General features: G+C 44.2%; 52 protein-coding genes and 3 tRNA genes (2 of these 55 only partly in view). 24 read left to right on the top strand and 31 right to left on the bottom strand.

The features are described from left to right. The 4 genes from DWW23_RS09745 to DWW23_RS09730 form a co-directional block, all read right to left on the bottom strand. Positions 1 to 775: the 5' portion of a TolC family protein gene (locus DWW23_RS09745; protein WP_122353079.1), read on the bottom strand. It extends 659 nt beyond the left edge of the window; only the first 775 of its 1,434 coding nucleotides appear in the window; its start codon is at positions 773 to 775; the stop codon falls past the left edge of the window. Positions 776 to 847: 72 nt separating this feature from the next. Beyond that, positions 848 to 2,065 (bottom strand): MFS transporter, encoded by a 1,218-nt coding sequence (locus tag DWW23_RS09740; RefSeq protein WP_122353078.1) that lies wholly within the window; start codon positions 2,063 to 2,065, stop codon positions 848 to 850. A 469-nt stretch (positions 2,066 to 2,534) separates the two neighbouring features. Then, the gene (locus DWW23_RS09735) at positions 2,535 to 3,077 is read right to left on the bottom strand and encodes an FHA domain-containing protein (RefSeq protein ID WP_122353077.1); all 543 of its coding nucleotides are present in this window, start codon (positions 3,075 to 3,077) and stop codon (positions 2,535 to 2,537) included. A gap of 104 nt (positions 3,078 to 3,181) precedes the next feature. Further along, a complete protein-coding gene (locus DWW23_RS09730) occupies positions 3,182 to 4,042 on the bottom strand; it encodes an AraC family transcriptional regulator (protein WP_122353076.1) in 861 nt (286 codons plus the stop codon). A 151-nt stretch (positions 4,043 to 4,193) separates the two neighbouring features. Between DWW23_RS09730 and DWW23_RS09725 the strand changes: the two genes are divergently transcribed. Both DWW23_RS09725 and DWW23_RS09720 read left to right on the top strand, forming a co-directional pair. Further along, complete coding sequence (locus DWW23_RS09725; protein WP_122353075.1) at positions 4,194 to 4,886, top strand: porin family protein; 693 nt, start codon at positions 4,194 to 4,196, stop codon at positions 4,884 to 4,886. A 29-nt stretch (positions 4,887 to 4,915) separates the two neighbouring features. Beyond that, positions 4,916 to 6,064 (top strand): BamA/TamA family outer membrane protein, encoded by a 1,149-nt coding sequence (locus tag DWW23_RS09720; RefSeq protein WP_233564297.1) that lies wholly within the window; start codon positions 4,916 to 4,918, stop codon positions 6,062 to 6,064. A gap of 396 nt (positions 6,065 to 6,460) precedes the next feature. Here DWW23_RS09720 and DWW23_RS09705 read toward each other — a convergent pair whose 3' ends face one another. Next, positions 6,461 to 7,186, bottom strand: a complete 726-nt coding sequence (locus tag DWW23_RS09705; protein WP_004293712.1) for a toxin-antitoxin system YwqK family antitoxin — start codon at positions 7,184 to 7,186, stop codon at positions 6,461 to 6,463. A gap of 245 nt (positions 7,187 to 7,431) precedes the next feature. Here DWW23_RS09705 and erm(F) point away from each other — a divergent pair, with 245 nt between their 5' ends. After that, on the top strand, positions 7,432 to 8,232 hold the full coding sequence (gene erm(F) / locus DWW23_RS09700) for a 23S rRNA (adenine(2058)-N(6))-methyltransferase Erm(F) (protein ID WP_004295323.1): 801 nt from the start codon (positions 7,432 to 7,434) through the stop codon (positions 8,230 to 8,232). Between the two features lie 197 nt (positions 8,233 to 8,429). On the opposite strand, the gene mobV is transcribed toward erm(F), so the two are convergent. Continuing rightward, positions 8,430 to 9,797 (bottom strand): MobV family relaxase, encoded by a 1,368-nt coding sequence (gene mobV / locus DWW23_RS09695; protein ID WP_008999098.1) that lies wholly within the window; start codon positions 9,795 to 9,797, stop codon positions 8,430 to 8,432. A gap of 107 nt (positions 9,798 to 9,904) precedes the next feature. Here mobV and DWW23_RS26420 point away from each other — a divergent pair, with 107 nt between their 5' ends. Continuing rightward, complete coding sequence (locus DWW23_RS26420; protein ID WP_155272781.1) at positions 9,905 to 10,222, top strand: hypothetical protein; 318 nt, start codon at positions 9,905 to 9,907, stop codon at positions 10,220 to 10,222. Between the two features lie 167 nt (positions 10,223 to 10,389). On the opposite strand, the gene DWW23_RS09685 is transcribed toward DWW23_RS26420, so the two are convergent. The 4 genes from DWW23_RS09685 to DWW23_RS09670 all read right to left on the bottom strand — a co-directional run bounded on the left by DWW23_RS09685 (position 10,390) and on the right by DWW23_RS09670 (position 14,183). Next, positions 10,390 to 10,782 (bottom strand): hypothetical protein, encoded by a 393-nt coding sequence (locus DWW23_RS09685; RefSeq protein WP_004293707.1) that lies wholly within the window; start codon positions 10,780 to 10,782, stop codon positions 10,390 to 10,392. Between the two features lie 17 nt (positions 10,783 to 10,799). Further along, positions 10,800 to 12,032, bottom strand: a complete 1,233-nt coding sequence (locus tag DWW23_RS09680) for a site-specific integrase (protein WP_004293706.1) — start codon at positions 12,030 to 12,032, stop codon at positions 10,800 to 10,802. Positions 12,033 to 12,541: 509 nt separating this feature from the next. Beyond that, positions 12,542 to 13,417: an NAD kinase gene (locus DWW23_RS09675; protein WP_122353073.1), complete on the bottom strand. Its 876-nt coding sequence runs from the start codon at positions 13,415 to 13,417 to the stop codon at positions 12,542 to 12,544. A gap of 106 nt (positions 13,418 to 13,523) precedes the next feature. Beyond that, on the bottom strand, positions 13,524 to 14,183 hold the full coding sequence (locus DWW23_RS09670) for a CBS domain-containing protein (RefSeq protein ID WP_122353072.1): 660 nt from the start codon (positions 14,181 to 14,183) through the stop codon (positions 13,524 to 13,526). Positions 14,184 to 14,268: 85 nt separating this feature from the next. On the opposite strand from DWW23_RS09670, the gene DWW23_RS09665 reads away from it, so the two are divergent. The 6 genes from DWW23_RS09665 to DWW23_RS09640 all read left to right on the top strand — a co-directional run bounded on the left by DWW23_RS09665 (position 14,269) and on the right by DWW23_RS09640 (position 18,861). Continuing rightward, complete coding sequence (locus DWW23_RS09665; RefSeq protein WP_122353071.1) at positions 14,269 to 14,985, top strand: pyridoxine 5'-phosphate synthase; 717 nt, start codon at positions 14,269 to 14,271, stop codon at positions 14,983 to 14,985. Positions 14,986 to 15,021: 36 nt separating this feature from the next. After that, on the top strand, positions 15,022 to 15,732 hold the full coding sequence (locus DWW23_RS09660) for a MotA/TolQ/ExbB proton channel family protein (RefSeq protein WP_122353070.1): 711 nt from the start codon (positions 15,022 to 15,024) through the stop codon (positions 15,730 to 15,732). An 85-nt stretch (positions 15,733 to 15,817) separates the two neighbouring features. Continuing rightward, positions 15,818 to 16,228, top strand: coding sequence for a biopolymer transporter ExbD (locus DWW23_RS09655; protein ID WP_007658774.1), 411 nt, complete (start codon positions 15,818 to 15,820; stop codon positions 16,226 to 16,228). 91 nt (positions 16,229 to 16,319) lie between these two features. Continuing rightward, positions 16,320 to 17,156, top strand: a complete 837-nt coding sequence (locus DWW23_RS09650) for an energy transducer TonB (protein WP_122353069.1) — start codon at positions 16,320 to 16,322, stop codon at positions 17,154 to 17,156. A 90-nt stretch (positions 17,157 to 17,246) separates the two neighbouring features. Then, positions 17,247 to 17,792, top strand: a complete 546-nt coding sequence (locus tag DWW23_RS09645; protein ID WP_122353068.1) for a DJ-1 family glyoxalase III — start codon at positions 17,247 to 17,249, stop codon at positions 17,790 to 17,792. 157 nt (positions 17,793 to 17,949) lie between these two features. After that, the gene (locus DWW23_RS09640) at positions 17,950 to 18,861 is read left to right on the top strand and encodes a DMT family transporter (protein WP_122353067.1); all 912 of its coding nucleotides are present in this window, start codon (positions 17,950 to 17,952) and stop codon (positions 18,859 to 18,861) included. A gap of 87 nt (positions 18,862 to 18,948) precedes the next feature. Here DWW23_RS09640 and DWW23_RS09635 read toward each other — a convergent pair whose 3' ends face one another. From DWW23_RS09635 to DWW23_RS09625, 3 genes are all read right to left on the bottom strand, one after another. After that, the gene (locus DWW23_RS09635; RefSeq protein WP_122353066.1) at positions 18,949 to 20,598 is read right to left on the bottom strand and encodes a Gfo/Idh/MocA family protein; all 1,650 of its coding nucleotides are present in this window, start codon (positions 20,596 to 20,598) and stop codon (positions 18,949 to 18,951) included. Between the two features lie 4 nt (positions 20,599 to 20,602). Then, positions 20,603 to 21,109, bottom strand: a complete 507-nt coding sequence (locus DWW23_RS09630; protein ID WP_122353065.1) for a DoxX family membrane protein — start codon at positions 21,107 to 21,109, stop codon at positions 20,603 to 20,605. Between the two features lie 74 nt (positions 21,110 to 21,183). After that, entirely contained in the window at positions 21,184 to 22,371 is a 1,188-nt protein-coding gene (locus tag DWW23_RS09625; RefSeq protein WP_122353064.1) for an SAM-dependent methyltransferase, read from the bottom strand. 296 nt (positions 22,372 to 22,667) lie between these two features. Here DWW23_RS09625 and trpB point away from each other — a divergent pair, with 296 nt between their 5' ends. From trpB to trpA, 7 genes are all read left to right on the top strand, one after another. Then, positions 22,668 to 23,855 carry a tryptophan synthase subunit beta gene (gene trpB / locus DWW23_RS09615; RefSeq protein WP_122353063.1) on the top strand — a complete coding sequence of 396 codons (1,188 nt, stop codon included), beginning with the start codon at positions 22,668 to 22,670 and terminating at the stop codon, positions 23,853 to 23,855. Positions 23,856 to 23,858: 3 nt separating this feature from the next. Then, positions 23,859 to 25,265 carry an anthranilate synthase component I family protein gene (locus DWW23_RS09610; protein ID WP_122353062.1) on the top strand — a complete coding sequence of 469 codons (1,407 nt, stop codon included), beginning with the start codon at positions 23,859 to 23,861 and terminating at the stop codon, positions 25,263 to 25,265. Between the two features lie 61 nt (positions 25,266 to 25,326). Continuing rightward, complete coding sequence (locus tag DWW23_RS09605) at positions 25,327 to 25,896, top strand: aminodeoxychorismate/anthranilate synthase component II (RefSeq protein ID WP_122353061.1); 570 nt, start codon at positions 25,327 to 25,329, stop codon at positions 25,894 to 25,896. 157 nt (positions 25,897 to 26,053) lie between these two features. After that, positions 26,054 to 27,049 (top strand): anthranilate phosphoribosyltransferase, encoded by a 996-nt coding sequence (trpD, locus tag DWW23_RS09600; RefSeq protein WP_122353060.1) that lies wholly within the window; start codon positions 26,054 to 26,056, stop codon positions 27,047 to 27,049. 2 nt (positions 27,050 to 27,051) lie between these two features. Continuing rightward, positions 27,052 to 27,864, top strand: coding sequence for an indole-3-glycerol phosphate synthase TrpC (trpC, locus tag DWW23_RS09595; RefSeq protein WP_122353059.1), 813 nt, complete (start codon positions 27,052 to 27,054; stop codon positions 27,862 to 27,864). Then, entirely contained in the window at positions 27,858 to 28,538 is a 681-nt protein-coding gene (locus DWW23_RS09590) for a phosphoribosylanthranilate isomerase (protein WP_122353058.1), read from the top strand. The genes trpC and DWW23_RS09590 overlap by 7 nt, the downstream gene beginning before the upstream one ends. 15 nt (positions 28,539 to 28,553) lie before the next feature. Then, on the top strand, positions 28,554 to 29,327 hold the full coding sequence (trpA, locus tag DWW23_RS09585) for a tryptophan synthase subunit alpha (protein ID WP_122353057.1): 774 nt from the start codon (positions 28,554 to 28,556) through the stop codon (positions 29,325 to 29,327). Between the two features lie 466 nt (positions 29,328 to 29,793). Here trpA and DWW23_RS09575 read toward each other — a convergent pair whose 3' ends face one another. From DWW23_RS09575 to DWW23_RS09565, 3 genes are all read right to left on the bottom strand, one after another. After that, positions 29,794 to 31,128, bottom strand: coding sequence for a DUF4886 domain-containing protein (locus DWW23_RS09575; protein ID WP_122353056.1), 1,335 nt, complete (start codon positions 31,126 to 31,128; stop codon positions 29,794 to 29,796). A gap of 363 nt (positions 31,129 to 31,491) precedes the next feature. Further along, a tRNA-Ser gene (locus DWW23_RS09570) sits at positions 31,492 to 31,578 on the bottom strand. Between the two features lie 233 nt (positions 31,579 to 31,811). Beyond that, entirely contained in the window at positions 31,812 to 32,363 is a 552-nt protein-coding gene (locus tag DWW23_RS09565; protein ID WP_122353055.1) for an NADH peroxidase, read from the bottom strand. Between the two features lie 187 nt (positions 32,364 to 32,550). Here DWW23_RS09565 and DWW23_RS09560 point away from each other — a divergent pair, with 187 nt between their 5' ends. After that, a complete protein-coding gene (locus DWW23_RS09560; protein WP_122353054.1) occupies positions 32,551 to 33,609 on the top strand; it encodes a class I fructose-bisphosphate aldolase in 1,059 nt (352 codons plus the stop codon). 80 nt (positions 33,610 to 33,689) lie between these two features. On the opposite strand, the gene DWW23_RS09555 is transcribed toward DWW23_RS09560, so the two are convergent. From DWW23_RS09555 to DWW23_RS09530, 6 genes are all read right to left on the bottom strand, one after another. Further along, on the bottom strand, positions 33,690 to 35,162 hold the full coding sequence (locus DWW23_RS09555) for a RagB/SusD family nutrient uptake outer membrane protein (RefSeq protein WP_158583170.1): 1,473 nt from the start codon (positions 35,160 to 35,162) through the stop codon (positions 33,690 to 33,692). A 12-nt stretch (positions 35,163 to 35,174) separates the two neighbouring features. Next, complete coding sequence (locus tag DWW23_RS09550; RefSeq protein WP_122353052.1) at positions 35,175 to 38,240, bottom strand: TonB-dependent receptor; 3,066 nt, start codon at positions 38,238 to 38,240, stop codon at positions 35,175 to 35,177. A 285-nt stretch (positions 38,241 to 38,525) separates the two neighbouring features. Then, positions 38,526 to 39,560 (bottom strand): exo-alpha-sialidase, encoded by a 1,035-nt coding sequence (locus DWW23_RS09545; protein WP_122353051.1) that lies wholly within the window; start codon positions 39,558 to 39,560, stop codon positions 38,526 to 38,528. Positions 39,561 to 39,562: 2 nt separating this feature from the next. Then, positions 39,563 to 41,998: a sodium/solute symporter gene (locus DWW23_RS09540; protein ID WP_122353050.1), complete on the bottom strand. Its 2,436-nt coding sequence runs from the start codon at positions 41,996 to 41,998 to the stop codon at positions 39,563 to 39,565. A gap of 30 nt (positions 41,999 to 42,028) precedes the next feature. After that, the gene (locus tag DWW23_RS09535) at positions 42,029 to 42,928 is read right to left on the bottom strand and encodes a dihydrodipicolinate synthase family protein (protein ID WP_122353049.1); all 900 of its coding nucleotides are present in this window, start codon (positions 42,926 to 42,928) and stop codon (positions 42,029 to 42,031) included. A gap of 29 nt (positions 42,929 to 42,957) precedes the next feature. Then, a complete protein-coding gene (locus DWW23_RS09530) occupies positions 42,958 to 43,680 on the bottom strand; it encodes a FadR/GntR family transcriptional regulator (protein WP_122353048.1) in 723 nt (240 codons plus the stop codon). Positions 43,681 to 43,923: 243 nt separating this feature from the next. On the opposite strand from DWW23_RS09530, the gene DWW23_RS09525 reads away from it, so the two are divergent. Then, on the top strand, positions 43,924 to 44,865 hold the full coding sequence (locus tag DWW23_RS09525) for a DMT family transporter (protein WP_122353047.1): 942 nt from the start codon (positions 43,924 to 43,926) through the stop codon (positions 44,863 to 44,865). Positions 44,866 to 44,876: 11 nt separating this feature from the next. On the opposite strand, the gene DWW23_RS09520 is transcribed toward DWW23_RS09525, so the two are convergent. From DWW23_RS09520 to DWW23_RS09500, 5 genes are all read right to left on the bottom strand, one after another. Continuing rightward, positions 44,877 to 46,415, bottom strand: coding sequence for a family 43 glycosylhydrolase (locus DWW23_RS09520; protein WP_122353046.1), 1,539 nt, complete (start codon positions 46,413 to 46,415; stop codon positions 44,877 to 44,879). 118 nt (positions 46,416 to 46,533) lie between these two features. Next, positions 46,534 to 47,208, bottom strand: a complete 675-nt coding sequence (locus tag DWW23_RS09515; RefSeq protein ID WP_122353045.1) for an RluA family pseudouridine synthase — start codon at positions 47,206 to 47,208, stop codon at positions 46,534 to 46,536. A gap of 1 nt (position 47,209) precedes the next feature. Beyond that, positions 47,210 to 47,956, bottom strand: coding sequence for a 3-oxoacyl-[acyl-carrier-protein] reductase (fabG, locus tag DWW23_RS09510; protein ID WP_122353044.1), 747 nt, complete (start codon positions 47,954 to 47,956; stop codon positions 47,210 to 47,212). A gap of 22 nt (positions 47,957 to 47,978) precedes the next feature. Next, positions 47,979 to 48,923: a 3-oxoacyl-ACP synthase III family protein gene (locus DWW23_RS09505; RefSeq protein ID WP_122353043.1), complete on the bottom strand. Its 945-nt coding sequence runs from the start codon at positions 48,921 to 48,923 to the stop codon at positions 47,979 to 47,981. Positions 48,924 to 48,930: 7 nt separating this feature from the next. Continuing rightward, positions 48,931 to 49,518: a TetR/AcrR family transcriptional regulator gene (locus DWW23_RS09500; RefSeq protein ID WP_305036997.1), complete on the bottom strand. Its 588-nt coding sequence runs from the start codon at positions 49,516 to 49,518 to the stop codon at positions 48,931 to 48,933. 157 nt (positions 49,519 to 49,675) lie between these two features. Here DWW23_RS09500 and DWW23_RS09495 point away from each other — a divergent pair. The 5 genes from DWW23_RS09495 to DWW23_RS09475 all read left to right on the top strand — a co-directional run bounded on the left by DWW23_RS09495 (position 49,676) and on the right by DWW23_RS09475 (position 52,354). Beyond that, positions 49,676 to 49,747: transfer RNA gene (locus DWW23_RS09495), tRNA-Met, on the top strand. Between the two features lie 164 nt (positions 49,748 to 49,911). Continuing rightward, positions 49,912 to 50,829, top strand: a complete 918-nt coding sequence (locus DWW23_RS09490; protein ID WP_122353041.1) for a DnaJ C-terminal domain-containing protein — start codon at positions 49,912 to 49,914, stop codon at positions 50,827 to 50,829. A 12-nt stretch (positions 50,830 to 50,841) separates the two neighbouring features. Continuing rightward, complete coding sequence (locus DWW23_RS09485) at positions 50,842 to 51,156, top strand: chaperone modulator CbpM (RefSeq protein ID WP_122353040.1); 315 nt, start codon at positions 50,842 to 50,844, stop codon at positions 51,154 to 51,156. Positions 51,157 to 51,332: 176 nt separating this feature from the next. Beyond that, positions 51,333 to 51,404 (top strand) — tRNA-Met (locus DWW23_RS09480). 200 nt (positions 51,405 to 51,604) lie between these two features. Continuing rightward, positions 51,605 to 52,354, top strand: coding sequence for a DUF1080 domain-containing protein (locus DWW23_RS09475; RefSeq protein WP_122353039.1), 750 nt, complete (start codon positions 51,605 to 51,607; stop codon positions 52,352 to 52,354). Between the two features lie 91 nt (positions 52,355 to 52,445). Here DWW23_RS09475 and DWW23_RS09470 read toward each other — a convergent pair whose 3' ends face one another. The 4 genes from DWW23_RS09470 to DWW23_RS09455 all read right to left on the bottom strand — a co-directional run. After that, entirely contained in the window at positions 52,446 to 53,435 is a 990-nt protein-coding gene (locus DWW23_RS09470; RefSeq protein WP_122353038.1) for a PLAT/LH2 domain-containing protein, read from the bottom strand. A 188-nt stretch (positions 53,436 to 53,623) separates the two neighbouring features. Continuing rightward, positions 53,624 to 54,739: a GNVR domain-containing protein gene (locus tag DWW23_RS09465; protein ID WP_122353113.1), complete on the bottom strand. Its 1,116-nt coding sequence runs from the start codon at positions 54,737 to 54,739 to the stop codon at positions 53,624 to 53,626. 42 nt (positions 54,740 to 54,781) lie between these two features. Continuing rightward, positions 54,782 to 57,178, bottom strand: a complete 2,397-nt coding sequence (locus DWW23_RS09460) for an SLBB domain-containing protein (RefSeq protein ID WP_122353037.1) — start codon at positions 57,176 to 57,178, stop codon at positions 54,782 to 54,784. A gap of 307 nt (positions 57,179 to 57,485) precedes the next feature. After that, on the bottom strand, positions 57,486 to 57,671 hold the 3' end of the coding sequence (locus DWW23_RS09455; RefSeq protein WP_122353036.1) for a lipocalin-like domain-containing protein. It continues 204 nt past the right edge of the window; only the last 186 of its 390 coding nucleotides appear in the window; its start codon lies off the right edge, out of view — the gene reads right to left on this strand; the stop codon is at positions 57,486 to 57,488.

Genomic DNA, 57,671 nt, shown 5'->3' with positions numbered 1-57,671 from the left:
CGGCATCGACATCTATCAGACTTTTCAATGCCTGTTGCGCCACCTCCAGGTCTTTGCGTGCCGATTCGAGTTCGCGTTTGGCCTCATCCATGCTCACCTGGGCAAAAAGACGTTCCGCCCGGTTAATCATCCCGTTCTGTTCCAGTTTAAGAGCCTGGTCATAATGGGTTTTCAGCGAATTATATGTAGCTTCTCTCACCGTCACAACCCGCTGGCCAAGACGCAGGCCGAAATAACATTCGATCAATTTCGATTGCTGGTCGGCGTTGACCTGCTCACGGTTTACTTCGGCGATACCGACCATCGTTTTCCCGATCTTATTGGCGAAAATACGTTTCCCTCCGGTGAAGACAGGCCAGGTCACACTGGCATCGATAGAAGTAATATTCTGTGAAATAAGCGGGAGTGTCAGCGTATTCTGGCCGATTTTATCCAGGATGGAAGAAATAAACTGGTTGTCGGGTAAAATGGAATGAACAAAATCCTTGGCAGGATCGGTAAACTGGTCCAACGGTTGACGAACCTCGACCGGGTTCGACATGTGAACAAAGGCACCGGCTGCACCCACCGACGGATACCAGAACGAGTTGAGTTTCTGATGTTCGTTCTTTGCCAGTTCCACCTCCATCCCTGCCATCCGGATACTCCGGTTTCCTTTCTGAAGCAGCTCCATCGACTGCTCCAGGCTCAGGTCGACCTTCGTTGTCTGAGCAGATACTATGGCAGGAAAAAGGAATAGCAAGCCAATACTGAAATGCGTTAAGTTATTAATCATAAATACGTTTAAATTTAGTTTGAGCGAAATTTATGATTAATAACAACCCCTTCTCCGGGATTGTTCAGCGGGCTAACTTCCTTTTTGGGTCGCTTTCTTTAAGTCCGGTAAGAACCAGGTGACCAGTCCGATCAGCGGCATATAGGCACAGACATTATAGACAGTCTCAATACCGTAATGATCCGCCAGATTCCCCAGCACAGCCGAAGCGATCCCCGCCACCCCAAAAGCAAAACCGAAGAATAAGCCGGAAATAAGTCCCAGTTTATAAGGCAACAACTCCTGCGCATACACAAGAATAGCCGGAAATGCAGAGGATAATGTCAGACCGACACAAAAACTCAATACAGCTGTCAGATATAAACTATCCACATGCGGCATTATCAGTGAAAAAGGTGCCGCTCCCAGGATAGATGCCCAAATAACATATTTACGTCCCACCTTGTCACCTATCGGACCGCCCATCAATGTGCCGAGAGCAGTCGCGATCAGGAATACAAATAAGAACAACTGCGAAGATTGCACGCTCACCCCGAACTTCTCTATCAGGTAGAAAGTGTAGTAACTGTTGAGGCTCGCCATATAAATGTATTTGGAAAAGATCAGGATCAGCAGGATAGAGATGGAAAAAACAGTTTTCCCCAGCGACAAAGGCATTTCTACATGACGTTGGGATGTTCCTATGTCTTCCCGCTTAAACCGCTGAAGCAACCCTTTGTACCAACGCCCCACATAGGTCATGATAAGAATCGCGATAAAAGCCAGGATAGAAAAAAAAGCAATATGGCTTCGCCCGTAAGGAGCCACCAGGATAGCTACGAGCAACGGCCCCAACGATCCTCCCAGGTTTCCTCCCACCTGGAATAAAGATTGCGCCAGTCCTCTTTTCCCTCCGGATGCCAACGAAGTCAACCGCGAAGCCTCCGGATGGAATATCGACGAACCGACACCAATCAAAGCCACAGAACATAAAACCCAGGATAAAGAATTTGCAAATGCCAGGCTAAGCAAACCGATCAGCGTAAAACTCATCCCGATAGGTAACGACCACGGAGACGGATGTTTGTCGAAATATAATCCGGTAAGCGGTTGAAACACGGATGCCGCCGATTGATAGACCAGCGTAATCAATCCGATCTGCGCAAATGTCAACGCTAAATCATCCTTAAATAGTGGATAAACGGCTGTGATAACAGACTGCAACGAATCATTTATACAATGTGAAATGCTTAATGCCACCAATATCCGGAAAGTAATACCACTAACCGGCTCTACTCTATTTTGTCCCATTTGTTAACCTTATTGCCTATTGGACCGCAAAATTACATATAAAAACAACGGATTACTAACATCGCCACTTTTTTATTTACAGATGAATTTACCGGGAAATACTGTATTTCTTTGTTTTTTCGAGTTGTAAAAAACTATCAATTAACATTTACATTTGTTTCTAAAAATTTCCCGCACGCCTTATTTCTCATAATCAGACTTTCAGTTTAGCCACTTTTTAACAAAACTTTTCTTTCAGTTCTTTTTGATTCTTTACGTAAATTGCCGTGAGCCAAATAGCCTTATAGTTGTTTTATCGTTGAACAACTAAATAAAAAACATGAATAATGAGATTTAAACTTTAGAACTGCGCCGGAGATGAAAGGTAATCTTGTATCCATCTCTCCCGAAACCTACGCCAATTCCCCCTATCTCCCTTATCGCCCTGATGTAAGAGATCATTCACTCCGGAGCAGTTTCTAAGTTTAATTTAAAAATCCTCCTCTTCTTCCCCTTCCGGAACATGAAGTATAAAAGTAGTCGCACCGATCGTCACAATAGCTCCCTCACCGATACGTACCTGTTCTTTTTTTCCTAAAAGCACACTGCGCAGGAAGGTGCCGGTCATACTTTGGTTATCACGCAGGGTATAAACCAATTTCCCCTGCTTATCCTCTTTTACATTAATAATACAATGTTTACGTCCCACACTCGGATCGCTCGTAATGATAGGAACATCCACACCTTCCGTATCCTTATTCCTCCGTCCTATCATATTATCGCCCATCACAAGCGGCAGTTCCTGCTTAAAACCGAACGTATTCTCGATCACGGTAATATGGCCGCAGGAGAAATCGGGTTCCTTCACCTCTTTTTCCTGGCCTGATTCCGTACGGACGGTCTTGCGTCCCAGCTTTATCTTAAATTGCGACCCGCATTGCGGACACACAAAAGCCAGTATCTTTCCATCCGGATATTTGGTTTCATCGAACGACAACTGATTATCACATTTGGGGCAGAATATTCTTTTCATATCTTTATTTGAAGCATTTACGTTTAACAGGGGTACAAAGATAAGTTTTTTTCTACGGATATAAAGACCGATCCGCCATAAATATAAAAACGATCCGAAGCTATTTACCGATCCCTATATGTTTTGGGAGATACTCCCGAAATCCTTTTAAAGAACTTTCCAAAAAACGATTGGGAAGGAAAGTTCAACTCGTCGCTTATTTGTTGTATGGTCATATTGGTAGATTTCAATAAAGCCTTCGCTTCCAGCACGACATACTCATCGATCCAGTCTGCTGCCGACTTTCCACTATAATTTTTGATTACCTGAGAAAGATATTTAGAACTCAGCTGTAACTTGTCTGCATAAAAATCTATACGTCTTTCTTTTTTATGGAATAACTGTACCTGCTTCAAGAAGTCTCTCACCAGCATTTCACTTTTTGTTATCTTTTCTACCTCCGATGATTTATGGAAATAATATCCCAGACCATAAAAGAATGCAATTGTGAGATGCTTCACAATTTCCATACGGTTAGGATTATCTTTCACACGAATCACCCGTTGAATCATGGTACAATAAGTTTGTATAGCCTCTAACTGACCGGGACCTAATGAAATAACCGGATTATTACGAACCGAAAGAAAAGTGGAAAAACGATCCGGCAAATGCAGACTATCGTTAAACTGCTCCGACATAAGAACGAATACAGCTTCAAAATCAGATGTATTGGATTCATATTCCAATATCTGCCCCGGTAAAGTGATAGAAATAGCAGGTGCTTTCACACAATAAGGCATCAAGTCTATCCTTCCTCTTATTTCTCCTTTCAGACAAATACAACAAATTGTCTTATTTGCTTTGAAAGGATGGTTGAGCGGATTTATCAACGTATTCTTATACATATAAAAATCGTCATTTATAAAATCAGCCTGTTCTATTTCTTCAGGCTTAGCATGCCAATCCAAAGAGGTCACATTTCCCATATCCGTAAATTAGAACAACAAAGATAAATATTTCAACTGCATAAATTCATAAATCGGCATTTTCGTCCAACTTTCAATCTAAAAGACCTTTTGCCATCCTATCCCCCGCTCTACTTTTGCATAAGTTTAAAAACGAATAAATAAAACAAAAATGAGAAGACAGAAAATGTTAATGCTCGCGTTACTCCTGGCCGGAATAAACATGATATCCGGCAGTGCGCAAACTACGAACAATCAAAAGCCAGAAGAGGGAACACAAGAAGGCAAACAGAATAAAAAGATCGAAATATCCGGCGGAGTCCTGGTAGAAAGCAACTATTCCAGCTTCGTCCATTCCGGAATAGGGGGTGGAAAAAGCGTAATGAAGCCGGGCGTAACGACAGGAGGATTTCTGAATCTGGGAATTTCCAAACATTTCTCAATCCAACCGGAACTTTTACTCCACTACAAAGAATCTGAATTCGACCGTAACAACCAAAACGGCATTTATCGCTATTGGGGAATGGAAATTCCTATTTATGCGATGTATCACACTAAATTAAAGAATGGGCACCGCATCCACATCGGGATTGGCCCTTATACGGAGTTCGGCCTCGACGCTTCATTAAAAAGAGAAGGGGAAAAAATCGACCTCTACGAAAAAAATACAGAAAGCGGAACACCTGTCATGCGGGATTCAAACTCAGGCTTCGGTATTATAAACAGTTACGAGTTTCCTTTCGGACTCCTGATAAATGTAAGTTACAAGATAAGCATATCCAATCTGCTGGATGCGAATGAAAGTTCTGCGGCATTGCACCCACAAACATTTAGCCTGGGCTTCGCCTACTGTTTCCGGAAATAAAAGTAAACCAACATCCAAACACACAAAAGATGAAACTTAAGTTTTTATTTCTTTTTATTTTCTCCGCTTCTATGGCCATGCCTCTTTATTCACAACAAGATAGTATCTATATAGAGAAAAAGGACGGCGCTCTGAAAAAATACTGGAATAGCTTTATACATGGTAATGTAGACCGCACTTTTGAAAGAAAAATAGATATGAGTTATGCCGTAGCTCCTTCCTATACCCGCGAAGGCAGCTTCGGAGTCGGAGGAATGGCTACCGGATTATATCGTCTGGACCGTAAGGATTCGATCATGCAGCCTTCCGACATTACCCTGACAGGCAATATTTCTATAAACGGCTTCTATACACTTACAGCGACAGGCAACAACCATTTCAAAGGAAACAGGTCGCGCTTATCCTATAGCCTTGAATTTGCCCGTAAAACGCTTAACTTCTGGGGAGTTTCTTATGAAGGGTGTGCCATGAATCCTTTATCCGAATATACCCGGCAACAGATAAGATGGGAATCCGATTATGTTTATAAACTAAGTAAACAATTCTATATCGGAGCCGCCTTCAATCTCAATTATGCAGATTTATCCGATATAAAAGACATCTCTTACCTGGAAGGGCAAAAGCAGAGTTATTTTTTTACAGGTCTGGGTATTTCACTTCAGTATGATACCCGCGATTTTATACTAAATCCGAAAAGGGGCATTTATATCATGTTCAAAGAAGTGATATATCCTGAGTTCTTAGGCAGTTTCAATAAAACACTGTTCAGTACCAACTTTATATTCGATATCTATCAGAAAGTATGGCCCGGAGGTATAATAGCCGGAGATATTTACGGACAATTCAATAAAAAGCACACACCCTGGCCTTTACGGGAAGAACTAGGTAGCGGCGGTTTCCGTATGCGTGGTTATTACGGGGGACGTTACATCGATTGTAATCAGCTGACTGCCCAAGTGGAATTACGCCAACACATATTTAATCGCCTGGGTTGTGTGGCGTGGATTGGAACCGGCAGCGTATTTCCTGAACTGAAAAAATTCAACTGTAAGCATATCTTACCCAACTACGGGCTGGGATTACGAATCGAATTTAAACATAATGTAAATGCCCGTATAGATTACGGTTTTGGGAAAGATACAGGAGGATTTGTATTCAACTTCGCAGAAGCTTTTTAAGAGTTTTATAAACGCAAAAAAGGCTATCTTCACAGACAGCCAATCTTCATTGTTAACCTTAAATCTAATACCATGAAAAACACAGTGCAAATATAGAGGTTTTATGTTATGCAGCATAATGTTTTGCTTGTTTTTCTCATCTATTTAATACAGTTTAACAAAAACCTGCTACAAAACATATTTTAGATTTTTCTCGGTTTGACTTAACCGATTGAGAAATAAACTTTTAGCGAATTATTTGAGAAATAGAAGTAACGATTTAGCAACTGTGCGAATTTCAGCGTTTTGCGTTGCTATGCTGTCAAATAACTCTTTCATTTGCAAATATAACATCTTTTTCCGAAAGTACGAACTTTCGGTGGCAATTTTATAAAATCAACTTGCGAAAAAAGAAAATCATTCATCCCATTCATGGGTTGTGTCATCGGTGGCGTTGTACTGTTTCCAACGTCCCGATTTCTCGCCGTCGGTGTATTGCCCCTCGATGGTTATATAGGGTTTTCCGTCCCGTGTCGATTCCACACGATAAAAGCCGTCAAGTTTTCCGTTACGGTAGTGTCGTGTAGTCCTGCTGCGAAGCGTGCGCCCATCCTCGAATATTTCCCATTCCTCACCCTCTTTTTTGCCGTCTATATAATGAGATTCAAAAATCTGCTCACCCGTCTTGCTGTCAAAGCGGCGTTCCCGTCCGCTCTCCACACTCTGCCTATACTCCTTTTCGATTTCTATTTTGCCGTTACGAAAATAGGTCTTTACAGTTCCGTCTATCTTGCCTTGCTGCATGGGTGTTTCTTTTCGGGGAGTAACGCCATCTTGGTAATACTCCGTGAATATGCCGTTGCGCTTTCCTTTGGCATATATGCCCGATTCACGCAGTACCCCATCACGATAGCGGAGATAATCACCGTTTATTATGCCGTCGGAAAGTTTAACACGCTCCTCGTCAAGCCCTCGTATAATGCGATATTCTCCCTGCAACGGCTGTTTACTGCCTTTTTCATAATAGACCGTGCGCCGTGCGTTATCCGTTATAGTCTGTAAATCGTCCCATTTTACTATTTGTTGTGCGGAAGCCGTGCCACACAATAGCAAAAAGAGGTATAGTGTTAATATTCTATTCATTGTATTTTTGCTTTTCGAGGTTGATAACGGTTCTCAGCTATACGCAGGCAGGGATTTTAACCACTGAACTTCCTACGAAGAACTGAACTTTAAATTTACCACTTAACTGTCCTACGAAGCACGAAACCCCTGCTTGCGTATAGGTGATGTTATGCGGTCGGTTTTCATTTTCTCTTCTTTCTCGTTAATTTCTGCTGCAAAGTTACTAAATTTGCAGTCAAGTATTCACCTGTAAGAAGTTACTAATGACAAAAAAGAAATTGCCCGTTCGTTTTACGGGTCAGCACTTTACTATTGATAAAGTGCTAATAAAAGATGCAATAAGACAAGCAAATATAAGTAATCAGGATACGGTTTTAGATATTGGGGCAGGCAAGGGGTTTCTTACTGTTCATTTATTAAAAATCGCCAACAATGTTGTTGCTATTGAAAACGACACAGCTTTGGTTGAACATTTACGAAAATTATTTTCTGATGCCCGAAATGTTCAAGTTGTCGGTTGTGATTTTAGGAATTTTGCAGTTCCGAAATTTCCTTTCAAAGTGGTGTCAAATATTCCTTATGGCATTACTTCCGATATTTTCAAAATCCTGATGTTTGAGAGTCTTGGAAATTTTCTGGGAGGTTCCATTGTCCTTCAGTTAGAACCTACACAAAAGTTATTTTCGAGGAAGCTTTACAATCCATATACCGTTTTCTATCATACTTTTTTTGATTTGAAACTTGTCTATGAGGTAGGTCCTGAAAGTTTCTTTCCACCGCCAACTGTCAAATCAGCCCTGTTAAACATTAAAAGAAAACAGTTATTTTTTGATTTTAAGTTTAAAGCCAAATACTTAGCATTTATTTCCTGTCTGTTAGAGAAACCTGATTTATCTGTAAAAACAGCTTTAAAGTCGATTTTCAGGAAAAGTCAGGTCAGGTCAATTTCGGAAAAATTCGGTTTAAACCTTAATGCTCAAATTGTTTGTTTGTCTCCAAGTCAATGGGTAAACTGTTTTTTGGAAATGCTGGAAGTTGTCCCTGAAAAATTTCATCCTTCGTAGTTCAAAGTCGGGTGGTTGTCAAGATGATTTTTCTGGTTTGGTGTCGTCTTTTAAGCTGCCGCATAACATTGTGCTAACAGCGAAATCGGCTGTTATTTTCTTCAAGTATATCACCTTGCGAACAAATATAAAAAAAGTGCAGTACACCACGAACAGCGTACCGCACTTTTTTCGGCAAATCGGGCAGGATTTAACATTTATAGCTTGAATCCCTTGCCTTTCCTTTGCGGTTGTATAGGTCGGCGTATGTTCTGCCTTAACTTCTCGAACTGTTCCTTGAACCACTCGGCAATGGGCTTTCGGTCGATGGCAAGAACCAATTTAGTCCCGTCCGTGGGGTCTTTCAGCACTTGGAAACCTGCCCTTTCGGTCGTGAATTTCCGTCCGTGTTCCTCCGAGTAGAGTTCCCCTGCATACTCCAACGGCTTTCCCTTGACGAGCGTTGCGGTCTGCCTTTCATCGAACCCGACAAGGCGGCAGAGGTTTTCGATACGGAGCATTTCACGGAAATAGGGAAACCATGCTGCCGCCCTTGCGATTACCGTTTTCAGAAACGATATTTCCTGCTTGTGCCTTGTGTCCTTGTCGGCTATCTCCCTGCCGTGCTTTTGCTGCATTTCCCGTATCTCCCTGCTGTGGTCTGCCTGCATGGTCTGTATCCTATCTTGCAGGGCTTCGATGGTTTCCTCGTGGTCGGCTACCTCCTTATGCAGGGCGGTGTTCTCCCTTTCCAGCGTCTTGACCTTGTTACTGCCGAAAAGAGAACCGACGCTCTCGGCGATGTTGGCGGCTGCGGTGGTTGCCGCCCCTTTCAGCTTCTCGGTCTGTATTTCTTTTTTCGCCCGTCTTAGTTCCTCCTGTGCCGTTTCTTTCTGCTGCTGCAAATCCACCACTTCCGCTTTGAGGTCGTCGGAGAGTTTCTGTATATCCCGATAATACTGCTGCGTGGACTTGTGGCGAGCTTTCGAGCCGTCTATGCCCCTTTGCAGCCCGTATTTCGCCATCGCCACGGCATAGGTATCTTGGTAGGACTTCAATTTCAGCCGTGTCATAATATCGTCTGCGCACAGCCTCACGGTGTCGGTCGGCTTCTTGCGGTATCGCTTCTTCGTCTGTTCCTCCCTTTTCCTGCGCTTGCGCTCTCCCTTGACGATGGGGACGAGTGTAACGTGTATGTGCGGCGTTTCCTCGTCCCTGTGCAGGTGAGCCGCCACGATGTTCTCCTTTCCGAACGTGTCGGCGAAGTATTTCAGATTGTCGGCGCACCACTCGTCCAAACGCCCCTCTTCCTCTATCCGCTTCATGTCCTCGTGCGTTCCCGATACGTTGATGCGGATTGCCCGTACTTGGTTGCTTCCGATTTTGCGTGTCAGCCCCGCTTCTTCTAATCTCTGCTGTATAGCCGCCGAACGGTCTTTTATCCCGTCGGGGTATTCGATAAGCCTGCGGTTTAGGTGCGTGCGTGTGGGGTCGGCGTTCTTCGGTATGATGAAACGCTCGATATGTGCGGTCGTTCCGCTGTCGCTGCCGTGCGCCTTTTCCATGTGTAAAACTACGAAACCCATATATTTTTCCTTTCTTCCTTGACTTGTGAAACAATGATTTTTCGTATCTTCGGGGCGGCAAATGCCGTCCCCGATGGGGTGTGCAGAGGGGCTTACCCCTTGCCTTATTGGGGAATTTTCAGCGATACGTAGTATTGCGGCTCGGAAAATTCCCTAATAAGCTACGGTATTTTCTCCGTAAATACCCTGCGGCGTGCCGTCTGCCTGCCCGTCTGCCTTTCGGCTATGGCTGTCCCTGCCGCCTGCTTGCCCGTAACCCCACCTTATTTTTTTCCTTTCGGTCGGTGGGTGGCGGGGCGGTCGTTTCCGTTTTCAAAGGCTCTTTTGCACGGGGCGGTCGGATACAAGGTTTTCCCGATAAATACGCTCGCAGCGAAGCGAGAGGAAGATTTATTGGGAAACGGCGCAGCCGCCTGACCTTTTAGCCGACGTAAAGCCCCGTGCTTGCTTTGCCTTTGTAAACGAAAACGATTGCTCCGCTTTCCTCTGAAAAGAGAAATAGACCCTGCAATATATATCACCATAGTGATAGGTTTGCATGTTTGCATGCTGGTATGCTGGTACGTTTGCATGTTGGTATGTTGGTATATCATCATGCTTTCCAACGGCTGTTGGGCTTGCCGTCCGAAACAACCGACACGAATACCGTCGTTTTCTCTTTTCGCCCGTGTATAATCCTCTCTAATAATGCCCTGCGGACTTTCGCCGCCCCGAACGATTCGACACGGAAAGCGAGGGCGGCTATCGTTTCGAGGTTGTAAACCTCCGCGCTGTATTTGTCCGATAGGCGGATAATGTGCTTTATGTCATATATAGATAAAACTCCGCTTTTGCAGAGTGCCTTTATCCCTGCCCTAACCGTCGGGGCGATAACCCCGAACAGTTCGCAGATTTCCCGCTCGGTCATGGCGGTTGCGCCTATATCGCTCGGCAGGGAGATATTGCCCTGCCCGTCCATCGTGATAATGTTCCTTTCTTCTTTCATCGGTATTCTGTTCTTAATTAGATGGCTCGGCAGATATTCTTCTCCATATCTTCCAACTTGTGCGACAAGGTTTCCATGTCTTGGCTTATCTTCTGGGCGGTGATTTTGGCGTAAATTTGGGTGGTCTTTATGTTCGTGTGCCCCAAAAGGCGGCTCACCGTTTCGATGGGTACGCCGTGCGACAGAAGTACGGTCGTGGCGTTCGTGTGGCGTGCGACATGGTAGGTCAAGCGTACCTTGAAGCCGCATTGTCTGCCTATATCTTTGAGTATCTTGTTACAACTGCCGTTGTTCGGAACGGGGAAAACATGACCGTCCCTTGCCAGCCCCTTGTACTTCTCGATGATACGCTTGGGAACGTCCAAAAGGCGGATGTTCGATTCGGTGTTGGTCTTCTTTCTTCGGGTGATTATCCACAGGTTGCCGTCGAAGAATGTTTGCAGGCGGTCGGCGGTGAGGTTCTTCACGTCCGAATACGCCAAACCCGTGAAAACAGAAAAGACGAACAAGTCCCGTACAAGCTCGTGGGTGGCGTTCTTCATCGGTGCGTTCATGAGCGTCTGTATCTCCGTTTGGGTGAGGTAGCCCCTGTCCACGCTTTCGGGAGAGTTGATATATCCCGCAAAGGGATTAAAGGGCAAACGCCCGTCGTTCCTCGCTATGGAAACGATGTGTTTCAACACAATCATGTAGCCCCACACGGTATTGGTGCGGCATTTCTTCTCCGTGCGCAGAAAATACTCGAAGTCGTTGATGAACGTGAGGTTGAGTTCCTTTAATGGAATATCCTCACGCTTGTAGGTATGGGGCAGGAACTCCCGAATATGGTTGCAGACCGTCCGATAACGGGTAAATGTACCCTGCGCCCTGCTGTGCCCGACTTTCTTCTCGAACTCGGCGTTGTGCTGCTCGAACAGCTTCAGCAAAGTTTCCTGCTTGACGCCGATACCGAGATAGGCGTCTTTGAGTTTGGCGGCGGTAACATAACCGTCCGTCTGCATTAACTCTTGATAGCGGCGGTTTACTTCCACACGGATTTTATCTACCGCAAGGTTGATTCTCTGCGCTTCGACGCTCTTGCCCGAAGCACGGTTGTTCTTCACGTCCCACAGCCGTGGGGGAACGTCCATCTTGCAACTGAACTGTTTAATCTCGCCGTCCACCGTGATACGGCACATTAAAGGCAGGTTGCCGTTCGGCTTCTCGCTGCCTTTCTTCACGTAAAATAATACCTTGAATGTACTACGCATAACTCACTCCTTTTTTTGGTTACAAAATTAGTTATTAGTGAGTTACCGACTGCTATGCAAAATTACGCAAATCGCAGAAACAGAACCATTTAGCAAGAAATTCACACCCGTTACGGGGGTAATGAGGTGGTAACTGAACTTCTGCGCTGTTTGGCTTCGAGGTGGTATTTCGTTGGCTCTGTCCCATAGAAAAACAAAGCGTAACGAACGCTGTATCAGCTAATTCGCTACGTTTTACCCAAATTTACTTTTTCGCTATGTGTTTATTTTATAAGCATAAAACATGAGCATAAGACAAGGAACCCTATAAACGCAAAAAAGGCTATCCATCACGGACAGCCAATCTTCATTGTTAACCTTAAATCTAATACCATGAAAAACACGATGCAAATATAGAGATTTTATGTTATGTAGCATAATGTTTCACTTGGAAATCTCATTTATTTAACCACGTTTAACAAATACATGCTATAAAACATCTTTTTAGAGCAGTTTTACACCCTATATCCCTACTTCATTCGTGCATCGGCTCCCCACATCAGCTTCTCGCGAAGTGTCTGATAGAAGGTATGATTATATCTTTTTATCACTTTCGTGGTATAATCAGCTTTCGTTATCGTCAACTGAATGCCTGCCGGAAAGATTTCCGAACGGCCGTCCAAGGAGATCAGAAAAGATTTGTTCCGGCTTTCCACCCCTAGCGTGATCGTATAATTATCCGGAATGATCAGTGGGCGCACATTCAGAGAATGAGGCGCGACCGGACTCAATACCAGATTCTTGCTTTGAGGAATGATGATCGGGCCGTTCACACTCATGGAATATGCCGTCGAGCCAGTCGGCGTTGCGATCAGCAGACCGTCGGCCTGATAAGAAGCCAGGTATTCATCATTCAGAGAAGTATGGATCGTGATCATCGAAGAGGTATCGCGCTTCAAAATCGCAATCTCATTCAGGGCATAATTATAACCGCGAAACACCCGCCCTTCCGTATGAAGCCGCAACAAGGTGCGCTCTTCTATCTTATAATAGTTCTTGAACAATTCGTCCAGTGTATCCTCGATGTCATTTCCTCCCACATCGGCAAGAAACCCCAACCGTCCGGTATTAATACCCAGGATAGGAATATCCTGACGGTTCACACGGGCAGCCGTCCGCAGGAACGTACCGTCGCCACCTACACTCAGGGCAACATCGAGATCAAAATGATCGTCCGTCAGCAATCCTGCAACGGGAGGTTCATAATTCAGACCATCAGCCAGAAAATTATAAAAACGGACATCCACATAGATCTCCGCCTCCTGCGATATCAGCTTTTCAAACAGCCGTTTTATCTGGCTTTGTTTCTCAACCTGATACTCGCTGCCAAAAATACCTACCTTCATAAAACAGTCTTTTAAGTTGACAGTTGACAGTTGACAGTTGACAGTTGACAGTTTTATATTGTTCTTCTAATAAACTGTCAACTGTCACTTGTCAACTGTCAACTGATTAAATGTTCATATAATGTAGCAACTCGTTCATCCGCTGTTGCAACAGATCATCCACCATCCCTTTTTCCATGAAATAATAGAGGACGGTATAATTGAAACGCTCGAAACTACGGATCACCGGCGAAGCATCCTCCAGGTCGATCTTAATAATAAGATGCAACCTTCCGGTATCTTTATCCGTGTACGAAAGCAGATTCAATACATGTGCATTGTTCGATTCGACCAAGCGGGCAATATCCGTCAGCGAATAATCCTGCGGCATCACCTCGAGGACAAACACACTGCCTGAAGTCTCGGCATTACACAATTCCGAAAGAATATCGATCAGTTTCTCTCTCGTAATCGCTCCCCGGTATTCACCCTCCGGACTGACCACCGGCAGCAGGCTCAACTGATAGCGGGCGATCAGTGCAAGCGCCTCATGGATATGTGTATTCTCCATCACACTGGGAGCAAACAGAACCGGCTCGCCAATCGTTGCCGCAAGATCAGGCATAGCCATCAGATCCTTTTCCGAGATCAGGCAACGGTATATCCCTTCGCTCAACAAAGGCAGATGTTTTAACTTAAAATCATCCATCAATGCTAATGCGTATTCCCCTGTGTCAAAACTTTTTAACACGGGAAGTTCCTTCGTTATGAAATCTTTCACCAACATTATTCTGTTAATTCCCTTAATTCTGCTAAATTTGCCGATACTTTTGTGCAAATGTAATGAAAGAAAAAAGATATAACGATATACGATGACAAATTTAAGTGTAAACATTAACAAGGTTGCAACCATCCGTAACGCACGCGGAGGTAACATGCCTGACATTTTAAAAGTAGCTCAGGATTGCGAAAATTTCGGTGCACAAGGAATTACGGTCCATCCACGTCCGGACGAACGACATATCAAATACAGTGACGTGTACGCGTTGAAACCTCTTATCAGGACAGAATTTAACATTGAAGGGTATCCCTGTAACAATTTTATAGACCTGGTATTAAAGGTGAGGCCAACACAAGTAACACTGGTTCCGGATGCACCCGATGCCGTCACCTCCAATGCCGGCTGGGATGTAAAGGCAAACTTCGACCTGCTGAGTGAACTGGTCGATACGTTCACCGCACAGGGAATCCGCACCTCTATCTTCGTAGGGACCGACCTGGCCAACATCGAACTGGCGGCAAAAACAGGTACCGACCGCATCGAGCTGTATACAGAGCCTTATGCAACCAATTACCCGGTGAACAAGGAAGAAGCCGTCGCTCCTTTCGTTGCTGCCGCACAACTGGCAAAGAATCTGGGAATGGGAGTCAATGCAGGCCATGACCTGAGCCTGGAAAACCTGGCCTGGTTCAGTCAGAACATACCCTGGCTGGAAGAAGTATCCATCGGCCATGCCCTGATCTGCGATGCGTTGTATCACGGATTACAGGAAACCATTTCATTATACAAAGCATGCTTGCAACAATAATAACGAACTAATATTAACGAATAAGTATACAAATCTATGAGCATTTTACTTTCCCTACAAGCAGTAGGGGCACAGACAGCAGAGCAGATGCCGGATCTGACGGCAGTAACAGTCCCCACTGAAGCAGAGATCAATGTAATAGACCTTGCGTTCAAAGGAGGGTGGATCATGATTGTACTATTGCTGTTATCCTTAATGGCAGGTTACATCTTTATCCAGCGTTTATTAGTTATCCGCCGTGCGGGTAAAGAAGATCAGAATTTCATGAACCGTATCAAAGACTATATCCACGAAGGGAAAGTCGATTCGGCACTGAACCTGTGCCGCAGCACCAATACCCCTTCCGCCCGTATGATCGAAAAGGGTATCACCCGCCTGGGCCGCCCGATGAACGATGTACTCGTTGCTATCGAAAACGTGGGTAACCTAGAAATTGCGAAACTCGAAAAAGGCTTCCCGCTGATCGCTACGACAGCTGCCGGAGCTCCTATGTTGGGTTTCCTCGGAACGGTAACCGGTATGGTACGCGCCTTCTTCGATATGGCGAATGCCGGAACGAATGTAGACGTTTCCTTACTGTCAGGAGGTATTTATGAAGCACTTGTAACAACCGTCGGTGGTCTGGTAGTCGGTATCATCACCCTGTTCGCTTACAACTACCTGGTTTCTCAGGTCGACAACGTGGTGAACAAGATGGAAGCCCGCACCATGGAATTTATGGATTTATTGAACGAACCAGCAAACTAGTTGACAGATGACAATTGACAGGTGACAGTTTTTTGTCATCAATTTACCTGTCAACTGTCAACTATCAACTGTCAATTGAATAAATATGGCACTAAAACGAAGAACAAAAGTAAACGAAGCCTTCAGCATGGCATCCATGACCGACGTCATATTCCTGCTGTTGATCTTCTTTATGGTCACCTCTACGGTAGTCATTCCGAATGCCATCAAGGTAACATTGCCGCAGGCGAAGAAGCAGACGGCAGCCAAACCGCTCACGCGGGTTACCATCGATGCCAACCTGAATTACTACGTAGCATTCGGTAACCAGCGGGAAACGCAGGTCACGTTCGACGAGATCACCCCGTTCCTGCAAGACAGTTACGCAAAAGAGCCCGAAATGTTCGTCGCCCTTTATGCAGACGAGACAGTTCCTTATAAAGAAATCGTAAAGATCCTGAACATAGCGAACGAAAATAAATTCAAGATGGTGCTTGCCACCAGAGCACAAAAATAGTTGACAGTTGATAGTTGACAGTTGACAGGTAAATAAATAACTGAGCCGCCAACTGTCAACTGTCACTTGTCAACTGTCAACTGAATAAAGTATGAAATTCAACAAAGATGACATATACAGTATAACCGGTTCGGTCGCATTCCACCTGGCGATCTTCCTGATCCTGTTGTTCACGGTACTACGTACGGAAATTCCGGAAGAAGATGGGGGTGTCCTTGTCAACTTCGGGAATGTAAACTCCGCCGCCGGTACCTTCGAACCGAAATATACCGGACAGGAACTGCCCCAGGAGACGACCACTCCTCCACCTCCACCCACTCCGCCGGTAGAAACACCGAAAGAGGAAGTGATCACGCAGGACATCGAAGAAAGTGTTGCCATAGCAGACGCTAAGAAGAAAGAAGAGCAACGCAAGAAAGAAGAAGAGCGTAAACGGAAAGAGGAAGAAGATCGCCGCAAACGGGAAGAGGCCGAAAAGAAACGCCTGGAAGAAGAACGTCGCAAGAAAGAGCAGGCCATCAGCAACCGTGTAGCCGGAGCATTCGGCATCGGCGGCGCTGAAGGGAACAGCCAGGGCGATGCAGAAAGCGGTGCAGGCAACCAGGGAAGTCCGTTCGGCAACTCCGACCACGGAGCTAACGAAGGCGTAGGAGGTTACGGTTCATTCAACCTGAACGGTCGTTCTATCGGAGCCGGAGGCTTGCCCCGCCCCGCTTACACGATCCAGGAAGAAGGAAAGATCGTGATCAACATTACGGTAGACCCGAAAGGGAATGTGATATTTGCAGAAATAGGAAGAGGTACCAACATCGACAACGCTTCCATGCGTAAGAGTGCCCTGGATGCCGCCAAACGTGCGAAGTTCAACAGCATCAGCGGAGCGAACAACCAGAGCGGTACGATCACCTACGTATATAAACTTAAATAAGATGACAGTTGACAAGTGACAGTTGACAGTTTTGTCACTATTAACTGTCACTTGTCAACTATCAACTGTCAACTAAAAAAAGGAGATAATATGAAGAAAGCAATTGTATTTTTAGCCAACGGCTTCGAAGAAATGGAAGCCCTGGGCACAGTCGATATCCTGCGCCGCGGAGGTATCGAAGTAACAACTGTTTCCATCACTGACAATCCTGTTGTAACAGGGGCACACAATGTTCCGGTTACTGCCGATACGACGCTGGGAAAAGTAGACCTGGCCGGAGCCGATGCGCTTGTACTGCCCGGTGGCATGCCCGGAGCATCCAACCTGAACGACTCGGAACCGGTAAAAGAAGCCTTATTGCAGCAATACCGTGAAGGCCGTACCATAGCCGCCATCTGTGCAGCTCCAATGGTACTGGGCGGACTGGGCCTGTTGAAAGGTCGTAACGCTACCTGCTACCCCGGATTTGAACCGAAGCTGATCGGCGCCAATGCGACCGGCGAGATCGTGGAAGTTTCCGACAACGTCATCACCGGCAAAGGCCCGGGACTGGTCATGGATTTTGCCCTGGCTATCGTTACAGCCCTCAAAGGAGAAGCCGTAGCCGAAGAGGTTGCCGCAGGACTATTGATTTAATCATCTGAAATAATATTTAAGAGAGGATAAGTCAAAAAGACGATATTTACCGGACGCAGACGAGCGCAGATTAACGCGACATCTGCGTCCGGTTTATTTGTTTTGACACACCTTCTTTTTTTGTATATTTGCAGCCGTTTTAGCAAAAGGTAAAAAGATGAACAATAATTTGAAAGGATTCGCATACGGCATTGCCACTTCGGCTACATTCGGTTTGATACCATTATTTACTCTGCCGCTTATGGCGAAAGGGATGCAGTTCGATTCGATCCTGTTCTATCGTTTTCTTTTTGCGTCGATAGCCCTTATCGGTATCATGGCAGTGAAAAAAGAATCCATGCGCATCGATAAAAGAGATATTCCCGTACTGATCCTGCTCGGCTTCTTTTACACGGCATCCGCCATGTTCCTTTTCTGGGGATATAATTTCATGTCGGCAGGGATAGCCACTACATTACATTTCACCTATCCGATTTTCGTCACCCTTGTCATGCTGGTGTTTTTCCGCGAAAAGACATCGTGGGTCACACTGCTGGCGATCTGCCTGGCGATCTGCGGGGTCGCACGCCTGTCTATCAACGAGGGGGAAATGAAACTGAGCGCATTGGGGGTCTTTATCGTACTGCTGTCGGCTGTCGGTTACGCCCTCTATATCACTACGGTCAATAAATCGAGAGTACACAATATGACAGGGAGGAAACTGACGTTCTATGTATTCATTGTCAGCACCCTCCTGTTTGCCGTTAAAGCAAGTACCAACGAAGGCATCCAGCCCATCCCCGACGCCGTGTCGGTAGTCAACCTGATATTGCTGGCCGTTGTCCCGACCGTCATCTCCAATATCACACTCGTACTCGCCGTCCATAATATCGGCGGGACACTCACTGCCGTACTGGGGGCAATGGAGCCTGTCACTGCCGTTTTCGTCGGCGTGCTGGTGTTCGGCGAGCCGTTCACATTCAATCTAGCTATGGGTATTCTGCTTATTATCATCGCCGTAACGATGATCATCCTCTCCAAAACAATACAAAAATCTTTGCGTAATTTACGCAGGACACTGATCCGTTAAAGATAACTTCCGGTCGTCTATAAAAAAATAAAAAGGGCAGCGTCATATGAAGACGCTGCCCTTTCTCTTTTATCTGTTTTTATCAGATTACCCTTTCACGATCTCTTCTTTTTCCTTATCCCAATACATCGTACGTCCTTCCAGATAAGCATGTGTACCCATGTGGGCGGTCATGGCTTCCTGGAATGCAGCATCGATGTTACAGCTGGGTTGTTTTCCCTGGCGGATACATTCCAGCCATTCGCGGATATGGAGGTGAGTCGTGTCATAACGCTTACCGCTTACATATGTATAAAGCAGACCGCGTTGAGCGAAGTACAACTCCGTAGGCGACGTAATGGCATCCACCGAATTTTGTCCCGGTATATAGGTATAGAACGGTTCGTTCGGTTTGATGATCCCCTTGTCGATCTTGTCTTTATAAATCTCAGAAGCAGGATCGGCTTTCAAAGTGATCGTATTGGACAATTCCATCTGGGCATCGTGTCCCATGATCACTTTTCCACGCGGACGGTTGCTTGCCAACGTGGCACTATACAACATCGTCATATCGCGGTCAGGAAATTCAAAGGTGGTCTGCAATACATCCGGCACGGTACGTCCGTCCTTGAAGAAGTAGACACCACCGGAAGAGGTTGCCGAATGAGGAATACCTACACCGAATATCTGGTTGATCGCATCATATTCGTGTGTCAGCAAGTCACCGCTCAGTCCCGTACTGTAATCCCACCAGCAACGCCAGCGGAAGAAACGTTCCAGGCTGAACTTGTCGCGGGGATCAGGACCGATATACCGCTGCAGGTTGTTCGATGTCATATAGTCGGTATATTCCTTGATACGTTCTTCCGGTCCCTCGAACTGTTTCCAGTCGATCGTATCGGGAGAAGCACCTTCTATCAGCGGATAAACCCAGGCTCCGTTCGGATCGTTACGGTTGGTACAAACCTCGATCAACGAAACTTTACCGATCAGCCCCTTGTCGATGATCTCCTTGGCACGGATATAACTGTCGGTCTGTCGTCCCTGATGACCTAACTGGAACACGATACCGGTCTCCTTCACCACCTGACGAACCGCATACGTTTCGGGAACCGTCCATGAAAGCGGTTTCTCTACATAGACATGTTTACCGGCTTTGGCAGCTTCCATCGCCATCGTACTGTGCCAATGGTCGGGAGTAGCAATGATCACGGCATCGATATCGTCTGCCGCCAACAGTTCTTTATAGGTTCTGTAACGTGTCGGACGTTTACCGAACTTGCCGTTCGAACCTTCCCTGTGAATATTAGAAGCCGTCAGTGCAGCCGCTTCGCCGTACACATCGAAGATATCGCATACGCCGGTCACTTCGATATTCAGGTCGTCCTGCTCCAGGAACTGCTCGTAACGTTTATCTTTACTATCATTTTTAGCCCCTTCGATCAATCCGTCGATCCAGGAAGGTTCGGCAAAACCTGCCGCACGCATCAACTGTTTACCGCGGATACCGAAACCGATCATCCCGATACGTATCTTTTTCCCATCCGGCTGGGCGGGAATCATACGATGTTCCTGATCGAAACGGAAAGCGCTACCCAGGCTCTTCGCTTCCTTATCGTGTTTCTGTTTCCTGTAGACGCCATAACCCAACGCTCCCAGCACAGGGATGGTTGCCAATGTTTTCAGGGCATTACGGCGGCCTTCCGATTCAGGCCCTTTATTATCTTTCGGAGTATTATTATTGTTCTCTGTTGCCATGATATTACATTAATTTGAGTTTAGACAATAAGGGGATCGCTCTTTTCAGGTAACGGTCCAGCCCGATAATATGAGAGGTGGGGAAAGCCAACAATACTGCCAGCGCAGCCATCTCGACCAGATTCTTGTCTATCCACAGATATGAACCTTCAAACGGCATCATATATTGTGCACCGATAAAAGAAGGGTGGGAAAGGTAATAAAACGCAAGCAATATCATTGCTCCGATAGAAGAGAGTTTGCTGAAAGCACCTGTTATCAGTCCGAGACCGATTAACAGCAGCGCCCATTCGTTCAGCGCATTAACCATGTTCATCATAGCCGGATCACTAGCCAATCCAGCAAAAAAGTCAGACATAAAACCTTTGGAATCCAGGAGGTAAGGAAGCGATGTCCATTTAGGATTCAGGATCTTCACCAGTCCTTCGTAGGCAAAATGCCAGCCAATGAATAATCGCAGGACAACCATCGCGGTCAGCTGCGCAGAAGTGTAAGAATCTTTCTGTATCATTTCATGTATTTGATTTAACCTCGCAAATATAGGGATAAAATCCGGAGATAAAAGAAATGAAAAGATTTATGATACTACAACTTGCTACATTTAACCAAAATTTTGCTGCTATCGGCTAGTGTCGTAGCAAAAAGATACACATTTCCCCCATCCGTTATCTTTGTTCGTTTGCGTAATTCTTCGACGGACAACGGAAAATTGCGGACAGTCATATTCGCCTGAGGGATGTCTTTGGATAAACTTTTACATAGTTTTCCGGAAAAAGGATAGACCTCCTCGACAACGAAGCATCTGCCGGGAAAGTCTTCGACCACGGTATCCGAGGTGTAGAGATGGCTGCTTACATGCAGTTTCGCCAATCCAAAACGGACAGCCACACTCTTAAAAGCTCCGGCTTTCAGTAAAGAAGCATTGGGTTCGTAAAAGAAACGACCGATCCGATCCGCCAACTGTAAAATCTCGGAACGTTCATCCTGTAATGTAAAAGCAAAAGCCTCTTCCCTCCCACTGCTATCATAATTAATACAATGGATAACCGGTAACGTAACAGCAGTCTCGCATTCCATAACAAATAAAAGTTCCTTACATTCATTCTTTACGGACAGGACATGTACTTCTGTCGTCCCAGGCAGCAATTCGAGGGTTTGCTGAATATCGGCCATGGGGGATAACTTCGCTATTACTTTGGGAGCATGCCGGAAGAGTTCGGGTAAAAGTGCCGGTAAATCCGGTTCGCAGTCCTGCAAAGCATAAACACGCTTATTGCCTTCACCGCGACGGGCCGGATCGATATAAAAGGCATCGACCCGGGGTAAACGGGAAGCCAATTCCGAACTGTCGCCTTCCACAACAGTGATATTATCAACCCCAAGGGCGGAAAAATTATTGCGCGCCGCATCACAGTAGGCGGGGAAACGTTCTATATAGGTGATCTGGCGGGCTTTTCGGGAGAAATAATAACTGTCGATTCCCAAACCGCCGGTCAGATCGCATAAGGTATCGCTTTCTGCAACCAGCCGTTGTTTATACAAAGCCGTCTGCTCGGACGAACACTGTTCGGCGGATATCTTCGAAGGAAACAACAAGGCATCGTTGGCATACCATGAAGGTAACTTCTCCCTGATCTGGCGGCGGGCAGCAATCTGGTCTGCCGCAAAAGGAACATCGATCGAGGGATAGCGGGAAGCACTCAACAAGAGACGAGTCAGATCATCCCCTGCATGCTCTTTTACAAATTTCCGGAACTCTTCAGTCTGTTTCATTCTGCAAAGATAAGAAGAATTACCATATGTAGATTTTTTCAAAAAAAAGTAGCGAATCATTTGCAGTTTGTCAGAGAATATCTATATTTGCTGCCGTAATAACAAAAAAAGCAATGAGAACATTTATAGTAAATACATTTTGGTGGTGGCGCTCTTTACTCCTCAAACGGTCGTAAGGAACGCAGTCCTGTGTATATACTAAATCAAGATATCATAGAAAGGTCTGTCGCACTTGCGACAGGCCTTTTTTCTTTTAATGCATTTACGAAATACAATTAAAACAACATAGCAAAAAGATGAAAACGTATCAAGTTGACAAAAACGGTTATTATGGAGAGTTCGGCGGAGCGTATATCCCCGAGATACTTCACCAGTGTGTCGAAAAGTTACAGAACACATATCTGGAAGTACTGGAAAGTGAGAGTTTCAAACAGGAGTTCAATCTGTTACTCCGCGATTATGTAGGCCGCCCCTCTCCCCTTTACCTGGCCAAACGGTTAAGCGAAAAGTACGGCTGCAAGATCTATCTGAAACGGGAAGACCTGAATCATACGGGTGCCCATAAGATCAATAACACGATCGGGCAGATCTTGCTGGCACGCCGCATGGGTAAAACACGTATCATCGCAGAAACAGGTGCCGGACAGCATGGAGTAGCAACTGCTACCGTCTGCGCCCTGATGAACATGGAGTGTATTGTCTATATGGGTAAAACGGACGTGGAACGCCAGCATGCCAATGTACAGAAGATGGAGATGCTCGGTGCAACGGTCGTTCCGGTCACTTCCGGCAATATGACCCTGAAAGACGCGACGAACGAAGCGATCCGCGACTGGTGTTGTCATCCTTCCGATACGTATTATATCATCGGGTCTACCGTAGGCCCTCATCCTTATCCCGATATGGTTGCACGTCTGCAATCCGTTATCAGCGAAGAGATAAAAAAACAATTACAGGAAAAAGAAGGACGGGATCATCCGGATTATCTGATCGCTTGTGTAGGGGGAGGCAGTAATGCTGCCGGGACCATTTACCATTTTGTCGATGACGAACGAGTGAAGCTCGTACTGGCGGAAGCCGGAGGAAAAGGGATTTGTTCGGGTCAGAGTGCCGCTACCATCCAATTGGGAAAGAAAGGTATTATCCACGGGGCACGGACCCTGGTGATGCAAAACGAAGACGGACAGATAGAAGAACCTTATTCGATCTCCGCCGGACTGGATTATCCGGGCATCGGTCCGATCCATGCGAATCTTTCCGTTACTCACCGGGCTTCTATCCTGGCAGTCGACGACGATGAAGCATTGGAAGCGGCTTTCGAGCTGACACGGCTGGAAGGGATCATTCCTGCATTGGAAAGTGCGCATGCGCTGGGAGCACTCAGTAAGGTGAACTTCAAACCGGAAGACGTAGTGGTATTGACCGTTTCCGGACGTGGAGATAAGGATATGGATACGTATATTGAATACAAAAACAGAAAGTAACCGATGAAAAACTATCATTTCAAAACTATAAGCAAACAGGTCCTGGGCGACCTGCATACTCCCGTAAGTATTTATCTGAAAGTACGGGATATCTACCCGGAGTCGGCATTACTGGAAAGTTCCGACTTTCACGGAAATGAGAACAGCCTTTCTTTCATTGCTCTCTGTCCGCTAGCCAGTATCGGTATCAACAACGGTGAGAGTACAGCGGTTTTCCCCGACGGAAGCCGGGAGGTTACCCCTCTTACCGAAAATTACAATGTGGCAGATGCGATGAATGCCTTCCTTAGCCGTTACAGCATTGAAGGGGCGGATAAAAAAGTTTGCGGATTATTCGGTTACACGGCATTCGACGCAGTCCGTTACTTTGAAAATATCCCGGTGATGGAAGCTCACCACGAAGAGAACGATGCTCCCGATATGCTATACATTTTATATAAATACATCCTTGTATTCAACCATTTCAAAAACGAACTGACACTGGTCGAACTGCTGCAGGAAAACGAACAAAGCAACCTGCAGGAAATAGAGACACTGATCGAAAATCGTAACTATGCCTCCTATAACTTCCAGACTTCCGGACCGGAGACGTCTCCCATCACCGACGAAGAATACAGAGCATCGGTTCGCGAAGGGATCAAACATTGTCTGCGCGGCGATGTCTTCCAGATCGTACTCAGCCGTCGTTTCGAACAACCGTTCAAAGGGGATGATTTCAAAGTATATCGTGCATTGAGAAGTATCAATCCTTCGCCTTACCTGTTCTATTTCGACTTCGGCGGCTTCCGTATCTTCGGTTCCTCTCCTGAAACGCATTGCAAAGTGACGGACAGTCATGCCAGTATCGACCCGATCGCCGGAACAGCCTTCCGTACCGGAAATGTAGCCCTGGATAAACAGCGTACCGAAGCACTGCTTGCAGATCCGAAAGAGAATGCCGAACATGTGATGCTGGTAGACCTCGCCCGCAACGACCTGAGCCGTAATGCTCACAACGTACAGGTCGATTTCTATAAAGAAGTACAATACTACAGTCATGTGATCCATTTAGTTTCCCGTGTCAGCGGTGAAATAAACATCGACAGCAATCCGGTGAAAACATATATCGACACCTTTCCGGCAGGAACCCTCAGCGGCGCCCCGAAAGTGCGTGCCATGCAACTGATCACGGATATCGAGAAACACAACCGGGGAGCCTACGGCGGTTGTATCGGATTTATCGGCCTGAACGGCGATCTCAATCAGGCGATCACCATCCGTACATTCGTAAGCCGCGGCAACGTATTATATTACCAGGCAGGTGCCGGTATCGTAGCCAAAAGCAACGACGAACGGGAACTGCAGGAAGTGAACAACAAGCTGGGCGCTTTGAAAAAGGCAATCGACCTGGCAGAAAAACTGAAGAATTGAGAATTAAAAATTAGAATCCCCCGTACGGGCGGTTCGCGAACCGCCCTAACCAACAAACATTATGAGCAAGATATTATTATTCGATAATTACGATTCCTTCACTTATAATTTATTACACATTCTGAAGGAACTAGGTGCAGATGTTGAAGTACACCGCAATGATAAAATATCACTGGAAGAAGTGGACCGTTTCGACAAGATACTCCTTTCACCCGGTCCCGGCATTCCCGAAGAGGCGGGTATCCTGCTTCCTCTGATCCGCAGATATGCCCCGACAAAAAGCATCCTGGGTGTTTGCCTGGGTGAACAAGCCATCGGCGAAGCTTTCGGAGCAACCCTGATCAATCTGACAGACGTACACCACGGTGTTTGTTCCGATATAAAAGTAATAGCTAAAGAACCGCTGTTCGCCGGACTGGAACCCGGATTTCGTGCCGGACGTTATCACTCCTGGGTCGTATCACGCGAGAATTTTCCTGATTGCCTGGAAATAACAGCCGAGGATATGGAAGAGAAACAGATCATGGCTTTACGCCACCGTACTTACGACGTAAGGGGTATTCAGTTCCATCCGGAATCCGTACTGACTCCCAAAGGAAAAACTATCATAGAAAATTGGTTGAACACATAATAAACGGAATCAACGGATAAAGTATTTCCCCCATTTTCTATGCTAGAACAAATTGTTTCACTATGAAGAAACACTTGTTTCATACTGTAGAAACAGTTGTTTCATTAAGGTGAAACAAACAACACCTCTAGAGATAATTTATAAAAGAAGAAGAGTTATGAAAGATATATTATACAGATTATTCGAACATCAGTATCTGGGACGGGATGAAGCACGGCAGATACTTCAAAATATGGCGGCCGGACAATATAACGATTCACAGATTGCCAGCCTGATCACCGTCTATCTGATGCGTAACATCGCCGTAGAGGAATTGAGCGGATTCCGCGAAGCGCTGCTCGAAATGCGGGTTCCGGTCGATCTGTCGGATTACAAGCCTATCGACATTGTCGGGACAGGCGGCGACGGTAAAAACACGTTCAATATAAGTACAGCCTCCTGCTTTGTTGTTGCGGGAGCGGGTTACAATGTGGTAAAACATGGTAACTACGGAGCAACTTCCGTCAGTGGGGCAAGTAACGTCATGGAACAACATGGCGTGAAGTTCACAAACGATATCGACAAACTGCGTCAGAGCATGGACGCCTGCCATATCGCTTATCTGCATGCTCCGCTGTTCAACCCGGCATTAAAGGCTGTAGCTCCGGTACGTAAAAGCCTGGGAGTACGTAGTTTCTTCAATATGCTCGGTCCGCTGGTAAATCCGGTAATGCCTGCTTATCAGCTGCTAGGTGTATATAACCTGCCGTTACTCCGCCTGTACAGCTATACTTATCAGGAAAGCGGAACACGCTTTGCAGTCGTTCACAGCCTGGACGGGTTCGATGAAATATCGCTGACGACAGAGTTTAAGGTTGCTATGCCGGAGAAAGAAAAGCTTTATACACCGGAAATGCTGGGCTTCACCCGTTGTACGGAAGCGGACCTCGACGGAGGCCAGACTGTCGAAGATGCCGCCCGCATTTTCGATAGTGTAATGCACAACACGGCAACCCCGGCACAAAAGAATTGCGTGATCGCTAATTCCGCTTTTGCCATCCAGGTAATCTGCCCTGAAAAGAAGATAGAAACCTGTATCGACGAAGCCCGCGAATCGTTGGAAAGCGGTAAGGCTCTAGCAACATTAAAGAAGTTTATTTCATTAAACAATTAACTATGAAAGATATATTACAAGATATCATAGCCAACAAACGTATTGAAGTAGACCGCCAGAAACAAGCCGTCCGTCTTCAAACTCTGCTGGCATTGGGCGGTGAGCGTCTGGAACGTACCACCTACTCGATGCGTGCGTCACTGGCGGCTTCCTCATCCGGTATCATCGCCGAGTTCAAACGCAAAAGTCCGTCAAAGGGTTGGTTACATCCTGATGCAGCCGTTGCAGAGGTAATCCCTGCCTATAAGGAAGCCGGGGCATCGGCCTGTTCTATCCTCACCGACCCGCAGTTCTTCGGCGGTTCGCTGGGCGACCTGTGCGCGGCACGTAAACTGGTCGATATCCCACTGTTACGGAAAGATTTTATCATCGATGAATACCAGCTTTATCAAGCCCGCGTCATGGGGGCCGATGCCGTTCTGCTGATCGCCGCCTGCCTCACACCGGACCAATGTCTGGAGCTGGCAGAACTGGCACACACACTGCAACTGGAGACCCTGCTGGAAATCCACAGCGAAGCAGAGTTGGATTATCTGAATCCGCATATCGACATGCTGGGGGTGAATAACCGTAACCTCGGAACCTTCCACACCGATGTAGCGAACTCTTTCCGCCTGGCAGAGAAAATGCAGGAGATAGTCAAAGAAAAGGACCTTGCTCCTCTTCTGGTCTCAGAAAGTGGTATTTCATCGACAGAGACAGTCTCTCAATTACGTGAAGCCGGTTTCCGAGGCTTCCTGATCGGCGAAACATTTATGAAAACCGAGCAACCGGGAGAAACCCTGGCTGCCTTTATCGGAGGTCTGCCATGCTGATCAAAGTCTGTGGCATGAGGGATCCGGAAAATATCCGGCAGGTAGCAGGGACAGGGATCGATTGGATGGGATTCATCTTTTACGCTCGCTCTGCTCGCTCAATTGACAGTAGACAGTGGACAGTGGACAGTTTAAAGAAAACTGACAGCCCCTCCAACTGTCATCTGTCAACTGTCATCTGTCAACTGTCAACTGTCAACCGTCAACTTAAAAGAGTCGGTGTCTTCGTCAATGCGACTCCCGAATACATGATGGAAACAGCCAATCTGTATAAGCTCGACTATTTACAGTTGCATGGTAATGAATCACCTGACACATGTTACGCACTGCAAAAGCGGGGCTATGCAATCATCAAAGCATTCTCTATCGCTTCGGCCGATGACCTGACTTCCACGACCGAATATGAAGGACGTGCCGACTATTTCCTGTTCGATACCAAATGCAACAGTTATGGTGGTTCCGGTAAACAATTCGACTGGTCGGTACTCGCTTCCTACAAAGGAAACACACCCTTCCTGCTCAGCGGTGGTATCGCTCCTGACAGTGTAGATGCCGTCAGGAATTTCCGGCATCCCCAACTGGCAGGCATCGACCTGAACAGTGGGTTTGAGACCGAACCGGGCATGAAGGATGCAGAAAAGATAAAAACGTTTATAGATAAGATAAAGAAATAATAAAAAGATAAGGATATGAATCGTATTACAAACTTATTCGAAACAAAAAAGAACGGCATCCTGTCCGTTTATTTTACAGCCGGTTATCCGCAGTTGAACGATACGGTAACCATTCTGAAAGAGTTGGAAGCAAAAGGTATTAATATGGTTGAAGTGGGTATCCCCTTCTCCGACCCGATGGCTGATGGTCCTGTGATCCAGGAAGCTGCAACCCAGGCGTTGCACAACGGCATGTCACTCCACCGCCTGTTCGACCAATTGAAGGATATACGGAAAGAAGTTCAAATGCCGCTGGTATTGATGGGATACCTCAATCCTATTATGCAATTCGGCTTCGAGGCATTCTGCAAGAAGTGTGTGGAAGTTGGTATAGACGGTGTGATCATCCCCGACCTCCCATTCGCCGATTATATGTCCGACTACAAAGAAACAGCCGATCGCTACGACCTGAAACTGATCATGCTGATCACTCCGGAAACTTCCGAAGACCGTATCCGCCTGATCGACGAACATACTTCCGGCTTTATTTATATGGTATCGAGTGCCGCCACTACCGGAGCACAACAGAGTTTCGACGATCAGAAGCAAGCATACTTCCGCCGTATCAACGCAATGAACCTGCAGAATCCCCGTTTAGTTGGTTTCGGCATCTCCAACAAAGCAACTTTCGATGCAGCATCCTCCAACTCTTCCGGTGCCATCATCGGCAGTAAATTTATTCAATTGCTGAAAAGTGAAAAGACTATTCCCGACGCGGTAGATAAATTGCTGGAAGCATTAAAAAAATAAATGTCTGCTGAAGGATATATCTCTTACAGAAAGCCGATGGGTATCCATTGATAAAGTATCCCCATCGGCTTTTGCTTGCAAAAACATTATCAAGGTTACACGAATTTTCCGGTCAATCTTCTACTGGTCAGAATCCACTCCTACCATCTGACCAATGCCAATAAACAGGTTCATTTATCAGAACAAAACTTCATCGTATTTTCCTCTTAACTGAATACGCTTTTCGCAGTGCTCATCGAGCCATGCCTGAGCTTCTTCTGCCAGTTGATAGGGCATTATCAATATAAACCTGCGGTATCACCGGTAAGAATAAACTTATCACCGACAGCGAAATTGATGTCTCCAGGAACTTTCAATGCATTTTCCAGTTCGTTTACCTTTAGCTTAAATTGCTTCAGTTCATTATTCCAACTGCCTTAAACACTGTGTAAGTTCACCTCTACAGCGATTTGAATGATATTCAACTTTACTCTGTTACATGAAAAGGCATATTGCAAGCATCTACAGCAGCTTGTTGACAGATTCTAAAATTATTTTCAGTAACAGAAATACTTCCATGTAGTCTCAAAAATGGAGTATCAAAAATCTGAATATCGTAAACGGGAGCTATTAATGCCTGAAAGAATGTACAGGAGGCAGTATATATTCCTACTCCTTGATCCAGATGGCGAAAATCACGGGTAATATCTAACGGGGGATTATCAAGAGGAGTATTCCTTAAATTCTGAATCGCGGTACCAATCGGTACTACAATATCTATATCGGATTGACCCATCATTATTTTAGTCGCATTGATGATATCGTAGTACATCTTCATTTGATTATATCCATACTTGCCAAAAATTTCCTCTGTACATCCGGTTCCATATGCCCAAGACATTTGCCAAACAAAAACCGGCGTAGAGTTTTTACATTCTTTTTTTGCTATATCAATCAAATTGGAAAGATAAGGTTGATACGTTTGAAATCTTCCAGCCTCATTAGATACTTGTTGAAAGGTTATGATATCCCAATCTGCATACTGTAAAGCTTGTTTCAATGTGGATTTTTCCGATATTGTTTTCCATTTCAAATGATCATCAGTTATCTGATAGTATCCTTCGGAAGAATTATTCATGTAGTTATTATAATATTGTTTCAGATATCCACCACCAATGAGTAGGCGTCCAATACAAATATTATTTATACCTGCCGATTGAATGATATTAGGTAATATATTTGTTGCATCCTCCGTAAAGCTATTTCCTATACATAATATTTTTAAAGATTTAGGATGTACCGGGAGTGGTTGCTTATCATGGTTAGTCAGATTACCATTTTTCTGATTAACAAATCTAAGCAATGTTTTATCGGTAAAATAAAAATAGAAGAAATTGGGTGACTGTACTATATTTTTAATTGCAGGAGCATCCGGAGCATCCAGCGGCATATTTACCGCTATGTTTGTCCTTCCCTCATTTATTATCCAATTTCCTTTAGTGTCTACATCTATAGACCGTAATTCTGCATTTGTATTGCTCGCCTTTATATTTGTATTTTTTCCATTTATACACCAATAGCTCTTTTCTATCTTTGTATAAAAGAGACCCTTACTTAATACAAAATCAACCTCACTATTATCACTGAATACTATTTTATAGGAACCAGACATTTCTTTAATATCCCGTATGGATAATCCTTTTTGTAAAGCTTGCAGTAGATATTCCGGTGTAATTTTTAAAATTTCATCATTACTATCATCTTTTTTTGAACATGATACGTTCAAAATGAAAAATAGGATAAACAAAATATAAACTTTCATACTTGTGTATTTTAGAATACAAATATATAATACTAATTCATTTTCTAGGATTTCTCAACAAAGTAAATAGTTTAAACAATCAATGATTTAACAAAGCCACCTAAATAAATTGCTATTTATTAAAAAATAAATCACCGAGCAGTTAAACTATACCCATTGAGTTGCTTAAAGGGAGATTCTCCATCAGATTGTGTAAATAGAAAACTATGTGATTCTTCGAGAGCACTGAAAAGGTCTCTTCATTTAGCGTATCCTTCTACTGATATGCTAAAATTTCATTTTGTATGCTTCACGAAGTCTTTAAAAGTGTTTTCATTGGATACTGTACGCCCAAGCGTCTTTTTTCTCAGACTAATTTAAGAGCGGAAAGCGAGGGATTCGAACCCCCGGTACAGTTACCCGTACACCGCATTTCGAGTGCGGCCCATTCGACCACTCTGGCAGCTTTCCCGGTCGTTTGTGTGACAAATGTATGAAAAATTTCATACCGTTATCCTCCGGAAGCTCTTTTTTTCAATAAGAATACTACTGTGCTGACTGGTGCGACACTATAGTACTATGAATACTAGCCTTATAGTGTCAAAGGGCATAACACTACTGACCTAAAAAGACAGATACTATAATGCAAAAAGGGAGTAGCCTCCCGGTACTCCCCTCTTATCGTGTTAACGAATTATACGTTATTATTTGAAATAACGATTATATAAACCTTCGAAGCCTTTACCATGGCGAGCTTCGTCCTTACACATTTCATGTACAGTATCGTGGATAGCATCCAGGTTCTGCTGTTTAGCTAACGTTGCAATACGTTTTTTGTCTTCGCATGCACCAGCTTCAGCTTCCATACGTTTTTTCAGGTTCGTTTTTGTATCCCAAACAACGTCACCCAGCAATTCTGCGAACTTAGCTGCATGTTCTGCTTCTTCCCATGCGTAACGCTTGAATGCTTCTGCTACTTCCGGATAACCTTCACGATCAGCCTGACGACTCATAGCCAGATACATACCAACCTCAGTACATTCACCCATAAAGTGAGCGTTCAGCCCTTCAGGGATAACAGGGTCAACACCTTTAGCTACGCCTAATACATGTTCGTCAACAAACTGCAAAGCACCTGTTGTTTCTACCAGTTCTTTGAACTTGCTTTTCGGTTGTTTACATTGCGGACAGAATTCAGGAGCTTCATCACCTTCATGAACATAACCACATACTGTGCAGATCCATTTCTTTTTCATCTTTGTAAAATTTTATTGGTTGTAAAACTATTAGTATATATAATCATTGTTATTTGCTGCGACAAAATTAACCAAACAAATCTAAAAGGCAAATGATCGCCGATAGATATATTCTATCTGTTAATTGATAAAAACTATGGAACTTATTTCAAACGGGAAGTGTTAGATTATAAAACTTACATATATTATGGATACATCAAAGATTAAAAGCCTGTTAGGCGACAAAGCGGAGTATTTACTTGGTCATACCTGCAAAACGATTGACAAATCGCTGATACATATTCCATCTCCTTCAACAGTGGATGATATCTGGATCAATACCGACAGAAATATTCAGACATTAAATAATTTACAGAGGATGCTGGGAAGCGGACGCTTGGCCAATACCGGCTATTTGTCCATTCTTCCGGTAGATCAGGATATAGAACATACGGCAGGTGCTTCATTTGCCCCCAACCCCATCTACTTCGACCCAGAAAATATCGTGAAGCTGGCTATCGAAGGTGGCTGCAATGCAGTAGCTTCCACATTCGGAAACTTAGGAGTAGTGGCACGTAAATATGCACACAAAATCCCGTTCCTCGTAAAGCTCAATCATAACGAATTGCTTACTTATCCGAACAGTTACAATCAGGTGATGTTCGGCACGGTCAAAGAGGCTTGGAATATGGGTGCCGCCGCCGTTGGTGCTACGATCTATTTCGGTTCTGCCGAAAGCCGTGACCAATTGGTTGAAATAGCAGATGCATTCGAATATGCCCATGAGTTGGGTATGGCAACTGTCCTCTGGTGTTATTTAAGAAACAATGATTTCAAGAAAGAGGGTGTCGATTATCATGCGGCTGCCGACCTTACCGGACAGGCAAACCATCTGGGCGTTACTATAAAAGCCGATATCGTAAAACAGAAATTGCCGACAAACAACGGAGGTTTTACTGCCATCAACTTCGGCAAAGTGGACAAAAAGATGTACACCGAACTGGCTACCGAACATCCGATCGACCTTTGCCGCTACCAGGTTGCAAACGGTTATATGGGACGTGTCGGACTGATCAACTCCGGCGGCGAATCACACGGAGCTTCCGACCTGAAGGATGCCGTTACTACAGCCGTCATCAATAAACGTGCCGGCGGTATGGGCCTGATCAGCGGACGTAAAGCATTCCAACGCTCCATGAAGGATGGCGTCGAACTGCTACACACCATTCAGGACGTATATCTGGACCCGGAAATTACAATAGCATAAGTAATAACGATTAAATAGAACACCCGGAAAACTCACCATTGATAATGGAATGTTTTTCGGGTGTTTTTTATTTCAGGCTATTACTTGATACCGGAAACATTGGTTTCTCTTTCCGGTATAGGATAGAAATACTGTTCCTTACTTTTCAGATTATCAGCTATACCATAACGGGACAAGAACTTTTTCATAACATCGAAAGCCCTGTCTGTCCTGACCAGATCTCCCCACCGCTGATTTTCAAAACAGAACTCACGCCGCCGTTCTTTCAACAACACATCCGTAAAACTATCTACCGAAGATATGGCAGCAGAGGTCAATGCCGTCAAACCAGCCCGAATACGCACCTTATTTATTATATCCAACGCTCCGGCCTGATTATTTGTATGATAAAGAGCCTCTGCATACAACATATAAACATCCGTATAACGCAGCATGATCCAGTCGATATCCCAATCGCTCGCCGCACTGATCGGTCCGTTTTGATACTTTCTTACAAACGGCTTATTAGTAATGATGCTACCCGATTTTTCCTCCCATTCCGTCTGTATAGAATAAACTCTCCGCTCATCCCCTTCCTCGGAAAATATATCGTCCAGAATCTCATCATCAAAGAAGAGCTGCCACGGGCTTCCTCCAAACGGCACGGTAAGTTCCGTATCTCCCGGCTTGATACCATTAGGCGCATTACGACTCGGATAAGGATTCCCTTCTCCCTGCGCATTCGTCTGGCAACCTAAAGAGAACACCGCTTGATCTTTGTTTTCATTCTCATATAAAAAAATATCCTCATATTTAGAAAAGAATCCGGCCTGACCTATACCATTGACAACAGCCTCCAGCTCGCCCTTTGCCGACTCCCAACTGTTTTTATTCAGCGGATAACCGGACTGGAACACATAGACTTTACCTAAAAAACCTTTGGCCGCCAGAACGGTCGCCCTGTTAGGCAGTTCTTTTGGCTTCACATCCGGTAACAAACCGATAGCCGCTTTCAGATCACTGATAATAAAATCATACACTTCCTCTTCCGTTGCCCGTGTCACAGAATAGGCCTCACTGATTGTCAACGGTTTATCAACAATAGGAACGCCTCTGAAATAACGCACTAAATCAAAGTAGATCAAAGCCCTGACAAAACGGGCCTCTCCTTCTATCTGTTTCCTTACGCCTTCGTCGTCAAAAGTAGCATCTTCGATACGGGTCAGAATATAATTACAACGCATAACCGTATTATACAAATCTGCCCAAGCTGTATTGAGCACCGGAGTCGCAGCATTCTCTGTAAACCGGGAAATCATACCGTCATCATAATCCACCTGTTGCCAGGCATTATCACTGCGGCATTCGGTCAACTGATAAGAAAAATTGCTTTTCAGATTAGCATTCCGTAAACCATGATAACAACCGATAATCGCCTGTTCGAACTGACTTTGTGTCTTATAAAATCCTTCGATATTCTTATTTGAGATCGGAGACAAATTCAAGTCATCCGAACATCCTCCGGCTACCACCAATAACAATGAACTTAGTATATATAGCAAACTCTTTTTCATAATCTCCTGCATTTAAAATTTGACATTTATTCCAAACTGATACGTACGGGCAAGAGGATATCCGGAATCATAATCCACACCCGGAGTTAAATTACTGTTACTGAACGGAGCATTTTGTGCCATGTGGTTATAATGATCATGCATATAGACATTATCCATACTGAAATAAATCCGGCAGTTGCTGATAAATGAGATTTTACTCATTAAACTTTGCGGAAAATTATAAGCAATATTGATATTTCGTATTCTCCAGAAAGAGGCATCTTCCAGCCACCAGTCGGACGGAGTTGTCAGATTATCCGTTGTACAGGCACGTGGCACTCTCCCGTTACCCGGCTGTTCGGGCGAACGCCAACGATCTCTCCAGTATCCTCTTACATTACCGCGGGACTGTGTCGTCTCTTTCTTCCCCAGGTTGATCAGATTACATTTAGAAACGCCATCCATGAAAATAGACAGTTCGATACCTTTATAGGAAAAATTATTGGTCAATCCCCACGTGACCTTAGGAACGTTATTGCCGCAATTGGTTTTATCCAGCTCATCGATCACACCGTCACCATTCATATCTTTATACTTGATATCTCCCGGCTGAGGGTTCTTATTTGCATAAGACATATTCTTGTTTACCCGGCAATCTTCCTCATCTTTGAAAACACCGTCCGTCTTAAACAGATAATAGTTTCCGATCGACTCGCCTATCTCTGTTTTTGTGATCGGGAAACCTTCCTGATAACCGATAATAGGACTGCCGTCAGGTCCCAGCTGTTTTACCTCATTATGGTTATAAGAAAGATTGAAATTGGTACTCCAGTTAAAGGTACCTACTATATTTTTAGTCATCAGCTCTACTTCAAAACCTCGGTTTTGTATCTTTCCGATATTCTGCAAGGCTGTCCCAAATCCTGTAATCTGAGGGATCGGTACATTCAAAAGCAGATCCTTCGTATTAGCAATATAATAATCCAGACTTAAATTGATACGGTTTTTCACAAATCCCAGGTCTATGCCGATGTCGGTCGTTTGTGTCTTTTCCCAACCAAGATCAGGATTGCTGAAACTGCTGGGGCTATAACCACCAACCTTATTGCCGTTAAAGATATAGTTCGTATTGCTCATCAGTCCAATGGATGAATAATCACCTATATTATTATTACCCACAACCCCATAGCTCGCACGCAATTTCATATTGCTGACAACAGGCAGGGCGTCTTTGATAAACTCCTCTTCAGACATCAGCCAACCGGCAGAAACGGAAGGAAATGTTCCCCAATGGTTATTCTTGCCAAACCGCGAACTACCGTCCTGGCGGATACTAGCTGTTAAAATATAGCGGTTCATATAGGCAAAGTTCGCTCTCGCCAGATAAGAGATCAGACTCCATTCGGTTGCACTGCCTGTTGCACTGTCAATCTTCGTCGCAGCATTCGGTGTTTTAATATCATCATCCGGAAAATCACTCTTCTGGAAACTCGAGTTCTCAAAATATTCATTCTGATAAGTAAAACCAGCCAGTAAATTTAACGACCAGTCCTTCTTCTCCAGATCATAGTTCAATGTATTCTCCGTCAACAGATTTCTTCGCAAGCTATTGGAAACAGAGCCATAACTCGGATTTCCCCTATTTACGTTCATGGTCTTGTAATACTTATCATTATACGTCGTAATGTTGGCACCGAAAGAAGATTTAAAGACCAGGTTATCCAGGATATTTACATTAGCATATAAGTTCGCCAGGTAATTATTTCCTCTGGACTGGTTTTCAACTTCTTTTGCCAGGGCTATAGGATTCAGGAAGAAATGAGCATGATAATAATAGTTTCCTCCCTTTACAGTCTGCTGATCCAGTCCAACGATCGGTGCAACCAGGATGGAGCGGGAAATAGGTCCTTGTGAACTATCCGTATCCGGATCATTTCTCTCCGAATAACTTGTCTGTAAATTCAGACCGAGTGTCAGGTATTTATTGGCATCCACTTCCACGTTTGAACGGAACGACAACCTTTTATAATCCGAATTGATTATTATACCGTCCTGATCCAGATAATTAGCAGATATGAAATACTTGCTTTTCTCTCCCGCACCGGAAACAGAAACCGAGTAATTCTGAACCGGAGCCGTCCTGCTGATCAACTCCTGCCAGTCATGATCCGGGAAAGAAGTAGGATTCGTACGCCATAACGGGTCGATGGCATATTTATAATTATCTCTGTCACTTTCAGGCACAGAGAGATCGCCTCCGTTATAAATATAGCTGTTTGTCCTTTCTTCGATGGCATATTCTATATATTCATCCCGGTTCAGGACATCTACTTTACTAAATCGTTTCTGGATCCCGTAAGACACATTCAAATCGATTACCGGCTTTCCTTTGCGTCCGCTTTTTGTCGTGATCAAAACAACCCCGTTTGCACCGCGTGAGCCGTAAATAGCTGCCGATGCCGCATCTTTCAGTACTTCTATGGATTCTATATCCGAAGGACTGATACTGTTCAGGTCGCCTGATATCGGAAACCCATCCACTACATATAAAGGTGAAGCTCCGTAATTGATGGACCCCGTACCACGGACTTTTACATTAAGCGATTTACCCGGAGCACCGGATGTCTCCTGAACATATACACCGGCAATCTTTCCCTGTATAGCCTGATCGACACGAGTCACCGGGCGATCTTCCAGATCCTCCGAGCTGACTTTTGTAATGGAACTCGTCACCTGGCTGCTCTTCAGTTTGCCGTAACCTATGGCTACCACTTCTTGCAATGCCAAAGCACTTTCATCGAGACTCACATGGATAGTAGACAGATTTCCTACTACTATTTCCTTTGAATCATAACCAATAAATGAAAATACCAGCGTTTCACCCTTCTTAGCCTCAAGCGAATACTCACCGTTCAAATCAGTGACAGTACCTCTGGTCGTTCCCTTCACAACAACGTTCACACCGGCCAACGGTTCTCCTCTTACTTCTGAGACTATACCTTTTATCTGATTTTCCTGAGCTACAAGCCGGAACGGACTTACACATAATAAAAGAAACGTCAGGAACAAATACAGTTTTAACAAATTCTTTCTCATGGTCTTTCTTTAATTCATGATTGATGCTTTTGATAATGGACAGACTTATAAAAAACGTTCGATCTGAGATAAAAAGGGGGCTACGCTCAGTCTGTGACCAAACGCACATATAGACATAACCCTCTGTTTAAAGCAAGATTATTCTTTTATAAGTATCACACAAAAACTAGGTTAAACAAAAAATACAGTTAAATTTTAAGTAGAATACAAATAACCTCCCCCTGGTAACCAGCGCGCAAATATATACCGTCGGGAACAGTCATTCGTTAGGACACAACTCGATTTCTATTTTTTCAGAAACAATGACAAAGGTAACTTTGCAAAATAAACAGCTGAATTTGCAGTTTCATGTGAAGAATAATAGCTAACCCACAACTGATCTCCCTCTACCAAGAATCCGGGATAACTCGTATCTCCACCGGAAGGCAATACATAAGATTCCTGAAGATCCCCCTCCTCGTTACCCGTAAATAAAACGGTTTTATGATGCGACGGGACATAATAGGAACGTGACCCTGCTACTAAAACACCTTTCCCGAGAGAGATAAAATCCGGTCCGCCCAGAGGCATCTCCATTTTTTTCCAGCTCCATTCTTTATAAGGAGGTAGGCTAACACCCCAATATCCGTAACGATCACCTTTTTCTCTCCTCACCATCATCAACATTTTCTTATCCGGCAAAATACGGACAGTCGTTTCATTCGGAAAGTCAGGAACATCCAGATCTGCCACCCATTGATAATTAACACCATCGATTGTTTTCAGCAAAGTGATCCGGGCTTCATTATCTCCTTCCAGCGAATAGTTCACGCCATAACCGACAGCACCATCCCAAGTCACCCGCCAGAGCCAGTCATTACCATTTTTAGCTCTCTCTTCGATATGGATCGGAGCCGGTTCTGTAAAAGAAACTCCATCGTCGCTGAAAGATACCTGAGGGATACGGGCTATCAATTTTTTATCTTTATAGATCGATCCTCCTATGATAACCATCAACCGTCCGTCCGGTGTGACAGACAATTTAGGATCACGCAGATCATACTCCGGCTTATACATCAGCGCAACCGACTTCCATTCTTCTCCATCCTCAGAGACCAAGATTCTGACTTTCCCCTCTGCATTCCCCTTCCTATCAAAAATATGTGTTTCACCTTCCCTGAAAGAACAATAAAACTTTCCTTTATATTTGATCAGCGAAGTAAATGCACAGTGAGAGCCATTATCCCATATTTTTTTTACCGACACCTCATACTTTTGTGCGGTAATCGATGCCATACTGACTATCAGCAGGCAAAAAACAATCAGAGATACACGTTTCATAATTACTTTTTTAGAGTTAACAACTTAGATTCAATATAACTACATATAACACCAACAACAATACCGACTATCAAAGCCGCCGGCATAATCCACAGAACTTTAATATTGAATATCTCAAAGAATGCAATCAAAACGGCTGTAAGCAGGGAGATCAATCCGGCAATCACAGTCCCTCTGTTTGTTGCAAACGGGATAAACAAGGCCATAAAAAACAAGACAAATAAAGGAGCCACCACCAAATTGACGACTTTGATCACAACATCGAGTAAGTTTCCCGTCACATAAGAAATCAGGAAACAGGAACAGGAGATCACAATACCCAGAATAGCGGATATTGTCTTTATCATTTTCAAATCAGAAACAGGATCACTTTTTTTCTTCCGTACCCGGTTGATTATATCCTCCTGAATCACAGTGGAAGAAGAATTTAAACCGGAAGACAAACTCGACATCGCTGCGGCCATAATAGCTGCAGCGATCAGTCCGGTAATACCGGCCGGCAGCCCGATCAGGATAAACCGGGGAAACAGCGTATCTGCATCCTGGTATATGGTAGTACCTTCTACCATCTGTCCCGGGAAATAAGTAAAATAGGCCATGACCATCAATCCCACTACAGCCAGTAATAACTGGATACCACACGAGGCTGCCAATGATATTTTATATGAGCGGCTTGCCGTACGGGCGTCCTTGGTTGCCAGATACCGTTGAATCGCCATCTGATCCGACCCTGCCGTACAAACCTGCCAAACCAATGTCATAATAAAGATATTCCCGACAGTCATTCTTTTCGTTGCATCGATAGAAAAATCGACGGACTCCCAGTGAGCAAACAGAGCCGGATTCAAAAAAGCGTCGACAGAACCGACCTTCCACCCGATAACCACAATAGCCAGTATAACACCGACGAACATCACTGCTGTTTGTAATACATCCGTCATAACTACAGCTTTCAAACCTCCCATCGTAGTATAGACAACTGTGATCAGCACCAGTATGATACTGATAGCCGGAACCATTTCCTGAGATAACCCCAATATAGGAATAAGGGCAGAATCGACTGTCGCATATACTATTGTCGACATCCAAAGGAACCGTAAAGAAAGAAAAAAGACCGTAGCCAGATTACGTGTGCCTTTTCCTAACTTTATCTCCAGGATCTCATAGGCACTCGTTACCCTCATCGACATAAAACGAGGTATCAGATATTTACCGACAATCCAGTTAGCTACAGGAAAAGCGGCAAGTCCCGTAAAAACGACCGGACCATATTTGATCATCTCCCCCGGATAAGCCAGGTAACTCAATGTGCTCAACAAAGTCGCAAACAAGGATATACCGATCATCATGGAATTCATGGACCTTCCTCCCAGTACATAATCACTGGCAGTCTTATTCTGTTTGGAGGAGGAATATCCGACCATCAACATTAACAAAAGAAAAACTACGACAACCGACCAATCCAACCAGGTAAATCCCTGAGTTTTCTGTACGCCATTCATTTTTAAAATCGCGTATGCCCGGGCGGATTGTATATCCCTCCACCCTTCCGCACTGATCAGGCCGTCATCCCCGTCTCCTTCTTCAAACGAATCCGTAATGAATGACCAATCCTCCCGGTCACCTATTTGACCTAAAGCCACATAAGCCTCATATCGTTCTGTTTTTCCGCCTGTAACAGCCAGATCACGCAATTTGATTCTGATCCGTCCTATTTCTTCCCTGAAAGTGTTCTTATCGGGACAAGTCGTAACAGCACCATGTAATAAAAAAGCCACACAATGAGAACTCAATGGTTCTGCCAAAGCCAATGATACAATTTCTTTCCAGTGAATTGTATCAAAAAACCCCATATAACTTAAACCGTAAGCCATAACCTTACGGTCCGTCTCTTTACCGGAATCAAGAACTGAAAACAACAACGTATAATCTAACGGTATAGAAGATGTTGAATTGTAAACACATCCCCACTTAAGATAAGCCTGCAACAGCCCGTTACCGATCGGATCGTCTTCTATTACAACAGCCGGATATTCTTTCAAAGAAACTCGTAACTTTGCCAGACTTTCCGCTGCATGTATCTTATCCGGACTATCCGGATTGAGGTATATCTCCAATATTTTATCGACGTAAGATGCCTTTTCCTTCTCATCCAACGCAGCATTGGCCCAACATCTGAAATATCCGATTCTTTTTTCCGGAATAGAAGAGACATACTCGAAATCTTTCTTTAAAATAGTTTGTACCTGTGGCTTATAGCCAACCTGACAAAGGAATTCCAAAGCATGAATCTTATTCCAGAAAGAACTGTCCCCTGTTTGTTTCAAGAGATATTCAGAGGCTTTATCAACGACATCTGCCTGAATCTTCTGTGCATTCACTCCGAAAAGAATGATTGACAAAAGAACAAACACAATTATTTTAGCAGATTTTTTCATCTTATGAATTTCTTTGTTAGTATTACTCCATTAAAGCCAACTGATTGTTTTCAAATCATTTTCCAAAGATTTAATTTCCGAAGCAGAGAGATTTTGTAAAGGTAAACGGCAAGGTCCGCAGTCGATCCCCATCACAGAAAGGATTGCTTTAATACCCACAACAGCATTGACATACTTAACCATGATACGGATCAACTTATTTGCATCCGCCTGTATATCCACTGCTTTTTGAAGCTCTCCTTTATTGAATGCCTGAAGTAACTGATTGAATAACGGAGCAGATACATTATAAGATGTTCCGATCCCGCCGGTTGCTCCCAGAACCAATCCGGTCAACAGGGTTTCATCATGGCCATGCAAAATATCGAACATCTTATCGTTATAATTTATACATTCCTGCATTTCCATTGAATTATAGGACGTATATTTTATACCATTCAATGTCGGAATCTCGGAAGCCGCTTTTTCTAAAAAGGCCGGCATATGAATATTCACCCCCGAGGTTGTCGGAATATGATAATAATAATAAGGTATTCCCGGAGCTTTCTCCGCAATCAGTTTATTAAACTGTACCAGTTCTTCTACCCGGCTAGGTTGTAAAAAACAGGGTCCCATAGCAGAGATAGCATCCGCCCCGATGAGACCGGCGTGAACAGCCAACTCCGATGATATCCTGTAACTGGTACTGCCGACATGAACCAATATTTTAAGCCGGTCGGAAAACTTCATCCAGGCTTCAGCGACTTTCTTACGCTCTTCTGTGTCCAGGAACAAACTTTCCCCCGTAGTTCCGCAAACAAAAACACCTGCCACTCCCAGTTTAATTAGATGCTCCGCATAAGCATCGATCGCTGTGAGGTTGATATCGCCATTCTTTTCCATCGGTGTAACCGTGGCGGCAATAAGCCCTTTAATTTTAGTCTTCTCCATAACTTGTCATTTAAGGTTGATAATCTATTTCAACTACTCATTTTCCTGTATTCTTCAATATACAACTGATAAGCCATCAAATGCCGCCTGATCACCTCTTCATACTCATTCTTATTCCTGTTCCTCAAAGCCTGAAGAATATCTTTATGAGAAGCTTGAAGTTTCTCCTTCTTTATTTTATTATTGAACACATCAAACTCATCATAATTGTCATGAATATAGCGATACATAGGGATCAGCATTTGCTGTAGGTCCATAATAATCTGATTTCCAGTAATAGCATACATCCGGGAATGAAATTCCAGTTCATCTTCCATAGAAACTCTCACTTCCCCCAGAACGACTTCTTTGGCCAAAATACTTTCCAGATCTTTAATATCCTTATCCGTTATCCGATTCAGCAAAGTGGGAATAATTCCCAGTTCAAGCGTATACCGTAGTTCAAGCAGATCGATAATCGTATCCCTACCCAACATCTGAGGATTGATCAACTTCTCCAGATTTTTCCTTATGTCCGGTTCCTGCAGGACGATCCCTCTCCTTTTACGGCTGTCCAGAATACCTAATGAACGTAAACGGCTTAAGGCTTCTCTGACAACGTTACGCCCTACTCCCAGTTGTTCCGACAGTTCTTCTTCATGAAGTAACCGGTCACCGGGCTTTAAATTCTTCTCCTTAATATATTTAAGAAGAGACTCTTCCACCAGATCAACCAGGGTGGTAGTTTCCGTATTAATCTTTAATGATTCCATAGTATTATAATTATGTGTTATATGTATGACATATTGAATATGTCCCACAAATATAAATGATGATTATAATATTAGCAAGCATTATAAGTAATTTATTTTGTTAAAAATCAAAACGGAACAAATGAATAATTGAATATCAATGAATACAGGTTAAAAAAAATCCCCCTACATTTTAATATTCTTTCAAAAGAGTACAGTAAGCCAAAAACCCATTACCTTTGCCCATGTTTTAATGAAGGCAAAATGAAATCAGCAGCTTATAAAGGGCACCTGGCCATGCTGGGAGCCAATATTTTGTGGGGATTGATGTCACCGGTATCAAAAGCCGTATTATCTGCAGGTCCTATCAGTGCATTATCGCTTACAACCTTTCGCATGGTAGGGGCGGCAATCGTATTCTGGCTCGCTTCCCTCTTTACGAAAAAAGAACATGTCAATCATCAGGACTTGATGAAGCTATTTTTTGCTGCGTTACTGGGGATCGTACTGAACCAGGGGTCATTCATCTTCGGAGTCTCCCTGACTTCACCGATCAATGCCTCTATCGTCACGACCACAACACCCATCATCACAATGATCATTGCAGCCTTCTACCTGAAAGAACCTGTGACAGGGAAAAAGGTTATCGGTATATTTATAGGAGCTGCCGGAGCGTTATTGCTTATCCTAAGCAGCCAGGGCACCGGTACCGGCGGAGGGAAAAGCAGTAATATATGGGGAGACCTGCTCTGCCTGCTTGCGCAGTTCAGTTTCTCATTCTACTTCGTGCTATTCAAAGGATTGATCGGCAAATATTCTCCGATCACATTGATGAAATGGATGTTCACGTATGCAACTATCTGTACGATACCATTCTCCTACAACCACATTGCAGGCATCGACTTCCTGCATCTTCCTACTGAATTATATATGGGTATCATCTATGTCGTACTGGGAGGAACATTCCTGCCCTACTTATTTATCCCTATCGGACAAAACCTGTTGCGCCCGACAGTAGCCTGCATGTATAACTATGTACAACCGATCGTGGCATCCCTGATAGCCGTACTTTGGGGAATGGATACGTTCGGGGTAATGAAAGGTATCGCCGTTGCTCTGGTATTTTCCGGCGTATATATCGTGACACAGAGCAAATCGAGAGCACAACTGGAAGGTTATCAGGCCGCACAGAGCAAGCCTGAATAACCATACCTTATTTATTCGTTCAGCAATTGGCAATAACCATAAATTGCCGGTTTATTTATATCTCCCTGCTGATATAATCCCGGACGGGAAATACGGTCCCAACGGACAAGAGACCTTACAGCCTCCGGCGAAAGCGAGTACTCCAATTCTTTCCATTTCCTGCCGTCTTCACTATAGGAGAACGAACAATGGACACCGTCTTTCACACTCATCCGGAGATACAAAGGAGAGGCAGGTTGTTTCATATCCGCCAGAACCATCTCCTTTCCGTCATTCACCGCTTTCAACTTCAGACGGTCCGCTTCACAGCCAAGTGTAAGCATGTTCTTGTCATCTCCATACATAACAACCCCTTTCCAACTCTCATTCCGGTTTACAACAGCCGTCTCCAACGTATAATCGGCTGTCACCGGACGAAGGCAAAGTGCATTCCCCGTACCTACACCCTGTTTAGGAGAACCGCTCAAAAACAAATTTCCCGCTTTCAGTTCCGCTTTCACATCTGCATACGGATAATTCCAACTCCATTCGGGACGAAGAGCAGTCGCAGTAAAATCATCGGCAAAATCAAAAGCCGGTTTTTGTACACAATCGGTAAACGGCATCGGTTGTACCATGCTGGCATATTCACCCGTAACAAAGTAAGGCCAGTTGTCGCCCCCCATCCTCATTTCCTGCAGATGCGGCTGACGTCCCTGATAAAAATTATTCCCACTGCTGTATGCATGGCAAAGATAAAACATACGCCCGTCAGGAGTTGTCGTCAGCGTACCATGTCCGATAGACAGGATATCTTTTCCTCCATGCAGAATAGGATTACCTTCATACTTCTCATACGGGCCAGCCAGCTTTTTGGAACGGGCCACCGCTACCGCATAATCACTATCCGGACCGCAACATCCGTTCACGGAATATATAATGTAATAATACCCGTTCATTTTAAACCAGTGCTGTCCTTCCATACCCCGTCTTTCGTCATCCCGGAGCAAACAGAAAGGTTCCCCATCCAAACGCAGACCGTCGTCGGTCAGTTTACAGGCGAGCAACTCGATCGGACGCTGGTCCAGCCCGTATGCCTTCCAGCTGATATAAAGCTGCCCGTTATCTTCCAGGATAAAAGCGTCGATCGCTTCCTTTCCGAACTCGACAACCGGACCGTAATCCTTGAACTCTCCCGTCGGAGAATCGGCTACAGCCACCCCGATACACGATATATTATCAGACTCTTTACGGGCTGTATAATAAACATACACTTTCCCTTTGTGGTAATACCACTCCGGAGCCCAGAAAGAAGATTTGGTCCAGTCCGGCTTCCGGTCGAATACATGTCCCTCCGGTTTCCAGTTGACCAGATCGGAAGAAGAGAATACCGGATAATAAGGAGCCCATTCCGAGGAAGTTCCGGTTGCATAATAAGTCTCCCCGATCCGCATGACGGATGGGTCTGCCAGATCTCCGTGAATAACAGGGTTGGAAAAATAAGTCTGCTGCTGTGCCAGTCCGAAAGTAGCGGATGCCGAGCACAATAGTATTGTCAATAGCTTTTTCATGGTCTATTCATTAATTAATAACACATAACGGAAAACAAAGATAAAAAAAGAAGCCGTATTCAAATGAGTAAATTCATATTGAATACGGCTTTTTTTTATTTTATCTCTTTTTATTCCGTTATAACCCTTCGGATATACTTTTCCATAAATTATCGTCAGGCACGGGAGCTATGATCTGTATGTTTTGTTTGGATACCGGATGGATAAATTCGGCACTACGGGAATGCAAGCTGATGCCACCGTCTTTATTCGAACGGTCCGCCCCATATTTAAGATCCCCTTTGATCGGACATCCCATTTTAGCCAGCTGGCAACGTATCTGGTGATGGCGTCCCGTTTTCAGGTCTATCTCCAGCAGGAAATAATTATCCGAGCGGGCAATCACCTTATAATGCAAAATCGCTTTCTTGGAATCCGGACGTTCGGTATCGTAAGCGTAACTCTTGTTCTGTTTCTCGTTACGGACCAGCCAGTCTACCAACTCGCCTTCTTCCGCAGGAGGACAGTTCTTTACGATTGCCCAGTACGTCTTTTTCACCTCTCCCAGCCGGAACATTTCATTCAGACGGGGCAACGCCTTGCTTGTCTTGGCAAACAGAACGACCCCGCTAACGGGACGGTCCAACCGGTGAGTTACACCGATATAAACGTTTCCCGGTTTACAATACTTCTCTTTCAGCCACGCCTTGAGCATTTCCGAAAGAGGAGTATCACCGGTTTTATCTCCTTGTACAATCTCACGGCACGTTTTATTTACCGCGATGATATGATTGTCTTCGTAGATAACTTCCATATTACATATTCATGCCGCCGTCTACCTGGATCACCTGGCCTGATACATAAGCAGACAAGTCAGAAGCAAGGAATGTAGCCACATTTGCCACATCTTCGGTAGTACCGCCACGACGCAAAGGGATCTTCTTGTTCCATTCTTCTCTCACTTCTTCCGGCAGTTTTGCTGTCATATCCGTAATGATGAAGCCCGGAGCGATCGCATTCGCACGGATACCGCGTGAACCCAGTTCCTGAGCGACCGATTTAGCCAGACCGATCATACCGGCCTTTGAGGCAGAATAGTTACTCTGGCCTGCGTTACCATGAACACCGACAACAGAAGACATATTGATAATGTTACCTGCACGTTGTTTCATCATGATCGGAGTACAGGCATGGATGAAGTTGAAAGCAGATTTCAGGTTCACATTCAGAACAGCATCCCACTGGCCTTCGCTCATACGCATCATCAGACCGTCTTTCGTGATACCGGCATTGTTTACCAGAATATCGATACGACCGAAGTCTTTCGCGATTTCTGCCACTACATTATGAGTATCTTCAAAATTGGCTGCGTTAGAAGCATAACCTTTTGCCTTTACACCTAAAGCTTCGATTTCTTTCTGTGTTGCTTCACCGTTTTCATCGATAACCAGGTCTGTAAATGCAATATTAGCACCTTCAGAGGCAAACTTCAAAGCGATGGCTTTACCGATTCCGCGTGCAGCACCGGTTACAATAGCTACTTTTCCTTCTAATAATTTCATACTATTTCGTTTTACGTTTATATTAACACTGTATCAGACAAGCACCGGCAGAATAACCGCCACCGAATACCGTCAGGCAAACCAGGTCGCCTTTCTTGAATGAATGATCGTTCTGGGCATACACCAAAGCAGAACTTACAGAACCGGTATTACCCAACTCTTCGATATTATGCAGGAACTTTTCTTCCGGCAACCCCAGTTGTTTGGCAATATTCGACATGATGCGCATATTTGCCTGGTGACCGATGAAGTAAGTCAGGTCATCCAACTTAAACCCGTTCTTTTCCAGCAGATACAACGCATTCTTAGGCATATAGGTACAAGCCTGGATAAAGACGTCGCGACCTTCCGGCATCAGGATACCACCGTCGCGGGGACGTAGCTGGACACCTTCCGGACCTTTACTCAAATGCCCCAGGCCCTGTGTAAATATCTCAATGATATGAGGATCATTCTCAGTCACACGCTCTTTAGAGATAAAGAATGCCGCAGCCGCATCTCCCCAGAGGTGACCGGCTTTCGGATCTGTCTCGTTATAATAAGCTGAATTCTTATCTGCCGAAAGGATCAAAGCCTTTGTCGCCTTGCCCATAGCAAAATAACCTTCCACAACTTCCAGCGCATTCAAAAAAGAGGAACATGCGGAAGACAAATACAGCGCTTTCGCCTCTGTAATATTGAACTCACGCTGCGTATAATGAGCCGCTGTGGCAACTGTATCGTACGGAGAATAGGATGCCGAAATAATCAAGTCGACTTCCGTAATATCATACGGCAATTTTGGCAGTGCATTACGTACGGCTTCTATACCCATTGTACAAATATTCTCTTCCGGTTTGGCCTTGGACCGGGTTTTAATACCCGTACGCTGTTCAATCCACTCACTTGTCAACCCGTTTAATTCCAAAAAATGTTGGTTGTGCACCCGCTCTTCAGGCACATAAAACCCTGTTGCATTAATAAACATCTCTGGTTTACTTTATCTTTATTCCGTTGAATATTAAATTCATTACATTATCTCTCCGCTTAATCCGCTGGCTGATATTATCTCCCATAATACCCCTTATATAAGGAACTTCCAGTCCCTTTAAGGCATGATGTAGCACGACTGCTGTAATTTCCGTATCCGGCATTGCAAAAATGCCTTCCTTTACTCCTGCATCCAAAATTCCCTTCAATAATTCTGTCTCACGTATATCGAAGCTCTTACGAACCTTCTCTACCCGCCATATATCACGGAAAAAGTTTGCTTTCAGTGTACCGTTACGAAACACGAGTGCCTTGATAGCATCCAATCTGGAATAGATGAATGTCATCAACTTCTCATCAGCTGGCAAATCCTTTCCGGCAACATCAAGCAGCATTTTATATAATTGATCCAGCTCCGATTCCACCACGGCCAGATAAATCTCATTCTTACTCTTGAAATACGTATATAACGTACGTCTGCCTTTCTTGGAAGCCTGTGCAATATCGTTCATTGTCGTATTATCAACCCCCATGCGGGCAAACAATTGCCTGGCCACATCCACCAACATATCGCGTGTTTTAGAAACTGTCATCGGCATTGTATTGCACATTTTGATTAAAACTGTGCGCAAAGTACCTAAAAAAGATTGGTTTTACCAAGTATATTAAAAAAAACTTGCAATAAATTTGTTTTGTAAGAGAAAATCCATACCTTTGCACTCGCAATCACGAAATGATTGTAAACAATATCGCGGAGTGGAGCAGTGGTAGCTCGTTGGGCTCATAACCCAAAGGTCGTAAGTTCGAGTCTTGCCTCCGCAACTATCTAAAAAGGCTTTCAGTAAAAAACTGAAGGTCTTTTTTTATTTTTCATCTTCTCTAATCTTTATTAGCCAAAATTAAAAGATCAAATTACCCCCCGGCATGTTTATTGTAATGTAGATGTATGGATATCAACCGACAAAAGATTTAACAATATAAATAATATGGCTTATATAGACTATTACAACATTCTTGGGGTGAACAAAGGCGCTTCGCAGGACGATATCAAAAAGGCGTATAAGAAGCTGGCCCGTAAATATCATCCGGACCTGAACCCGAATGACCCGGATGCCCACCGGAAATTTCAGGAGATCAACGAAGCCAATGAAGTTTTGAGCGATCCGGAAAAACGAAAGAAATACGATCAATACGGTGAAAACTGGAAACATGCCGATCAATTCGAGGCTCAACAGAATCAGTACGGACAGTACCAGGGTGGCTTCGGAGGTTTTGGCGGTAACGGCGGAGGTGCCCAGTGGAGCGCTTCAGACGACGGTAGCGGTTTCTCCGACTTCTTTGAGTCCATGTTCGGCGGAGGCGGTCGAAGCGGCGGCAGAGGTAACTATGCATTCCGTGGCCAGGACTATAATGCAGAATTGCATGTCTCTTTGGCAGATGCTGCCAAAACACACAAACAGGTCATTACCGTTAACGGCAAGAACCTGCGTATCACCGTACCGGCCGGTATAGCCGACGGGCAAACCATCAAGCTGAAAGGTCAGGGTGGTCCGGGTGTAAACGGCGGACCGGCAGGTGACTTATACATCACGTTCAGCATAGGTGAAGACGGCCGCTTCAAACGGGTTGGCGACGACCTGTACGTAACAGCTCCGCTGAACCTGTACACCGCCATCCTGGGTGGCGAACAGATCATCGAAACGATGGAAAGTAAGGTCAAACTGAAAGTGGCTCCCGGTACGCAGAACAACAGCAAGGTACGGCTGAAAGGCAAAGGATTCCCCGTCTATAAAAAAGACGGACAATTCGGCGACCTGATCGTCACCTACTCTATCGAGATACCGACGAATCTGACGGAAAAACAGAAAGAGTTGTTCCGCGAAATACAGAGTCTTAATCAATAAAACACGAGTACTATGCAAACAGATTTAATTATAGTCAACGAATATTGCCGGATATGCCATATCGAACCTTCTTTCATCTTCAGGCTGGAAGAAGGCGGACTAATTGAAATCCGCATCGTCGAAGGTGAGAAATATTTGAAAGCGGAACAATTGTACGACATCGAAAGGTATACGCGTATGTATTACGACCTGGCGATCAACTTCGAGGGAATCGATGCTATCCACCATCTACTGAACCGTATCGAGTCCATGCAGCAGCAGATCGGTCATCTGAAGAAGATGCTCCATGTATATGAGGCAAAAGATTTTGAAGAAAATGAATTATAAAACAAAAACGACACATCTACCTTACATTCAACCTGGTAGATGTGTCATTTTGTTACCAAAATCATCCTCATTCCTCAGTTTTCAACCGAAAAGGAAAAACTTTTTGTAAAACAATTTGGATTATAAGAAATAATTCATACCTTTGCACTCGCAATCAGGAATGATAGCAACTATATCGCGGAGTGGAGCAGTGGTAGCTCGTTGGGCTCATAACCCAAAGGTCATAGGTTCGAGTCCTGTCTCCGCAACAATTTGAAGAATAAGCATAAAAGGCGACGTACAGTCAATGTACATCGTCTTTTTTATTTTACAGAAAATCTACCCTGATTTACTCTCCCTCGAAATTTACTCTAAATAGCTTATTTATAACTATTATATTACCTTCCATTCCTCTTTCCTTTTTTTAATCTTACCTTTGTGGTAAAGATAAAATCTAAACTCAATTTTTATGAAACATTCTACAAAAAAAATTTCCAAACTATTCAAAGTCTTTTGCATCGGACTAGCATTTACACCGATCGCAATATTTGCTGATCCCATCTTTCCTGTCGAAAACACAGATGAAGAGGGTTTTGTTTCTATTTTCGATGGTAAAACATTAAACGGATGGAAGGGGGATCCCACATACTGGAGTGTCAAAGACGGTGTTCTCACCGGAGTCGTAACTCCTGAGACTTTACTGCAACAGAATTCATTTATCATCTGGCAGGGAGGAACACCTCGTAATTTCGAATTAAAAATGCAGTACCGCGTTTCAGACAAAGGAAACAGCGGAATCAATTACCGAAGTGTCTCCTATTCTCCAAAGGGACAAAAATATGCACTGAAAGGTTATCAGTTAGACATTGACGGTGAGGGTGCCTGGACTGGACAGAATTATGAAGAAAAAGGGCGGGAATGGCTTGCATTGAGAGGCCAAATGACCCAAATACGTACCGGAAAAACGCCTCAAGTCATTTCACACCTAGGAGATAAAGAAGAAATGTGGAATACTATAAACAAGAACGGTTGGAACGAAGCTCACATCATTGCCCGAGACAATGTCATCATACATCTTATCAACGGAAAAGTTATGAGTATAATCATAGACGATGATCCTGACGGCCGAAGAATGGATGGTTTAATAGGTGTACAGGTACATGTCGGACCTCCCATGAAAATTGAATATAAAAATATACGTTTAAAAGAGTTGAAATAACAATCAAAAAAGCCTGTTCTCCTTACCAATGTAGAACAGGCTTTTTATAAACATTCATTTAAACAGAAGTGCTTTAACAAGTCCCGGCTATTTACTTCTCTGAAGAACTAATCTGAACGTTTTGTACAATTCCTGTCATTTCAGCTCTAGACATCATCTGTTTAACAGTACTTTTATAAGTGTATTCTTTTGCTTCCAACAAAGAAGAGTGGCCAACAGTCATTCTTTTAGCAATTGGTCCTCCTTTATACTCTTCTATTATATTCAGCGCCTCTTGTTCCGACTTTATCCCTTCCAAAATACAAATATTTCTATCCATTTCTAATTTACCACTATACTTTATTTTCACACCATCAATATCAATAAAACCATCTTCACAGTGCTGATAAAATATAGACACTACTGTAACCTTTGAATTAGCAGGTAAATCAAATGAATAATCAACCGTTTTGGTTAACATATTTTTCTCTTCTACATGCTTCTGCTTTGATAGTTCCTTCGTCAACTCTGCTGAAAAACTTGTACCAACTCCAAAAAAAGAAGCGTCAATCGCCACACCTGTTTTTGCTGTTGTAGCACTTTTCAAATCAACAATATATCCCTGATGATATGTATGTTTAAAGCAGTCCTTAACTGTTATTTTCGAAGAACTTTCATTTATAAACGGTTTTACATATATTCGGTCTATGATTTCATATGATTTAGAGGGGGCTGTCGTAAATTGTCCTAGCGGTATATCTTTTACAACAGACAGGTTTTCTTTTTCCAACCACGAATAAATATCCACTTTCCATGTCAGGTTCCTATTTTTATCTGTGATTGCTACATAATCAACAAACCAACCTGCATTTCTCCCTTTATTATTATGAAAAAGCTTAATTTTACGTAAACGACCTACATCTTCTGTTTCAATAGTAAATTTATCCAACATGTTTTTCTCAAAATTATCTTTTGAGTCATCCAATTCTATTTCACCGCTGATACCTTTATCACCCGTTAATTGGATAAATACTCCAGCATCAGTTCCTGCGTTATCACGCCCCCCTGTTTTTACTTCAATTACATACTTGTTCTTTCCCATTTTTGTTCGTTTTAATTAGTTGTCAAAATATAATCAAATATCATTCATCTCTTACTAACGATCATAAAATTATCGAAAAAACATAAATTGATAAAATTTTATTTGTAGACAACCTTTATTGCACGATAAAATGCAAAATAAAGAATATAAACGTATATGTCATGCCCATAAAATCAGGGGGAGCAGATTTATTCCACCGGTAAATAATCCTCCTCTACTAATTTATTTTTTTCAAACATATCCTTTACAAACAAATACCCGATTCCCCCAAACAGAGCCAGAAAGACAAAGCCAACCAGTATCAGGGATTTTTTAGGTGAAGCAGGTTTTAACGGAACCGTAGCCGGGCTGATCACCGTATAAACAGGAGTTTGTTCCTGGACACGGAGCTTATCCTGTTCCAGCTTCTGAGCTAATGTATTGTAAACATTGAAGGTCAGCGTCATTTCATTCTTTAGCCGTTCCTGTTCCGTACGGTAACTGGCAGAGATGATGTTTTTGTTCGCATCTTCGAAAGCGGCATACGCACGTTGAGCTTTATAATAAGACTCACGGGCTTCACCGAATACTTTCTCTGTAAACTCCAGATCTTGCTTGGCCTTCTGCGTACGATAATTGGTTATGTACCCCTGAAGCTTTTCCAAAACTATCTGAGTAAGGCTTGCCGAGATCAATGGATCCTGCATCTGAACAGAGACAGTTATTACCAATGTCTTTTTATCCACGGAGGCAGAGATACGCTCCTGCAAACCTCTTATTACACCTGCTTGTTCATTTGTCAAACGGAAAGAGGTCAATTCTCCGCTAACGGTCGGTTCTTCTTTTGAAAATTGCTCTTTCACCCAACCTAAAAGTTTAAAGGGGGCACTTATAACATTCCCCCACCAGGCACTTTGTTGATGCTCATTCATATATTTAAATAAAGATGCAGACAATGTTCCTTTTTCATTGGTTACCTCTACCGGAAACAATTCCAGTAGGAATGGGATACTCTGCACTACATCCGGATAAAGATCCGGAGAAATAGCATCCGCACCTGCCGAAGCCCCCAGGTTTATACCCGCCATTGCTGCCAAACCTCCCAGATTTCCCATCTTCTTAGACGGGTCAGACGTTTCAGGGGCCAATTTCACTGTCGTACTATATTCTTTCGGAATACTGAAAGCTACCACCAAACCCACAACGACCGCTATACCACAACACTTCAAGAGAAACTTACGTTCTCCCCACAGACGTTTAGCCAGTTCCACCAAATCTATCTCCTGCTCGTTATTGTCCATTTCAGGACCACTCATCTGAATCATATCCATCTTTCTAATTGAAAATTGAAGATTGAAAATTGAAAATTATTTCAGCGTATTGATTATAGAAGTTACCATGGCTGCCATCGATGTCGTTGAACTGGCAATACTCAGGACTTCAGCCAGGCTGGTCTTACGGTCACGTTGTGTCTTGCTCGGAACTACGATCTCACAGCCGGGTTCTACCTTCGGATAACGTTTGAAGAAGATAAAAGTCTTTTTCGTGGTTGCTACCTTACCGTTCATATAGATCACGATCGGATATTTACGGGCGATATCGTTATAACCTCCCGCCTGAGAAAGACATTTACCCACTGACATACCCTTTGTGTAAGTGACACTGTTCGGATAAGTTACCGCACCGTTTATCTTCACCGTACTCTGCAACTGCGGGATATAAAGGGCATCCCCGTCACGCAGGACCACATCATGCGCACTCCCGGGATTGGCCAATGCCTTCTCCAGATCGATACCCACCGAGTAGTCCTTGATATTGGCCAGCGACAATGCCACCGAGTCACGGCTCTCCTTGTTCGAACTCAATTCCAGCAAGGTCTCCAACCGCCGCATCTCATCTTCCGTCAACTGACGCTTCAGGCTCGCACCTTTTATATAGGCATCTGGAGTGACCCCACCGGCCTTAGCGATGATATCACTCAGGCGAGAATTCTTTTCTGCAAGCACATAATCACCCGAGAAAGTGATCTCCCCATCTATACGCACCACCTGCTGTTCCTGATAACCCGGCGAAAAGCGGACATATACCTCATCGAACGGCTCCAACGTAAAGACAGTATCCGTTGTCTTTCCACCGGCAGGAACCAGTCCCAGGTTATCGTTCAAAGTGAAGTTAAAGACATCAGCCGTACGGTTACTGTTCTCTTCTGTTTTAGGGTCTTTGATGCGGCGAGCCACTTCCACATTTACGGTGGCTGCCGATTCCTTCAAACCACCGGCCATCATTATAGCATCTTCCACCGTCAGGTTATTCCGGTAAGGAAGAACCGTATCAACAAAATTCACAGCACCGCTAACCTTGATCGTATAAGGCTCACGAAGATCGAATAAAGAAAGGACATTCAACTGGTCTTCCGGTTTCAACTCTATATCCGCAGACGTTCCGTTCAGTATTCCACGGATATCCACTGCGATCAATGTCGTAGTAAAGTCCGGATTCAGACGGGTGATCTGCGCACGACCCGCAAACTCATCACCTTTCAGACCGGCTGCCTGATCGACCAACTGTTTCACCGTATGTACCGACGGATTCAACTCATATTCGCCCGGACGCCAGACAGCACCCAGGATCGTTAAACGGTTCTCATAAAAAGGAATGACCGAATCCACCAGCAAAGAATCACCGTCCATCATGGCAAAGGTAGGATAAGCCTCTTCCTTTACCGTGGCGATCTGATAACGGCTGCCTGCTTTACGCTTTACGCGGACATCTTTCGTATAAGCATCCCCCGTAAAACCGCCCGACATACGGAGCAACTGTTGCAACGTCTCCCCTTTCTTCATTTCAAAGATACGGTTGCGTTTTACCTTTCCCTGCACTACCGCCAACTGATCATACGTCGGTACTATTATCATATCGTTCTCTTCCAGGCGGATATTGGTCTTGTATTTACCGTTCAGCAGATAATCGTACACATCGAGACTGGCAACCTCTTTACTGTTTCGATAGACTTTGATACCACGAAGCGAACCGATCTCATTTACACCGCCTGCAGCATACAGCGCATTGAACAGGGTCGCAAAAGAAGGTAACGTATAGGTTCCCGGAGCAACGACCTCACCCACTATATTTACTTTGATACTGCGTATCTGGCTTAAGCTGACTGAGACAAACGTATTTCCTCCGTCCGTATTACCGGACAAGGTGGCCATGATCCGTCCCAACTCCTGACGGATACGGCTTTCCGCTGCTTCGATCGTAAGGCCGCTAACCGATACAGGTCCCAGATTAGGGATCAGGATAACCCCTTCGGCAGAAACTTTCAGTTTCAGGTTCAGTTCGGAATCTCCCCAGACATTAATCAATAATTCATCTCCTGCAGACAATATATAATTCTTGGGTGTCGGCAGATTGAGGTCAGGTTCGAAAGAAAGGTTCTTGTTTGAAAAGATCTCACGTCCGAAAACGGTTTCTTTCAAATCCTTTTCCGGACGGTTCATATCACGCTGCTGTTCCAGGGGAAGAACTTCCTTTCCCGGGGTAGTAGCAACGACACGGTCGGTAACGACTGCATCAGAAGCTGCCCGGGTTACCGGGGTCGTACCCGATTGTCCCATTCGCTTATTTATCTCCTGACGGATCTGATCATCCGTCATACCTGCGGCTTTCGCCTTGTCAATCACATCCTGGGGTACCTGTGCAGCCAGTGGTACAGCCAGCCACAGTAATCCCCCTAATAATACATTTCTGATTACGGTATTCATATTGTTATTTGTTTTTTGTTATTTCAAGATTAGAAATAATTGAACTATCCGAGCAAGCGATCAGTCATACATAAAACATGCTTAGTTACAGGTTCATTTGCCGCTGGTTTTAACCAACGGATTAGTAAATACTCTCTCTCATTGGACTTTAGTCCCATTTAAGCAGTCTCTCTATTGAAGAGAAATGTGGCTGAAGCCAATAAAGAGAGAAAACTTGTAAACCGTCAGTTAAAACTGACGGCAAATAGACCTGTAATAGCTAAGTCACTTTGATAAGGGGGATAGCTCGAAATTGATAAATTCTGAATCAAAACTTTCTGAACTCCAAGCGAGCATAATCCGATTGTAATACCAGATGTTTCGACGTTAATTCTTTTACACCGAAACGTTGCTTCGTATCATTCATGCCGAAAGGCAATAGATCTTCAATTTTACTGACCGGCATTTCGACAAATAGCGAATCTCCGGTATATTCCATATTTCCAGTTTGGCT

Origin of the sequence: Parabacteroides sp. AF14-59 (assembly GCF_003479515.1) — a bacterium.
Taxonomy (GTDB): Bacteria; Bacteroidota; Bacteroidia; order Bacteroidales; family Tannerellaceae; genus Parabacteroides; species Parabacteroides faecis.
Note: the sequence above shows the minus strand (reverse complement) of the source record. Positions and strands in the feature narration are given on the sequence as shown.

Bases quoted from the DNA above. Each gene is read 5' to 3' on its own strand.
- DWW23_RS09740 (WP_122353078.1), bottom strand. From the start codon at position 2,065: ATGGGACAAAATAGAGTAGAGCCGGTTAGTGGTATTACTTTCCGGATA.
- DWW23_RS09735 (WP_122353077.1), bottom strand. From the start codon at position 3,077: ATGAAAAGAATATTCTGCCCCAAATGTGATAATCAGTTGTCGTTCGAT.
- DWW23_RS09730 (WP_122353076.1), bottom strand. From the start codon at position 4,042: ATGGGAAATGTGACCTCTTTGGATTGGCATGCTAAGCCTGAAGAAATA.
- DWW23_RS09725 (WP_122353075.1), top strand. From the start codon at position 4,194: ATGAGAAGACAGAAAATGTTAATGCTCGCGTTACTCCTGGCCGGAATA.
- DWW23_RS09720 (WP_233564297.1), top strand. From the start codon at position 4,916: ATGAAACTTAAGTTTTTATTTCTTTTTATTTTCTCCGCTTCTATGGCC.
- DWW23_RS09705 (WP_004293712.1), bottom strand. From the start codon at position 7,186: ATGAATAGAATATTAACACTATACCTCTTTTTGCTATTGTGTGGCACG.
- mobV (WP_008999098.1), bottom strand. From the start codon at position 9,797: ATGGGTTTCGTAGTTTTACACATGGAAAAGGCGCACGGCAGCGACAGC.
- DWW23_RS09685 (WP_004293707.1), bottom strand. From the start codon at position 10,782: ATGAAAGAAGAAAGGAACATTATCACGATGGACGGGCAGGGCAATATC.
- DWW23_RS09680 (WP_004293706.1), bottom strand. From the start codon at position 12,032: ATGCGTAGTACATTCAAGGTATTATTTTACGTGAAGAAAGGCAGCGAG.
- DWW23_RS09675 (WP_122353073.1), bottom strand. From the start codon at position 13,417: ATGAAGGTAGGTATTTTTGGCAGCGAGTATCAGGTTGAGAAACAAAGC.
- DWW23_RS09670 (WP_122353072.1), bottom strand. From the start codon at position 14,183: ATGTTGGTGAAAGATTTCATAACGAAGGAACTTCCCGTGTTAAAAAGT.
- DWW23_RS09665 (WP_122353071.1), top strand. From the start codon at position 14,269: ATGACAAATTTAAGTGTAAACATTAACAAGGTTGCAACCATCCGTAAC.
- DWW23_RS09660 (WP_122353070.1), top strand. From the start codon at position 15,022: ATGAGCATTTTACTTTCCCTACAAGCAGTAGGGGCACAGACAGCAGAG.
- DWW23_RS09655 (WP_007658774.1), top strand. From the start codon at position 15,818: ATGGCACTAAAACGAAGAACAAAAGTAAACGAAGCCTTCAGCATGGCA.
- DWW23_RS09650 (WP_122353069.1), top strand. From the start codon at position 16,320: ATGAAATTCAACAAAGATGACATATACAGTATAACCGGTTCGGTCGCA.
- DWW23_RS09645 (WP_122353068.1), top strand. From the start codon at position 17,247: ATGAAGAAAGCAATTGTATTTTTAGCCAACGGCTTCGAAGAAATGGAA.
- DWW23_RS09640 (WP_122353067.1), top strand. From the start codon at position 17,950: ATGAACAATAATTTGAAAGGATTCGCATACGGCATTGCCACTTCGGCT.
- DWW23_RS09635 (WP_122353066.1), bottom strand. From the start codon at position 20,598: ATGGCAACAGAGAACAATAATAATACTCCGAAAGATAATAAAGGGCCT.
- DWW23_RS09630 (WP_122353065.1), bottom strand. From the start codon at position 21,109: ATGATACAGAAAGATTCTTACACTTCTGCGCAGCTGACCGCGATGGTT.
- DWW23_RS09625 (WP_122353064.1), bottom strand. From the start codon at position 22,371: ATGAAACAGACTGAAGAGTTCCGGAAATTTGTAAAAGAGCATGCAGGG.
- trpB (WP_122353063.1), top strand. From the start codon at position 22,668: ATGAAAACGTATCAAGTTGACAAAAACGGTTATTATGGAGAGTTCGGC.
- DWW23_RS09610 (WP_122353062.1), top strand. From the start codon at position 23,859: ATGAAAAACTATCATTTCAAAACTATAAGCAAACAGGTCCTGGGCGAC.
- DWW23_RS09605 (WP_122353061.1), top strand. From the start codon at position 25,327: ATGAGCAAGATATTATTATTCGATAATTACGATTCCTTCACTTATAAT.
- trpD (WP_122353060.1), top strand. From the start codon at position 26,054: ATGAAAGATATATTATACAGATTATTCGAACATCAGTATCTGGGACGG.
- trpC (WP_122353059.1), top strand. From the start codon at position 27,052: ATGAAAGATATATTACAAGATATCATAGCCAACAAACGTATTGAAGTA.
- DWW23_RS09590 (WP_122353058.1), top strand. From the start codon at position 27,858: ATGCTGATCAAAGTCTGTGGCATGAGGGATCCGGAAAATATCCGGCAG.
- trpA (WP_122353057.1), top strand. From the start codon at position 28,554: ATGAATCGTATTACAAACTTATTCGAAACAAAAAAGAACGGCATCCTG.
- DWW23_RS09575 (WP_122353056.1), bottom strand. From the start codon at position 31,128: ATGAAAGTTTATATTTTGTTTATCCTATTTTTCATTTTGAACGTATCA.
- DWW23_RS09565 (WP_122353055.1), bottom strand. From the start codon at position 32,363: ATGAAAAAGAAATGGATCTGCACAGTATGTGGTTATGTTCATGAAGGT.
- DWW23_RS09560 (WP_122353054.1), top strand. From the start codon at position 32,551: ATGGATACATCAAAGATTAAAAGCCTGTTAGGCGACAAAGCGGAGTAT.
- DWW23_RS09555 (WP_158583170.1), bottom strand. From the start codon at position 35,162: ATGAAAAAGAGTTTGCTATATATACTAAGTTCATTGTTATTGGTGGTA.
- DWW23_RS09550 (WP_122353052.1), bottom strand. From the start codon at position 38,240: ATGAGAAAGAATTTGTTAAAACTGTATTTGTTCCTGACGTTTCTTTTA.
- DWW23_RS09545 (WP_122353051.1), bottom strand. From the start codon at position 39,560: ATGAAACGTGTATCTCTGATTGTTTTTTGCCTGCTGATAGTCAGTATG.
- DWW23_RS09540 (WP_122353050.1), bottom strand. From the start codon at position 41,998: ATGAAAAAATCTGCTAAAATAATTGTGTTTGTTCTTTTGTCAATCATT.
- DWW23_RS09535 (WP_122353049.1), bottom strand. From the start codon at position 42,928: ATGGAGAAGACTAAAATTAAAGGGCTTATTGCCGCCACGGTTACACCG.
- DWW23_RS09530 (WP_122353048.1), bottom strand. From the start codon at position 43,680: ATGGAATCATTAAAGATTAATACGGAAACTACCACCCTGGTTGATCTG.
- DWW23_RS09525 (WP_122353047.1), top strand. From the start codon at position 43,924: ATGAAATCAGCAGCTTATAAAGGGCACCTGGCCATGCTGGGAGCCAAT.
- DWW23_RS09520 (WP_122353046.1), bottom strand. From the start codon at position 46,415: ATGAAAAAGCTATTGACAATACTATTGTGCTCGGCATCCGCTACTTTC.
- DWW23_RS09515 (WP_122353045.1), bottom strand. From the start codon at position 47,208: ATGGAAGTTATCTACGAAGACAATCATATCATCGCGGTAAATAAAACG.
- fabG (WP_122353044.1), bottom strand. From the start codon at position 47,956: ATGAAATTATTAGAAGGAAAAGTAGCTATTGTAACCGGTGCTGCACGC.
- DWW23_RS09505 (WP_122353043.1), bottom strand. From the start codon at position 48,923: ATGTTTATTAATGCAACAGGGTTTTATGTGCCTGAAGAGCGGGTGCAC.
- DWW23_RS09500 (WP_305036997.1), bottom strand. From the start codon at position 49,518: ATGACAGTTTCTAAAACACGCGATATGTTGGTGGATGTGGCCAGGCAA.
- DWW23_RS09490 (WP_122353041.1), top strand. From the start codon at position 49,912: ATGGCTTATATAGACTATTACAACATTCTTGGGGTGAACAAAGGCGCT.
- DWW23_RS09485 (WP_122353040.1), top strand. From the start codon at position 50,842: ATGCAAACAGATTTAATTATAGTCAACGAATATTGCCGGATATGCCAT.
- DWW23_RS09475 (WP_122353039.1), top strand. From the start codon at position 51,605: ATGAAACATTCTACAAAAAAAATTTCCAAACTATTCAAAGTCTTTTGC.
- DWW23_RS09470 (WP_122353038.1), bottom strand. From the start codon at position 53,435: ATGGGAAAGAACAAGTATGTAATTGAAGTAAAAACAGGGGGGCGTGAT.
- DWW23_RS09465 (WP_122353113.1), bottom strand. From the start codon at position 54,739: ATGATTCAGATGAGTGGTCCTGAAATGGACAATAACGAGCAGGAGATA.
- DWW23_RS09460 (WP_122353037.1), bottom strand. From the start codon at position 57,178: ATGAATACCGTAATCAGAAATGTATTATTAGGGGGATTACTGTGGCTG.